General features: G+C 60.6%; 50 protein-coding genes and 4 tRNA genes (1 of these 54 running past the window's edge). 42 read left to right on the forward strand and 12 right to left on the reverse strand.

The window, feature by feature from the left end; genetic code table 11:
- Positions 1-5: 5 nt before the first annotated feature.
- The 3 genes from I8746_RS21005 to I8746_RS21015 all read left to right on the forward strand — a co-directional run bounded on the left by I8746_RS21005 (position 6) and on the right by I8746_RS21015 (position 383).
- Positions 6-82 (forward strand) — tRNA-Arg (locus I8746_RS21005).
- A gap of 74 nt (positions 83-156) precedes the next feature.
- Positions 157-233 (forward strand) — tRNA-Arg (locus I8746_RS21010).
- A 73-nt stretch (positions 234-306) separates the two neighbouring features.
- Positions 307-383, forward strand: a tRNA-Arg gene (locus I8746_RS21015).
- Positions 384-403: 20 nt separating this feature from the next.
- Here I8746_RS21015 and I8746_RS21020 read toward each other — a convergent pair.
- A complete protein-coding gene (locus I8746_RS21020) occupies positions 404-586 on the reverse strand; it encodes a hypothetical protein (protein ID WP_127644222.1) in 183 nt (60 codons plus the stop codon).
- Positions 587-779: 193 nt separating this feature from the next.
- On the opposite strand from I8746_RS21020, the gene mgtE reads away from it, so the two are divergent.
- Positions 780-2,222, forward strand: coding sequence for a magnesium transporter (gene mgtE, locus I8746_RS21025; RefSeq protein WP_003254500.1), 1,443 nt, complete (start codon positions 780-782; stop codon positions 2,220-2,222).
- Positions 2,223-2,328: 106 nt separating this feature from the next.
- Here mgtE and I8746_RS21030 read toward each other — a convergent pair whose 3' ends face one another.
- Positions 2,329-2,655, reverse strand: coding sequence for an Arc family DNA-binding protein (locus tag I8746_RS21030; RefSeq protein ID WP_003254499.1), 327 nt, complete (start codon positions 2,653-2,655; stop codon positions 2,329-2,331).
- 69 nt (positions 2,656-2,724) lie between these two features.
- Between I8746_RS21030 and I8746_RS21035 the strand changes: the two genes are divergently transcribed.
- The 3 genes from I8746_RS21035 to I8746_RS21045 all read left to right on the forward strand — a co-directional run bounded on the left by I8746_RS21035 (position 2,725) and on the right by I8746_RS21045 (position 3,781).
- Positions 2,725-2,928 (forward strand): hypothetical protein, encoded by a 204-nt coding sequence (locus I8746_RS21035; RefSeq protein WP_014755754.1) that lies wholly within the window; start codon positions 2,725-2,727, stop codon positions 2,926-2,928.
- Positions 2,929-2,999: 71 nt separating this feature from the next.
- Positions 3,000-3,593 (forward strand): phosphonate metabolism protein/1,5-bisphosphokinase (PRPP-forming) PhnN, encoded by a 594-nt coding sequence (gene phnN / locus I8746_RS21040; RefSeq protein WP_017148163.1) that lies wholly within the window; start codon positions 3,000-3,002, stop codon positions 3,591-3,593.
- Positions 3,594-3,704: 111 nt separating this feature from the next.
- Positions 3,705-3,781, forward strand: a tRNA-Arg gene (locus tag I8746_RS21045).
- An 82-nt stretch (positions 3,782-3,863) separates the two neighbouring features.
- Here I8746_RS21045 and I8746_RS21050 read toward each other — a convergent pair.
- Both I8746_RS21050 and I8746_RS21055 read right to left on the reverse strand, forming a co-directional pair.
- A complete protein-coding gene (locus I8746_RS21050; RefSeq protein ID WP_221101038.1) occupies positions 3,864-5,246 on the reverse strand; it encodes an amino acid permease in 1,383 nt (460 codons plus the stop codon).
- A 304-nt stretch (positions 5,247-5,550) separates the two neighbouring features.
- Entirely contained in the window at positions 5,551-6,078 is a 528-nt protein-coding gene (locus I8746_RS21055) for a hypothetical protein (RefSeq protein WP_012051585.1), read from the reverse strand.
- A gap of 215 nt (positions 6,079-6,293) precedes the next feature.
- Between I8746_RS21055 and I8746_RS21060 the strand changes: the two genes are divergently transcribed.
- Positions 6,294-7,292 (forward strand): diguanylate cyclase domain-containing protein, encoded by a 999-nt coding sequence (locus tag I8746_RS21060; protein WP_014755759.1) that lies wholly within the window; start codon positions 6,294-6,296, stop codon positions 7,290-7,292.
- Between the two features lie 272 nt (positions 7,293-7,564).
- Here I8746_RS21060 and lpdA read toward each other — a convergent pair whose 3' ends face one another.
- The 4 genes from lpdA to I8746_RS21080 are packed head-to-tail and all read right to left on the reverse strand — an operon-like array spanning position 7,565 to position 12,511.
- On the reverse strand, positions 7,565-8,944 hold the full coding sequence (gene lpdA, locus I8746_RS21065; RefSeq protein ID WP_014755760.1) for a dihydrolipoyl dehydrogenase: 1,380 nt from the start codon (positions 8,942-8,944) through the stop codon (positions 7,565-7,567).
- A gap of 2 nt (positions 8,945-8,946) precedes the next feature.
- On the reverse strand, positions 8,947-10,218 hold the full coding sequence (locus I8746_RS21070; protein WP_010955112.1) for a dihydrolipoamide acetyltransferase family protein: 1,272 nt from the start codon (positions 10,216-10,218) through the stop codon (positions 8,947-8,949).
- On the reverse strand, positions 10,219-11,277 hold the full coding sequence (locus I8746_RS21075; RefSeq protein ID WP_012051588.1) for an alpha-ketoacid dehydrogenase subunit beta: 1,059 nt from the start codon (positions 11,275-11,277) through the stop codon (positions 10,219-10,221).
- Position 11,278: 1 nt separating this feature from the next.
- Complete coding sequence (locus I8746_RS21080; RefSeq protein WP_003254486.1) at positions 11,279-12,511, reverse strand: 3-methyl-2-oxobutanoate dehydrogenase (2-methylpropanoyl-transferring) subunit alpha; 1,233 nt, start codon at positions 12,509-12,511, stop codon at positions 11,279-11,281.
- Between the two features lie 198 nt (positions 12,512-12,709).
- On the opposite strand from I8746_RS21080, the gene bkdR reads away from it, so the two are divergent.
- From bkdR to I8746_RS21095, 3 genes are all read left to right on the forward strand, one after another.
- Positions 12,710-13,195: a Bkd operon transcriptional regulator BkdR gene (gene bkdR, locus I8746_RS21085; RefSeq protein ID WP_003254485.1), complete on the forward strand. Its 486-nt coding sequence runs from the start codon at positions 12,710-12,712 to the stop codon at positions 13,193-13,195.
- A 255-nt stretch (positions 13,196-13,450) separates the two neighbouring features.
- On the forward strand, positions 13,451-14,692 hold the full coding sequence (locus I8746_RS21090; protein WP_162182117.1) for a glutamine synthetase family protein: 1,242 nt from the start codon (positions 13,451-13,453) through the stop codon (positions 14,690-14,692).
- A 132-nt stretch (positions 14,693-14,824) separates the two neighbouring features.
- A complete protein-coding gene (locus tag I8746_RS21095; RefSeq protein WP_012051590.1) occupies positions 14,825-16,165 on the forward strand; it encodes an MFS transporter in 1,341 nt (446 codons plus the stop codon).
- Positions 16,166-16,258: 93 nt separating this feature from the next.
- On the opposite strand, the gene I8746_RS21100 is transcribed toward I8746_RS21095, so the two are convergent.
- The 4 genes from I8746_RS21100 to flgA all read right to left on the reverse strand — a co-directional run bounded on the left by I8746_RS21100 (position 16,259) and on the right by flgA (position 18,830).
- Entirely contained in the window at positions 16,259-17,002 is a 744-nt protein-coding gene (locus tag I8746_RS21100; RefSeq protein ID WP_012051591.1) for a flagellar brake protein, read from the reverse strand.
- Between the two features lie 79 nt (positions 17,003-17,081).
- Positions 17,082-17,549: a flagella synthesis protein FlgN gene (locus tag I8746_RS21105; RefSeq protein WP_012051592.1), complete on the reverse strand. Its 468-nt coding sequence runs from the start codon at positions 17,547-17,549 to the stop codon at positions 17,082-17,084.
- Positions 17,550-17,598: 49 nt separating this feature from the next.
- Positions 17,599-17,913 carry a flagellar biosynthesis anti-sigma factor FlgM gene (flgM, locus tag I8746_RS21110; RefSeq protein WP_003254479.1) on the reverse strand — a complete coding sequence of 105 codons (315 nt, stop codon included), beginning with the start codon at positions 17,911-17,913 and terminating at the stop codon, positions 17,599-17,601.
- Positions 17,914-18,077: 164 nt separating this feature from the next.
- Complete coding sequence (gene flgA / locus I8746_RS21115; RefSeq protein WP_014755761.1) at positions 18,078-18,830, reverse strand: flagellar basal body P-ring formation chaperone FlgA; 753 nt, start codon at positions 18,828-18,830, stop codon at positions 18,078-18,080.
- Positions 18,831-18,907: 77 nt separating this feature from the next.
- Here flgA and I8746_RS21120 point away from each other — a divergent pair, with 77 nt between their 5' ends.
- The 31 genes from I8746_RS21120 to I8746_RS21270 all read left to right on the forward strand — a co-directional run.
- A complete protein-coding gene (locus tag I8746_RS21120; RefSeq protein ID WP_010955104.1) occupies positions 18,908-19,837 on the forward strand; it encodes a chemotaxis protein CheV in 930 nt (309 codons plus the stop codon).
- Between the two features lie 52 nt (positions 19,838-19,889).
- Positions 19,890-20,717, forward strand: coding sequence for a protein-glutamate O-methyltransferase CheR (cheR, locus tag I8746_RS21125; RefSeq protein WP_004575768.1), 828 nt, complete (start codon positions 19,890-19,892; stop codon positions 20,715-20,717).
- Positions 20,718-21,189: 472 nt separating this feature from the next.
- Positions 21,190-21,600 (forward strand): flagellar basal body rod protein FlgB, encoded by a 411-nt coding sequence (flgB, locus tag I8746_RS21130; RefSeq protein ID WP_012051595.1) that lies wholly within the window; start codon positions 21,190-21,192, stop codon positions 21,598-21,600.
- Between the two features lie 2 nt (positions 21,601-21,602).
- On the forward strand, positions 21,603-22,046 hold the full coding sequence (gene flgC, locus I8746_RS21135) for a flagellar basal body rod protein FlgC (RefSeq protein WP_012051596.1): 444 nt from the start codon (positions 21,603-21,605) through the stop codon (positions 22,044-22,046).
- Between the two features lie 15 nt (positions 22,047-22,061).
- Positions 22,062-22,766, forward strand: coding sequence for a flagellar hook assembly protein FlgD (flgD, locus tag I8746_RS21140; protein ID WP_012051597.1), 705 nt, complete (start codon positions 22,062-22,064; stop codon positions 22,764-22,766).
- A 31-nt stretch (positions 22,767-22,797) separates the two neighbouring features.
- Entirely contained in the window at positions 22,798-24,552 is a 1,755-nt protein-coding gene (locus tag I8746_RS21145; RefSeq protein ID WP_014860309.1) for a flagellar hook-basal body complex protein, read from the forward strand.
- A 72-nt stretch (positions 24,553-24,624) separates the two neighbouring features.
- Positions 24,625-24,813: a hypothetical protein gene (locus I8746_RS21150; protein ID WP_012051599.1), complete on the forward strand. Its 189-nt coding sequence runs from the start codon at positions 24,625-24,627 to the stop codon at positions 24,811-24,813.
- Positions 24,814-25,018: 205 nt separating this feature from the next.
- Complete coding sequence (locus tag I8746_RS21155) at positions 25,019-25,759, forward strand: flagellar basal body rod protein FlgF (RefSeq protein ID WP_012051600.1); 741 nt, start codon at positions 25,019-25,021, stop codon at positions 25,757-25,759.
- Between the two features lie 48 nt (positions 25,760-25,807).
- Positions 25,808-26,593: a flagellar basal-body rod protein FlgG gene (flgG, locus tag I8746_RS21160; protein WP_012051601.1), complete on the forward strand. Its 786-nt coding sequence runs from the start codon at positions 25,808-25,810 to the stop codon at positions 26,591-26,593.
- A 36-nt stretch (positions 26,594-26,629) separates the two neighbouring features.
- Positions 26,630-27,325 carry a flagellar basal body L-ring protein FlgH gene (gene flgH, locus I8746_RS21165; protein WP_012051602.1) on the forward strand — a complete coding sequence of 232 codons (696 nt, stop codon included), beginning with the start codon at positions 26,630-26,632 and terminating at the stop codon, positions 27,323-27,325.
- Between the two features lie 12 nt (positions 27,326-27,337).
- Positions 27,338-28,447, forward strand: a complete 1,110-nt coding sequence (locus tag I8746_RS21170) for a flagellar basal body P-ring protein FlgI (protein WP_004575771.1) — start codon at positions 27,338-27,340, stop codon at positions 28,445-28,447.
- Between the two features lie 11 nt (positions 28,448-28,458).
- Positions 28,459-29,613, forward strand: coding sequence for a flagellar assembly peptidoglycan hydrolase FlgJ (gene flgJ, locus I8746_RS21175; RefSeq protein WP_012051603.1), 1,155 nt, complete (start codon positions 28,459-28,461; stop codon positions 29,611-29,613).
- 12 nt (positions 29,614-29,625) lie between these two features.
- On the forward strand, positions 29,626-31,656 hold the full coding sequence (gene flgK / locus I8746_RS21180; RefSeq protein ID WP_012051604.1) for a flagellar hook-associated protein FlgK: 2,031 nt from the start codon (positions 29,626-29,628) through the stop codon (positions 31,654-31,656).
- 13 nt (positions 31,657-31,669) lie between these two features.
- On the forward strand, positions 31,670-33,235 hold the full coding sequence (locus I8746_RS21185) for a flagellar hook-associated protein 3 (protein ID WP_014755767.1): 1,566 nt from the start codon (positions 31,670-31,672) through the stop codon (positions 33,233-33,235).
- A gap of 127 nt (positions 33,236-33,362) precedes the next feature.
- Entirely contained in the window at positions 33,363-36,941 is a 3,579-nt protein-coding gene (locus tag I8746_RS21190; protein WP_014755768.1) for a glycosyltransferase, read from the forward strand.
- A 52-nt stretch (positions 36,942-36,993) separates the two neighbouring features.
- Positions 36,994-39,711, forward strand: a complete 2,718-nt coding sequence (locus tag I8746_RS21195; RefSeq protein ID WP_221101039.1) for a glycosyltransferase — start codon at positions 36,994-36,996, stop codon at positions 39,709-39,711.
- Between the two features lie 247 nt (positions 39,712-39,958).
- Positions 39,959-40,729: a glucose-1-phosphate cytidylyltransferase gene (gene rfbF / locus I8746_RS21200; RefSeq protein ID WP_012051609.1), complete on the forward strand. Its 771-nt coding sequence runs from the start codon at positions 39,959-39,961 to the stop codon at positions 40,727-40,729.
- Positions 40,711-41,787 carry a CDP-glucose 4,6-dehydratase gene (gene rfbG / locus I8746_RS21205; RefSeq protein WP_041168359.1) on the forward strand — a complete coding sequence of 359 codons (1,077 nt, stop codon included), beginning with the start codon at positions 40,711-40,713 and terminating at the stop codon, positions 41,785-41,787. The genes rfbF and rfbG overlap by 19 nt, the downstream gene beginning before the upstream one ends.
- Entirely contained in the window at positions 41,780-43,102 is a 1,323-nt protein-coding gene (gene rfbH, locus I8746_RS21210; protein ID WP_012051611.1) for a lipopolysaccharide biosynthesis protein RfbH, read from the forward strand. The genes rfbG and rfbH overlap by 8 nt, the downstream gene beginning before the upstream one ends.
- Before the next feature lie 91 nt (positions 43,103-43,193).
- Positions 43,194-46,682 carry a glycosyltransferase gene (locus I8746_RS21215; RefSeq protein ID WP_088513383.1) on the forward strand — a complete coding sequence of 1,163 codons (3,489 nt, stop codon included), beginning with the start codon at positions 43,194-43,196 and terminating at the stop codon, positions 46,680-46,682.
- A 154-nt stretch (positions 46,683-46,836) separates the two neighbouring features.
- Positions 46,837-47,946, forward strand: a complete 1,110-nt coding sequence (locus I8746_RS21220) for an N-acetylneuraminate synthase family protein (RefSeq protein WP_012051613.1) — start codon at positions 46,837-46,839, stop codon at positions 47,944-47,946.
- Positions 47,947-47,948: 2 nt separating this feature from the next.
- Positions 47,949-49,778, forward strand: a complete 1,830-nt coding sequence (locus I8746_RS21225) for a thiamine pyrophosphate-binding protein (protein ID WP_041168582.1) — start codon at positions 47,949-47,951, stop codon at positions 49,776-49,778.
- Positions 49,778-50,908 (forward strand): FkbM family methyltransferase, encoded by a 1,131-nt coding sequence (locus tag I8746_RS21230; RefSeq protein ID WP_012051615.1) that lies wholly within the window; start codon positions 49,778-49,780, stop codon positions 50,906-50,908. The genes I8746_RS21225 and I8746_RS21230 overlap by 1 nt, the downstream gene beginning before the upstream one ends.
- An 11-nt stretch (positions 50,909-50,919) precedes the next feature.
- The gene (locus tag I8746_RS21235; protein ID WP_237143251.1) at positions 50,920-51,861 is read left to right on the forward strand and encodes an NAD(P)-dependent oxidoreductase; all 942 of its coding nucleotides are present in this window, start codon (positions 50,920-50,922) and stop codon (positions 51,859-51,861) included.
- A 70-nt stretch (positions 51,862-51,931) separates the two neighbouring features.
- Positions 51,932-52,834 (forward strand): class I SAM-dependent methyltransferase, encoded by a 903-nt coding sequence (locus tag I8746_RS21240; protein ID WP_029611824.1) that lies wholly within the window; start codon positions 51,932-51,934, stop codon positions 52,832-52,834.
- 213 nt (positions 52,835-53,047) lie between these two features.
- A complete protein-coding gene (locus I8746_RS21245; protein WP_014755773.1) occupies positions 53,048-53,983 on the forward strand; it encodes a ketoacyl-ACP synthase III in 936 nt (311 codons plus the stop codon).
- A 252-nt stretch (positions 53,984-54,235) separates the two neighbouring features.
- Entirely contained in the window at positions 54,236-55,087 is an 852-nt protein-coding gene (locus tag I8746_RS21250) for a flagellin domain-containing protein (RefSeq protein ID WP_012051619.1), read from the forward strand.
- Between the two features lie 71 nt (positions 55,088-55,158).
- Positions 55,159-55,536 (forward strand): flagellar protein FlaG, encoded by a 378-nt coding sequence (locus tag I8746_RS21255; RefSeq protein WP_017148167.1) that lies wholly within the window; start codon positions 55,159-55,161, stop codon positions 55,534-55,536.
- 81 nt (positions 55,537-55,617) lie between these two features.
- Positions 55,618-57,030 carry a flagellar filament capping protein FliD gene (fliD, locus tag I8746_RS21260; RefSeq protein WP_012051621.1) on the forward strand — a complete coding sequence of 471 codons (1,413 nt, stop codon included), beginning with the start codon at positions 55,618-55,620 and terminating at the stop codon, positions 57,028-57,030.
- 138 nt (positions 57,031-57,168) lie between these two features.
- Entirely contained in the window at positions 57,169-57,564 is a 396-nt protein-coding gene (fliS, locus tag I8746_RS21265; protein ID WP_012051622.1) for a flagellar export chaperone FliS, read from the forward strand.
- A gap of 14 nt (positions 57,565-57,578) precedes the next feature.
- Positions 57,579-57,671, forward strand: partial view of a hypothetical protein gene (locus tag I8746_RS21270; RefSeq protein WP_012051623.1) — the 5' end (the start) only. It continues 204 nt past the right edge of the window; the window shows 93 of its 297 coding nt (coding positions 1-93); its start codon is at positions 57,579-57,581; its stop codon lies beyond the right edge, outside the window.

Here is a 57,671-nt window from a genome sequence, read left to right on the forward strand (position 1 = left end):
ATCGCGGACTCATAGCTCAGCTGGATAGAGTACTCGGCTACGAACCGAGCGGTCGCAGGTTCGAATCCTGCTGAGTCCGCCACTTTCTTGAAGTGGTTCTGCTTGCAAAGCCATTTCAGTCAACCAGCGGTAATCTGGTTTAAAACTGCCAATCGCGGACTCATAGCTCAGCTGGATAGAGTACTCGGCTACGAACCGAGCGGTCGCAGGTTCGAATCCTGCTGAGTCCGCCACTTTCTTGAAGTGGTTCTGCTTGCAAAGCTACTTCAGTCAACCAGTGGTAATCTGGTCTAAAACTACCACCACGGACTCATAGCTCAGCTGGATAGAGTACTCGGCTACGAACCGAGCGGTCGCAGGTTCGAATCCTGCTGAGTCCGCCATACCCCATCAAAAAGCCCGCTCAATAGAGCGGGCTTTTTGTTTGTGCGCCAATGAATTCTTGAGCCTGTCGATCTACGCTCTTCTGTAATGATTGCGGTGTAGTCTTGAGCCGCTGAGCGGCCTCAAAAATCAAATGTGCTTTCTCATCCACAACAACCGTCGCACTGATAGCTTCGAGCGTTGTCCCAGCTTTATCACGCAAACGATTGTTCTGGCCAAAAATTTAAGCGATCTGACAGCTTTAGCAGTGTATGATTGCGCCCGTCAGCCCCGCCGGGGCTTGTGGAAAACCACCATGGACTTACCCAGTAGTTACTCGTTAACACGATTCATACAGAAAGATCTGACCGATTGATTCCCTCGGCGTGCTCCGCTGCTGGGAGTGGAGTTCGCCTATGACCGAAGTAGAAGTTAAAAAAGCGCAAGAAAGCCTGCAGGATCGCCTGGCCCAGGTGGTTGAACTGCTGCAGCGTCAGCGCATGGTCGAAGACCTGACCCATCGCCAGGAAGGCGCGCACAATGACCTGGTGGAAAACCTGGTCCACCGCCAGAACCTCGTCGAGCTGCAGCGCAAGCTCGATGACCTGCACCCCGCCGACATCGCCTACATCCTCGAAGCCTTGCCCCTGGAAGATCGCCTGACGGTCTGGCAGCTGGTGCGCTCGGAGCGCGATGGCGACATCCTGCTGGAAGTTTCCGATTCGGTTCGCCAATCGCTGATCGCCGACATGGACGATCACGAGCTGCTGGCTGCCGCCAAGGAGATGGACGCCGACGAACTGGCCGACCTCGCCCCAGAGCTGCCGCGTGACGTTGTTCACGAGCTGATGGAAACCCTCGATGCCCAGCAACGCGAGCGGGTGCGTTCGGCGCTGAGCTACGACGAGGAGCAGGTCGGTGCGCTGATGGACTTCGAGATGGTCACCATCCGCGAAGACGTCAGCCTGGAAGTGGTGCTGCGCTACCTGCGCCGCCTGAAAGAATTGCCGAACCACACCGACAAATTGTTCGTGGTCGATTACGACGGCATCCTCAAGGGGGTATTGCCGATCAAGCGCCTGCTGGTCAACGACCCGGAGAAGAAGGTGGCGGAGGTCATGGCGACCGACCCTGTCTCCTTCCAGCCCGAGGAAGATGCCTACGATGCAGCGCAGGCTTTCGAGCGTTATGACCTGGTATCCGCCCCGGTGGTGGACAAGAGCGAACGCCTGATCGGCCGTCTGACCATCGACGAAATGGTTGACCTGATCCGTGAGGAAAGCGAGAGCGAAGTCCTCAACATGGCGGGTCTGCGTGAAGAGGAAGATATTTTCGCCTCGGTCTGGCGTTCGTTCCGCAACCGTTGGGCGTGGCTGGCAATCAACCTGATTACCGCGTTCGTTGCTTCGCGAGTGATCGGGTTGTTCGAAGGTTCGATTGAAAAGCTGGTGGCGTTGGCTGCGTTGATGCCGATCGTTGCGGGTATTGGTGGCAACTCTGGTAACCAGACCATCACCATGATCGTCCGCGCCATGGCCCTGGACCAAGTGTCGCCAGGCAATACCAGCCGCTTGATGCGCAAGGAATTGGCGGTGTCGCTGATCAACGGCCTGGTTTGGGGCGGAGTGATTGGTGCGGTGGCTTTCTGGCTGTATGGCAGCTGGTCGCTGGGGGTGGTGATGACTGCAGCGATGACCTTGAACTTGTTGTTGGCAGCGCTGATGGGCGTGCTGATCCCGATGACATTGGCCCGCCTGGGGCGCGACCCTGCGATGGGGGCGAGCGTGATGATCACTGCTGTGACCGACAGCGGTGGTTTCTTCATCTTCCTGGGGCTGGCGACGCTGTTCCTGTTGTAAGCCGATCCTCCCTGTGGGAGCGTCCCGCAGGGAAATGCCTTTGCTGCCAATCAGTCATCCACAAAAAAGCCAGCTTACGCTGGCTTTTTTGTATTCGCTGCAGGCCTCAGGAAGCGTCTGCGGCCATTTCCACATCGTGAGCGATGAGGGCGACCAGGGCGTTCTGCTGGCGGTGGGACAGTTGGCGGAAACGCTGCAGCAACTCGCGCTCATGCAGGGACAGCTCGGGGCTGTCCAGGCGCATGCTCAGTTCATCACCCAGCGCACCTTCCTGGATAAGGCTCTGCTCCAGGCGTGCAATGATCTCGGAGTTCATGCTGCGGTGGTGGTTGCGCGCTACCTCGGCAATGCGCTCACGCATTCCGTCTGGCAGGCGGACGACGAACTTGTCAGCGGTGCGGCTCGAATAAATAGCCTGTTTCATTGGGCGCATATAAATTGACCAGAGTTTGGTTCAGGGGAAGCGGTTCTCAAATTGGCCGCACGGGATGGAAGTACGACCGTGGCGACGACAAAATGTTCAACCGCCAGTGAAAAATGGATGCTCATCTTGCCTCATGGTCGCCGTTTGCTTGGCGTCAATTATGTGACAAATAGTGAGCCGGATAAAGGCTTTATGCCAGTACCAATTATCAGAAATGAGCACTGGTTTGAAAAGTTTTACATGCTCTGGCTAGCCTGGCCGTCAGTCTTTTGCCGTCAATAATCGGTAAAACGCAGAAAAATGCCCAGAAAAGCCCTAGAATGCGCCGGTTCTCTCCATAGAGCATAGTGGCTATGCAACATGACGCAAGCGACCGCCGATCAGGGACGGGCCGGTTGATATTTTTGGTTGGGCCGTCGGGTTCCGGGAAAGACTCCCTGATCGACGCTTCGCGTGAGCAACTGGCCCTCGCCGGGGTAGAAATTGCCCGCCGGGTCATCACCCGTTCGGCCGAAGCCAAAGGCGAAGCTGCCCAAGGGGTCACGCCTGAGCAGTTTGAGACCTTGCGTGCGCAGGGTGCGTTTGCCATACACTGGCGGGCCAATGGCCTTGACTATGGCATACCCCGGCAGGTGGACCAGTGGTTGGCGGCGGGGAGGGCAGTGCTGGTGAATGGCTCGCGGGCTTATCTGCCAGAAGCCCGTCAGCGCTACCCGGATTTGTTGGCCGTGTTGGTCAAGGTCAAGCCTGAGGTGCTGCGCCAGCGCTTGCTGGCCCGGGGCCGGGAAACTGCAGAAGAAGTGGAGCAGCGCCTGGTGCGCAGCGCACGCTTGCAAGCTGCAGCCGACCCGTCGGTGCATGTGCTGGATAATTCTTCCACACTGGAGGCGGCGGTCGCCGCATTCGTTTCGCTGCTTCGCCATCAGGGCGTGCTACCGCGGGGATAGCAGCCGCAGAAAAGGATTACGCGAAAAAGCCCAGTTGAGGCATGACAAACGCCAGCATGCTGGTTAACATGCTGGCCATCCCGCTGTGCAGCGCTCGCTGCCGGTCGTAGCGTCTCAGTAGCTCAATTGGATAGAGCATCCCCCTCCTAAGGGGAAGGTTGCAGGTTCAATTCCTGCCTGGGACGCCATTCTCGTCATTCCCATTATTGTCTCCGTTGCCTTTGTCGCCGTCGTGCTGCTGTTGACAGCACCTGCGCTTGGCCAGCGCTGTCATGCATCACGTTCGTGGCATAACGCCGCGCTTGGGGCCAGCCGCTGACGCATCAGGAAGTACCCCGCCACCACCAGCAGTACCGTCAGCACCGTGAACCAGAATTGGAAACGCGATGCCGGGTCGAACGCCTGGGTGCCGATGACTGCCAGCAAGGCGAACAGCGCAATGATATTGGTGTAGGGGAACAGCCAGGCACGGAAGGCGTTTGGGGCGACCGCTTCGTGGCGGGTTTTCCTGCGCATCGCCACGTGGGCGATGATGATGAAGATCCATACGACCATGACCAGGCTGCCGGTACTCTTGGCCAAGGTCATGAACAGGTCGCCGCCACTGACAAAGTGTACGGTCAGGATCATCGTGCAGATCGACAGGCTCAGCAGCAGTGCATTGATCGGTACGCCCTTGGCACTGGTGCGTGAGAACAGCTTGGGCGCGTGACCGCGCTGGCTCAGCGAGAACAGCATGCGCGAGTTGGAGAACATGAACGAGTTCATCACCGACATGAACGAGACGAACAGCACCAGTTTCATGGCCACTGCAGCACCACCGAACCCGGCCAGGCTGAACAGCGAAACATAGGGCGAGGCCAGGTTGGCCTTGTCGGTCCAGGGCAGGCAAAGGATCAGGATCGACACAGAGCCTACGTAGAACAGCATCACCCGCAGGATCACGCTCTTGATCGCGCGGATCACGTTCTGTCGCGGGTTCTCTGACTCACCCGCGGCCACAGCGGCAATTTCGCTGCCGCCCAGGGAGAAAATCACCACGATAACGCCGGCCATCACCGGTGACAGGCCGTTGGGCATGAAGCCGTCATGGGCGGTGAGGTTGATCAGGCCGGGGGCGGGAATCTCACTGTGCAGGCCGAGCAGGATCGACACGCCCAGCAGCATGAAGATGAGGATGGTGGCGACCTTCATCGCGGCCAGCCAATACTCGACTTCGGCAAACGAACGCACCGAGTAGGCGTTGCTGGCCATGAGTGTCACCAGCATCAGGAAGGCACCTGCCCAGATCGGCAGCCAGGGTAGGAAGTCATGCAGGATGGCGCCCAGCAGTACCGCTTCCAGGGTGATGGTCATCATCGACTTGAACCAGTACAGCCAGCCGACCGTAAACCCTGCCCAGTCCCCGAGGTAGGTGTTGGCGTAGGTCGAGAACGACCCTGCATCCGGGTTGCGGCAGGCCATTTCGCCCAGCATGAACATGACCAGGGTGACCACCAGGCCACCAATGAAATACGACAGTATGGCCGCGGGCCCTGCCGATGCGATCAGTGAGCCCGAGCCCATGAACAGCCCTGCACCGATCACCCCACCCAGCGCGATCATGGTGATATGCCGCTGCTTGAGGCTTTGCTTCAAACCGTGTGATTGCATTTCCTTGTCCTCTCTTATTTTAGGGGGGATCCGACATCGTTCCCCTACGCAGGCATCGTCATGCGCCTGCGTCCACGCGTGGCAAATAGCTACCAGCCTGCCACCCTGGACAATAAGGCCAAGGACCTCAAACGAATTCTCTGCACAACATCCTGCCGATTTTTCCTGAGACCGGTGATGGCGCCGGTAGCGGTGCAGTTGACGAAGCCATGCACCACCTGACCATCGACGCCACCGGACACCGGTCAGGCTGAAGCGCCTTGGACGAACTGCGGCGCTCTCCTTACCGGCCGCTTCCACTGCTTCATATCGGGCTTGCCGCTTGTTGCTCTTCATCCAGGCCGCCGTCCGCTTTGGCGATCTGCTCTTGCGCTTTCTCCTCGATCTTGCGCTTGATGTCTTCTTTCATGCGCTGGGCGATCAACTCGTCGACCTTTGCTTTCATTTCGGGCGGCAGGGCGTCGTACTCTTCTTCGGTCAAGCCTATTTCACGCAGCAGTTTTTCCTTGATCATCTCGCCGGGCGACTTGGACATGAAGTCGTGAAATTCCTGCCGGGCAGTCTTGGGCGGCAGAGGTTCTCCGATGACCGGCTCGGTGGTCGCAGAACTCAGGTTTTGCAGCATCACCTTGAATTTGGCAAAGGCTTCTGCACGAGCATCCTCTGCATTTTGCTGAGCGGTGCTGCCTCCATTCTGCTGTTGGCTCGCCGTGTTGGCGGTGGATATTGGCGTGCGGACAGGCGCAATCTGGGCCACTGCCTGCTCATCGCTGGTGGACCGAGGCTGATGGAGCGTGGGCTGCCAGCTCACGCCGTTAGCGGCGATTATCATGTTTCCTCCTTGGAAATCTCGTTGGCAGGTACCCAGCGCAAAAGCCATGCCAGCGCTGTGCCGGTCGAAATCAGGGCGTTGGCGCTATTTCGGTTGCACACGGGTGGGCATATGCTTGCCCGTGATAGGCATCATCTTGCCGCTCGCGGCAATCAACACCACTGTCGGCAGCCCCTTGATCGGAGCGCAGTTGCTGGGCATCAGGGAGAGCGTCCATGAGTCAAGAAACCCGGCCGGTACCTGCCGGCTTCAGTGAACAGCAATTGCACACCTTGTTCGACTTGATCAGCGATGGCATCTGGGACTGGAATGCCAATACCGGTTACGTTTATCGCAACCCGGGCTGGTACAGCATGCTGGGTTATGCCAGTCACTCCATGGCCAACTCGGTATTTACCTGGGAAAGCGTGATCCATCCCGAAGACTACCCCCGGGTAATGGCCCATTTCGAGGCCTATATCAATCAGCGCAACGAGCGCTACCGCATTGAATACCGTTGCCGTTGTCAGGACGGCAGCTACATCTGGATCGAAGACAGCGGCTACGTCATCGCGCATAACGAGGACGGTTCCGTGGCACGCATGCTGGGTGCGCATCGCAATATCGACGCTGGCAAGCGCTTGGTGACACAACTGGAACAGAAGAACCAGTCGCTGGAATTTCAGGTGGCCGAACGCACCCGTGAGTTGTCCTGGGTGAATCAGCAGTTGCAGCGGCAACTGGACGAAAACCGTGAATTGGCCGAACGCGATGCGTTGACCCGTGTTGCCAACCGTTACCGGCTGGAGAGCGCGTTGCAGCGGGAGTGCCAGCGCGCCCAGCGCTTCCGCCAGCCGTTGTCGCTGATCGCCATGGACATGGATGATTTCAAACCGATCAATGACCGCTACGGTCACGCCCGTGGCGATGCGGCGCTGGTTCGGGTGGCCGAAAGCCTGCGCACCTGCTTGCGCGAACTGGACCTGCTGGCGCGCTGGGGCGGCGACGAGTTCGTCATCGTGCTGCCGCAGACCGCGTTGGGGGAGGCGCTGGATGTGGCGGCGCGCTTGCGCCAGGTGCTGGAGCAGGTGGAGCCGGTGGGTGATTGCCGGCTGACCATGAGTTATGGCGTGGTGCAATGGCTGGAAGGGGAGGACCCGCACGCGCTGCTGGCGCGTGCCGACAAGGCGCTCTACAGGGCCAAGGGTACAGGCAAGAATGCAATTGCCGAGTAGCTAGTGTGGTGTTTCACAAATAACGACCATAACTCGCGGCGCTTTTTGCGCTCATGCGGCGTTGTCGCTCCTCGCCGTTGCTGGGCTACGCCTCGTCGCGACGCCTTGCCTGAGCGCAAAAAACGCTCGCGGTTTATTGGCCGTATTTGCAAAACACCACACTAGCCCCTTAAAGAGCGTGCAGTTTTCTGAAGGCTTGGATGGCCTGAATGAAAAAAGACCCGCAGCGCCTCTCGGCGCAGCGGGCCAAATCGGCCTCGGCCGCTTCAGTGTCAGATATGCAAGGCGTGGCCCAACGCGCGCAGGGCGGCTTCTTGCACCGCTTCACCCAACGTGGGGTGGGCATGAATGGTGCCGGCCACATCTTCCAGGCACGCGCCCATCTCCAGCGATTGGGCAAACGCGGTGGACAGCTCGGAGACCGCCACGCCAACCGCCTGCCAACCCACGATCAGGTGGTTGTCACGGCGCGCCACCACCCGCACGAAACCGCTTTTCGACTCCAGGCTCATGGCCCGGCCATTGGCGGCAAACGGGAACTGCGCGACGATGCAGTCCAGGCCCTGCTGGCTGGCTTGTTCCGGGGTCTTGCCGACCACCACCACTTCCGGGTCGGTAAAGCACACGGCGGCAATCGCTGCCGGCTCGAAGCGTCGGGCCTTGCCGGCGATGATTTCGGCGACCATCTCGCCTTGGGCCATGGCCCGGTGCGCCAGCATCGGTTCGCCAGCGACGTCGCCAATGGCCCAGACGTTGTGCATGCTGGTATGACAGCGCTCGTCGATGGCAATGGCGGTGCCGTTCATCTTCAGGTCCAGGCATTCCAGGTTGAAGCCCTTGGTGCGTGGCCGGCGGCCCACGGCCACCAGTACCTGATCGGCTTCAAGACGCAGTTGCCCACCCTTGCCGTCGCTGGCCAGCAGGCAGCCATTTTCGTAGCCCTCGACGCTGTGGCCCAGGTGCAACGCGATGCCCAGTTTCTTCAGCGACTCGGCCACCGGGGCGGTCAATTCGCTGTCGTAGGTCGGCAGGATGCGTTCGCGCGCTTCCACCACACTCACCTGTGCACCCAGCTTGCGATAGGCAATGCCCAGCTCCAGGCCGATATAGCCACCGCCGACCACCACCAGGTGTTGCGGCAGGGCTTTCGGCGCCAGGGCTTCGGTCGAGGAAATCACCGGGCCACCCAGCGGCAGCATCGGCAGTTCGACACTGGTGGAACCGGTCGCCAGCAACAGATGCTCGCACTGGATACGCTGGCCATCGACCTCGACCTGCTTGCCGTCCAGTACCTTGGCCCAGCCATGCACCACTTTCACCCCGTGCTTTTTCAGCAAGGCGGCAACACCGGTGGTCAGACGGTCGACAATGCCGTCCTTCCAGGTGACGCTCTGGCCGATGTCCAGGCGCGGCGAAGCCACGCTGATGCCCAGCGGCGAGGGTTCGGTAAAGCGCGAGGCTTGGTGAAACTGCTCGGCCACGTGGATCAGCGCCTTGGACGGGATGCAGCCGATGTTCAGGCAGGTGCCGCCCAGTGCCTGGCCTTCCACCAGTACGGTAGGAATGCCCAGTTGCCCGGCGCGGATGGCTGCTACATAGCCGCCAGGGCCGCCGCCGATGATCAACAGGGTAGTCTGGATAATCTGTTGCATGCTCACTCCACGAACAGGCAGGCGGGTTGTTCGAGCAGGCCACGCACGGCCTGGATGAACAGGGCGGCGTCCATGCCATCGACCACGCGGTGGTCGAACGAGCTGGACAGGTTCATCATCTTGCGCACGACGATCTGGCCATCAATCACCACCGGTCGTTCGACCATGCGGTTGACCCCGACGATTGCCACTTCCGGGGTGTTGACCACCGGCGTGCTGACAATGCCACCCAAGGCGCCGAGGCTGGTCAGGGTGATGGTCGAGCCGGACAGCTCCTCGCGGCTGGCCTTGTTGTTACGTGCAGCGTTGGCCAGGCGCGAAATCTCGCCGGCATTGGCCCACAGGCTGCCCGCTTCGGCGTGGCGCAGCACGGGTACCATCAGGCCGTTGTCACCCTGGGTGGCAATGCCCACATGCACCGCGCCATGGCGGGTGATGATCTGCGCTTCGTCGTCGTAGGTCGCGTTGATCTGCGGGAAGTCACGCAGCGCCACGACGAGGGCGCGCACCAGGAATGGCAGCAAGGTCAGTTTGCCGCGGCTGTCGCCGTGCTTGCTGTTGAGTTGCTGGCGCAGGGCTTCCAGGGCGGTGACGTCGATTTCCTCGACATAACTGAAGTGCGCGACCCGGCGTTTGGCGTCCTGCATGCGCTGGGCGATCTTGCGGCGCAGGCCGATCACCGGCACCTGCTCGCTGTCGGTGCGCTTGGCATAACCATCAGGTGCTTGCCCGGCATTGCTTTGCGGCTTGCTCATGAAGGCGTCGAGGTCTTCGTGCAGAATGCGCCCGGCCGGGCCGCTACCATGCACATAACGCAGTTCGATACCGGCGTCCAGGGCGCGTTTGCGCACGGCCGGCGAGGCCAGCGGCTTGTCGCCCGGCTGGCGCGGCACGATGGGCGCAGCTTCGTGGTTGGCGGGCGCCTGGTACACGGCGGGTTTTACGTCTTTCTGCGGTTCCGGCTTGGCTGCAATCGGGGCGGCCGGGGCCTCTACCGGTTTTGGCTGAGGCACGTCCACATGGTTGCCGCTGCCTTCCACTTCGATGCGGATCAGTTCGCTACCGACCGCCATCACTTCCCCGGGCTGGCCACCCAGGGCCAACACCTTGCCGCTGACCGGCGAGGGGATTTCCACGGTGGCCTTGTCGGTCATGACGTCGGCCACCACCTGATCCTCGGCGATGATGTCACCGACCTTGACGAACCATTCCACCAACTCGACCTGCGCGATGCCTTCGCCAATGTCCGGCATCTTGATGACGTGCGTGCCCATTCAGACCTCCATGACCTTTTTCAGTGCCGCACCTACCCGCGAAGGGCCGGGGAAGTAAGCCCATTCCTGTGCGTGAGGGTAGGGGGTGTCCCAGCCGGTGACGCGCTCGATCGGCGCCTCCAGGTGGTGGAAGCAGTGCTCCTGCACCAGCGACACCAGCTCGGCACCGAAGCCGCAGGTGCGGGTGGCCTCGTGCACCACCACGCAACGGCCAGTCTTTTTCACCGACTCGACGATGGTGTCCAGGTCCAGCGGCCACAGGCTGCGCAGGTCGATCACTTCGGCATCGACGCCGCTTTCTTCGGCGGCCACCTGGGCCACGTACACCGTGGTGCCGTAAGTCAGTACGGTCACGTCATTGCCAGGGCGGGTAATGGCGGCCTTGTCCAGCGGTACGGTGTAATAGCCGTCGGGCACGGCGCTGTGCGGGTGCTTCGACCATGGGGTTACAGGGCGGTCGTGGTGGCCATCGAACGGGCCGTTGTACAGACGTTTGGGCTCCAGGAAGATTACCGGGTCGTCGCATTCGATCGAGGCAATCAGCAGGCCTTTGGCGTCATAAGGGTTGGACGGCATCACGGTGCGCAGGCCGCAGACCTGGGTGAACATCGCTTCCGGGCTCTGGCTGTGAGTCTGGCCGCCATAGATGCCGCCGCCGCAAGGCATGCGCAGGGTCAGCGGGGCAATGAACTCGCCGGCCGACCGGTAACGCAGGCGGGCCAGCTCGGAGACGATCTGGTCGGAGGCCGGGTAGAAGTAGTCGGCGAACTGGATCTCCACCACCGGGCGCAGGCCATAGGCGCCCATGCCTACGGCGGTACCGACGATGCCGCTCTCGGAGATGGGCGCGTCGAACACGCGCGATTTGCCGTACTTGTTCTGCAGGCCTTCGGTGCAGCGGAACACGCCGCCGAAGTAACCGACGTCCTGGCCGTACACCACCACATTGTCGTCGCGCTCAAGCATGACATCCATGGCCGAGCGCAGGGCCTGGATCATGGTCATGGTAGTGGTGGCCATGGCGGTTTCCGGGTTGATGCTGTTGTTGTGGTCGTTCATCTCAAACCCCCAGTTCCTGGCGTTGACGGCGCAGGTGTTCGGGCATCTCCTTGTACACATCCTCGAACATCGAGGCGGCGCTCGGGATGTGCCCGTTAGCCAGGGTGCCGTACTGCTCGGCTTCTTTCTGTGCGGCAATCACCGCAGCTTCGAGCTCGGCCGTGACGGCTTGGTGTTCTTCTTCGGACCAGTGGCCGATCTTGATCAGGTGCTGCTTCAGGCGGGCGATCGGGTCACCCAGCGGGAAGTGGCTCCAGTCATCGGCAGGGCGGTACTTGGAGGGGTCGTCCGACGTCGAGTGCGGGCCGGCACGGTAGGTGACCCACTCGATCAGGCTTGGGCCCAGGCCGCGGCGGGCGCGCTCGGCAGCCCAGCGCGAGGCGGCGTACACGGCGACGAAGTCGTTGCCGTCAACCCGCAGCGAAGCAATACCGCAACCCACGCCACGGCCGGCAAAGGTGGTCGACTCGCCACCGGCGATGGCCTGGAAGGTGGAAATGGCCCACTGGTTGTTGACCACGTTGAGGATGACCGGGGCGCGGTATACGTGGGCAAAGGTGAGGGCGGTGTGGAAGTCTGACTCGGCAGTAGCGCCGTCACCGATCCACGCCGAGGCGATCTTGGTATCGCCCTTGATCGCCGATGCCATGGCCCAGCCGACCGCCTGCACGAACTGGGTCGCCAGGTTGCCGCTGATGGTGAAGAAGCCGGCTTCGCGCACCGAGTACATGATCGGCAACTGGCGGCCCTTGAGGGGGTCGCGCTCGTTGGACAGCAGTTGGCAGATCATCTCGACCAGCGATACGTCGCGGGCCATCAGGATGCTTTGCTGGCGGTAGGTCGGGAAGCACATGTCGGTGCGGTTCAGCGCCAGCGCCTGGCCACTGCCGATGGCTTCTTCGCCCAGGCTTTGCATGTAGAAGGACATCTTCTTCTGGCGCTGGGCAACCACCATGCGGCTGTCGAAGATCCGCGTCTTGAGCATGGCGCGCATGCCTTGACGAAGGATCTGTGGGTCGATGTCTTCGGCCCAGGGGCCTTGCGCATCACCTTGCTCGTCGAGCACGCGGACCAGGCTGTAGGACAGGTCGGCAGTGTCGGCAGCATCGACATCGATCGCGGGTTTACGGGCTTGACCTGCATCGTTGAGGCGCAGGTAGGAAAAATCGGTCTGGCAGCCTGGCCGGCCGGTGGGCTCGGGCACATGCAAACGCAGGGGGGCGTACTCGTTCATGCTTTTTACGCTCGCTCGGGTATTTGTTTTTGTGAGCTCTGAAGCGGCCGCCGCTGAGTACCGGCTTGTGACTGGTAAGTCAGCGTCACCTACATCTTAGTGGGCCGGCAGGAGAATTTTTCTCTCAAGTTGATTGCCTTTGCTGAGCGGGGCAGATAAACATTCCGCATAAACACAAAAAACCGGTGATTTTGTCTTATGCGCAAACTCGATCGTACTGATATCGGCATTCTCAACAGCCTGCAAGAGAACGCCCGCATCACCAATGCCGAGCTGGCACGCTCGGTGAACCTGTCGCCCACGCCGTGTTTCAACCGGGTGCGGGCCATGGAAGAACTGGGGGTGATCCGCCAGCAGGTGACCTTGCTGTCGCCTGAGGTGCTGGGGCTGGATGTGAATGTGTTTATCCATGTCAGCCTGGAAAAACAGGTGGAGCAGTCGTTGCATCGGTTTGAAGAAGAGATCGCCGAGCGGCCCGAGGTGATGGAGTGCTACCTGATGACCGGGGACCCGGATTACCTGTTGCGGGTGCTGCTGCCGAGCATCCAGGCGCTGGAGCGGTTTCTCGATTACCTGACGCGCTTGCCGGGGGTGGCCAATATTCGATCGAGTTTTGCCCTGAAGCAGGTGCGCTACAAAACGGCGTTGCCGTTGCCGGCCAATGGCATGACCTTGCGGGAGTAGGGGGGGCTGTGCCGGCCTGTTCTCGGGTGAACCCGCTCCTACACGGGTCGCACCCACCTGTAGGCGCGGGTTCACCCGCGAAGAGGCCGGCACAGGCACCTCTATAGGCTGCTTGATATTTTAAACACCCGCAGCCTATGTTGTTGTCAGCCTACAACAACAAGGACAAGCGTCATGAGCACCGCTCAGCTCCAGGGCATCGATGAAATCGAATGCGTCACCCCCGACCTCAACGGCGTCCCGCGCGGCAAGGTGATGACCGCCGACGGCTTCCTCGAAGGCCGTCGCCTGCAGATGGCCCGGGGTGTGCTGCTGCAGTGCATCATGGGCGGCTACCCAGCAGCGAAATTCTACGGCAGTGATGACGGCGACCTGGCACTGGTGGCCGAACCCAGTCAGGTCCACCGCCTGCCCTGGAGCGATGACGGCCGCGCCTTGGCCATCTGCGATGCCAACGAGCTGGATGGCCGGCCCTCGGCACTGTCCACCCGGGGCCAGCTGAAGGCCGTGATAGCTCGCTATGCGGCACTGGGCCTGGCGCCGGTAGTGGCAACCGAGCTGGAGTTCTTCGTCTTTGCCCCCAACACAGACCCGCAGCAACCCTTCCTGCCGCCTGTAGGCAGCGATGGCCGCCGCGAGCTGGGCCATTCGGCGTTCAGTGTCAGTTCCAACAACGGCCTGCGCCCGTTCTTCAAGGAGGTGTACCACTGCATGGCCGCGCTCGGCCTGCCACGTGACACCTTCATGCACGAAATGGGTGTCAGCCAGTTCGAGATCAACCTCCTGCACGGCGACCCGCTGCTGTTGGCCGACCAGACCTTCCTGTTCAAGCACCTGCTCAAGGAAGTGGCGCTCAAGCATGGGCTGACCGTGGTCTGCATGGCCAAGCCGCTGGCGCGTACGCCCGGCAGTTCCATGCACATTCACCAGAGCCTGGTCGAGGCCGGCAGCGGGCGTAACGTGTTCAGTGACGAGCAGGGCCTGGCGACAGACACCTTCCACCATTTCATCGGCGGGTTGCAGGCGTGCATGGCCGACTTCACCGCCCTGTTCGCGCCCAACGTCAATTCCTACCAGCGCCTGTGCCACCCCTATGCCTCGCCGAACAATGCGTGCTGGTCCGAGGACAATCGCGCCGCTGGCTTGCGCATTCCGGCCAGTGCACCGGTCGCGCGACGGGTGGAAAACCGCCTGCCTGGGGCCGATGCCAACCCGTACCTGGCCATTGCTGCCAGCCTGGCCGCCGGGCTGCATGGCATCGAGCAGCGCTTGCAGCCATCGCCAGCCATCCAGGGCGAATTCGAAGTGCCCGAGCACCTGAGCCTGCCGTGCACGCTGCACGCGGCCCTTGAAAGGCTCAAGCGCAGCACGCTGGCGCGGGAACTGTTCGGCAGCGAGTTCATCGAAGGCTACATTGCCAGCAAGACGCTTGAGCTGAGCGATTTCTTCGACGAGATCACGCCGTGGGAGCGCCGGGTCCTGGCGGCACAGGCCTGAGCGCGACACAACCTGCACCGGGCACGCCCCCGCAATGCCAAATAGCTGTCGGGGGGCCTGCGCCAGGCGGTTTTTGCCTTTATGCTGCTAGCACCCAAAACTGCCACCTGACCAGGGAGCTCCACGGGACGTATGCGAAATGTATGGAAGCCGTTTCAGTCGTTGTATTTCGCCGCGCTGATGATGTTGATCGGCTCGGGCCTGCTCAGCACCTACCTGGCCCTGCGCCTGGCTGCCGACCACGTCGACAGCCTGTGGGTGGGTGCGTTGATGGCGGCCAACTACTTTGGTCTGGCGGTTGGCGGCAAGGTTGGCCACCGGCTGATCGGACGGGTAGGGCACATACGCGCCTATGCCACCTGTGCCGGTATCGTCGGCGCTGCGGTGCTCGGTCATGGCCTGACCAGCTGGCTGCCGGCCTGGGTCGGGCTGCGCGTGATCGTCGGCCTGGGGATGATGTGCCAATACATGGTCATCGAGAGCTGGCTCAATGAGCAGGCCGATGTGAAACACCGGGGCGCGGTGTTCAGCGGCTACATGATTGCCTCGTACCTGGGGCTGGTGCTTGGCCAGTTGATTCTGGTGGTGCACCCGCAGCTCGGCCCTGAGCTGCTGATGCTGGTGGCGATGTGCTTTGCCCTGTGCCTGGTGCCCGTGGCGATGACCCGGCGTATTCACCCGGCGCCCTTGCGCCCGGCACCGATGGAGCCGAAGTTTTTCATCAAGCGCGTGCCGCAGTCGCTCAGTACGGTTTTGGGCTCGGGGCTGATTGTCGGCTCGTTCTACGGTTTGGCGCCTTTATATGCGTCAAGCCAGGGGATGAGTACCGAGCAGATCGGTCTGTTCATGGGTAGCTGCATTTTTGCCGGCCTGCTGGTGCAGTGGCCGCTGGGCTGGTTGTCTGACCGTTATGACCGGGCGGTGCTGATTCGGAGTGTGGCAGTGGGGCTGGCGCTGGCGGCTGCGCCATTGGCAATACTGCCCAGTGTGCCGCTGGAGTTGCTGTTCGGTATCGGCTTCCTGATCTCGTTGCTGCAGTTCTGCCTGTACCCGCTGGCGGTTGCCTTTTCCAATGACCACGTGGAAAGCGAGCGCCGGGTATCGCTGACGGCGATGCTGTTGGTGACCTACGGTGTGGGTGCATGCGTCGGCCCGCTGGCGGCAGGGGTTCTGATGAAAGTGCTGGGCGCGCAGATGCTGTATGCCTTCTTCGTATTCTTTGCCTTGGTGCTGGTGTGGCGTATTCGGCCGAAAGCGGTTACCGGCCTGCATCAGGTGCAGGACGCACCGCTGGGCCACGTGGCGATGCCGGCGGCCGGTTCGCCGTTGTCGGCGGCGCTGGACCCGCGGGTGGATGAGCAGACGGTGCAGGACGTGATGCAGGCGCCGGTGGCGGCTGAAGATACCGAGGATGAAGAGAAGGGCGCGCAGCAACAGGCGCCTGAGTCGGAAGAGGTCAGCAAGTCGGTGTAGGAGCGGGTTTACCCGCGAAAAGGCCAGCCCAGCAGAAACACAAATGAAAACGCCACCTCAGCAGGTGGCGTTTTCTGTTTTACCGACCGACGATCAATAATCGTCCTTGTCGAACCGCCGCGCTTCACGCTGCAGCTGGTACACGAAACTCTCGATCTTGCGCTGCGCCTGGCCGCTCAGGTTGTGGAAGCGTACGCCGGCAAAAGTGGTGTTGATGCGCTCTTCATAGTGCAGATGACGCAGCTCGACCATGGTGTCCACCAGGCCCAGTGGGTTGCCCGCCTTGAAACGCTCATACACCTGGCCCAGTTGCAGGCGGTCTTCGACATTGCCTTCAAAGCGCAGTTTGCAGCCAGTGGCCGAGATATCCAGCAGCTTGCCTCGCATGGCGCCGTTGCCCTTGAGGTGAGCACCGTCGAGGATGATATCGACCAGTTGCGATAGCTTCAGCGCGGCGCGGAAGGCGTTGCGGCGCTGGTGATAGGTCATCTCTTGCGGCAGGGCGCCGCTGTAGCAGCGGTGGCCGTCGACTTCGCTGATTTTCAGCGCGTGATCGCATTCCCAGGCGATGCGTACACCATCGTGGAAGCCTTCGACACGGAAGTGCTCGCCGTTCTCGATGAATTTCTCGCCGTCACGGGGGATCATCTCATCCAGTGCCAGGGTGTTGCTTTCGCGGTCCACGTGCACCACATAGCTCTGGAAGCGCTGGCTGCGGTCATGGAAGGTGATGATCAGGGGGTCGTGGCTTTCCTGCAGCTGCCGCAAGTTGGCCGCAATCTCCAAGGGGGTGCTCAACACCTTGGGTGGTTGCGGGGCATCGGATTCATTGAACACAGCTTATCGTTCTCCAGGCAAAAGCGACACACGCAAGTAACGGCATTTTGCCACTATGTTCTGTGCCTTGATAGAAAAATCACACTTGGCTGAGCGCGCGCGGCTTGGCCAGCGGCGAGGTGCTGCCACGGCTGTCGTAGAGCGAAGGCGAGTCGCCGCCCATGAGGATCCGGATCTGGTTGTTGGTGACGTGTTGCTGCACCTGGATGATCCGGCCATTGGTTTCGTTAAGCTGTTGGCAGGCTTGCATCAACTGGCTGATCACGTCCAGTTGTTGCAGGATCAATTCACCGTTAGGCGATTGGGCCGCCACAGCCTCCACGCCGGCGCGATCTGCGCTCAGGCCAAGGCTGGTGAGCAGGTTGTTGCGCCGCAGGCCTTGCTGCTCCAGCAACACGATCAAAGACTGCTTGCGGGCCAGGATATTTTCCAGTGGCGCCATATCGCGGCCATGCAGGGCTACAGACTCCTTCTGCAGAAGGTCGAGCAGTTCCTGCATCGGGGCAATGTCATCTTCGATCAGTTGCAGCAAGGTGGTGTCGTGCATGGCTAACTCTTGGCTTTTCAGGCGTCCGTGAAGTCAGCGCGCCGTACGGTCAGCGCTGGGCTTCGAAATCAAGCAGTTTGCTGGCGACCCGGCCGGCATCGACCTGGTAGCTGCCGTCGGCGATTGCCTGCTTCAACTGGGCCACACGGGCGCTGTTGACCACGGGCTCGTCGCGCAGCTTGTCGCTGATTTTCTGCAACTGCTGTGCCTCCTGGCTGAGGTGTACCGCCTCTCCGCTGGCGCTGGTGTCTTTCACCGCTTCCTGGCTGGCTGCCGGTTTTTCGGCGCTGCCGGACGCGGTGTTGCCGCGCACGCCGCCCGTGACGGACGGAGAGTTATTCAAACGACTGAAGTCGATGACCATGATCAGAAACCTCTGGGTATTTGGACGCTTGCCTTGTTTTCGGCCAACCCGATATAAACTTTAGGCACAAATGCATTGCCGCCTGTCGGCAAGCCCGCGAACCCGTGTTCTGACACAGTTTAGGAAAAGCGGTTCCTCACTGCCAGCGCAATCTGGTGGCCAGCCTACATACTGACCTCGACCTGGCCCGGGCCGGTCACCCTGGCCTTGACCACGCGTTTTGAATTGAGGTTGCGTACCCGGATCTGCTCGCTCAGGCCGCCCTTGCTCAGGGCTTCGCCCGGCATGCGCACATTCAGGCTGCCACTGCGGGCGATGATCACCACCTGGTCACCCTTGCGCACCACCTCGGCCTGTTCCAGGTGTTGCGGGGTGAGCACCTGGTCGATCACCGTGGGGCGCAGCATCTTCATGCCCACCGCCTGGTCCAGCTCGGTCAGAAAGCCCTGGCCCAGGGTGCCGACATCGCGCTCGCGCAGGGCCACGTCACCTTCGCCGACCGTGTTGTCGCGCTTGAGCGGGCGGGTCACCACCACCACGTCGCGGAAAAGTCGCACGGTGGCCGGCACAAAGACTGTCCACGGTGCTGCGCCGTTGCAACGTATCCGTACCGTCACCCGGCCCAGCGGCTGGGCCGGGCTTTCCAGTGAGGCGTCCAGCTGCTGGCTGCACAACGGCATGCGCAGGCGTGGGTCCAGCGGGTTGACCTGGATTTCATAGCGGCCGGCAGTCTGGGTGGTGGACAGATAATCTTCAACGGTGAATTCAAGAAACCCTTGGGTGACACCGATAAGCTGTTCAGGCAAGGTGAACGCGTTCGCCACCGTGCGAACGCCGGGCATCAGCAGGCACAGCGTGGCCAGCGGGCCAGTCAGCAGGCGTGTCAATCGTCGGGAAAATGTCGTTTTCGTGTGCATGACACTCAAAAAAGCAAAGCCCGTGCCGACTCGCTACCTGAGTTGCAACGAAAGGCTGAAACGTTAAGGAGTCTGGCATGGCGGGTGTTATGGATTCGGTCAACCAGCGCACGCAGCTGGTGGGGCAGAATCGCCTGGAATTGCTGCTGTTCCGCCTCAATGGCGAACAGCTTTACGGCATCAATGTGTTCAAGGTCAGGGAAGTACTGCAATGCCCTGCGCTGACCCTGCTGCCCAAGGCGCACCCTGTGGTGCGTGGCGTTGCCAATATTCGCGGGGCGACCATCCCGATCCTCGACTTGTCGATGGCCACCGGGTTGCGGCCGCTGCAGGAAGACACACGCAACAGCTTCGTGATCATCACCGAGTACAACACCAAGACCCAAGGTTTCCTGGTGCATTCGGTGGAGCGCATCGTCAACATGAACTGGGAAGAGATCCATCCGCCACCCAAGGGTACCGGCCGTGATCACTACCTCACCGCGGTCACCCGGGTTGACAACCGCATGGTCGAGATCATCGACGTGGAGAAGGTGCTGGCCGAAGTGTCGCCGTCGTCCGAGTCGGTATCGGCCGGTGTGATCGATGCCGAAGTGCAGGACAAGGCGGTGTTGATGCGAGTGCTGACCGTTGACGATTCGTCAGTGGCGCGCAAGCAGGTCAGCCGGTGCCTGCAGACCGTTGGGGTCGAGGTGGTGGCGCTCAATGATGGCCGTCAGGCGCTGAACTACCTGCGCCAGCTGGTGGATGAGGGCAAAAAGCCGGAAGAAGAGTTCCTGATGATGATCTCGGACATTGAAATGCCGGAAATGGACGGATATACGCTAACCGCGGAGATTCGCAGCGATCCGCGCATGCAAAAATTGCACATCTGCCTGCATACTTCGCTTTCCGGGGTGTTCAACCAGGCAATGGTCAAGAAGGTCGGCGCCGATGACTTCCTGGCCAAGTTCAAGCCGGACGACCTGGCCCAACGGGTGGTCGACCGGATCAAGGCAGCGCATTGAAGCAGCCGGGGGCATGCCCCCCGGCACCAGTGATTGAAAAGAGGCGGCAGTAGTGTCTACGGGTAATTTGGATTTCGAACAGTTCCGGGTCTTCCTGGAGAAAGCCTGTGGCATCCTGCTGGGCGAGAATAAGCAGTACCTGGTTTCCAGCCGTCTCAACAAGCTGATGGAACAACAGGGCATCAAGAGCCTGGGTGAGCTGGTGCAGCGCATTCAGGCCCAGCCGCGCGGCGGTTTGCGCGAGCAGGTGGTCGATGCCATGACCACCAACGAGACCCTGTGGTTTCGCGACACCTACCCCTTTGAGGTGTTGAAGAACAAGGTGATCCCCGAGTTCATCCGCAACAACCCCGGCCAGCGCCTGCGCATGTGGTCGGCGGCCTGTTCGTCGGGGCAGGAGCCGTATTCCATCTCGATGGCGATCGACGAGTTCGAGCGCAGCAACCTCGGTCAGTTGAAGATGGGGGCGCAGATCGTCGCCACCGACCTCTCCGGCACCATGCTGACCAACTGCAAGACCGGCGAATACGACAGCCTGGCGATTGCCCGTGGGCTGTCCCAGGAGCGCCTGCAGCGCTACTTCGACCCCAAAGGGCCGGGGCGTTGGGCGGTCAAGCCAGCGATTCGCAGCCGTGTCGAGTTCCGCTCGTTCAACCTGCTCGACAGCTATGCCAGTCTGGGCAAGTTCGACATCGTGTTCTGCCGCAATGTGCTGATCTATTTCTCGGCGCAGGTGAAGAAGGACATCCTGCTGCGCATTCACAGTACCCTCAAGCCAGGTGGCTACCTGTTCCTCGGCGCCTCGGAAGCGCTGAACGGCTTGCCGGACCATTACCAGATGGTGCAGTGCAGCCCGGGGATCATCTACCAGGCCAAGTAAGCACGAAGGCCGGTATCGAGAGGTGCCGGTCTTTTTGTTTGCCTATCCACTGTTCCTGCCGAGCTCCCCGTAGGAGCGGGTTTACCCGCGAAGAGGCCGGCCCTGCTGGCCAATCTCCACCCGCCGTTCACCGTTGCTGCCGCTACCGTATTCGCGGGTAAACCCGCTCCTACGACGGATCGGGGGTGGACATCGGGCGGTGGTTGGGCACAGGCCGCGTGTAGGAGCGGGTTTACCCGCGAAGAGGCCCGCACAGGAAAACACTGACGTCAATTTTTTGTTTTGCCGCTTTTGCCGCCCATCAATTGCCGCTTTTGTCACCTCAGGCGGAAGGCCTTTGCCGCTTTTCTGGCATCAACCTGACAGTACTGCGCCGCAATCCCCCCTAAACACGGGCTTTTCAGTGGTTGGCACAGCCCTTGCTATACCTTGCTCAACGAAATTCCGGTCAACCTCTGAAGGTTTCCCCGACATGAGCATCAGTTTCGACAAGGCGCTTGGTATCCACGAAAAGGCCCTGGGCTTCCGCGCCCAGCGCGCCGAGGTGTTGGCCAACAATATCGCCAACGCCGACACGCCCAATTACAAGGCGCGTGACATGGATTTTTCTTCGGTGCTCGCCGCCGAGACCAGCAAGCAGCAAGGCGGCCGCTTCGCCATGGACCGTACCAACAGCCGGCACATCGAAGCCGAAGGCCTCGCCATCGCGGCTGACGATACCCTCAAGTACCGTACACCGTTGCAGCCCTCGATCGACCAGAACACCGTGGACGCGCAGATCGAGCAATCGAACTACACCGAAAACGCGATTGGCTTCCAGGCCAGCTTCACCTTGCTCAACAGTAAATTCAAAGGGCTGGTTTCCGCCCTGCGGGGAGAATGACCATGTCCCTTTCCAGTGTCTTCAACATTGCCGGTAGCGGCATGAGCGCACAGAACACGCGTCTGAACACCGTGGCGTCCAACATCGCCAACGCCGAGACCGTGTCTTCGAGTATCGACCAGACGTACCGCGCCCGTCACCCGGTGTTCGCCACCACTTTCCAGAATGCACAGGCCGGCAGCAGCCAGTCGCTGTTCGAAGACCAGGGCGAGGCAGGGCAGGGCGTGCAGGTAAAAGGCATCGTCGAAGACCAGAGCACCCTTGAAGCACGCTACGAGCCGAACCACCCTGCGGCGAACAAGGACGGCTACGTCTACTACCCGAACGTCAATGTGGTCGAGGAGATGGCGGACATGATCTCCGCCAGTCGCGCGTTTCAGACCAACGCCGAACTGATGAATACGGCCAAGAGCATGATGCAGAAAGTGCTGACCCTGGGGCAGTGATAAGGAATTCAGACCATGGCAATCGATACTAACGGTGTAAACCTCAATGACGTGCTGTCGGCGTCGGGCGTGGGCACCAGCACCAAAAAGACCACGGACACTGCATCCAAAACCGGCAACGATTCGCTCGGCAAAGATGCCTTTCTGCAGCTGCTGGTCACCCAGATGCAACACCAGAACCCGCTGGACCCGCAGGATAACAGCGAGTTCGTTGCCCAGTTGGCGCAGTTCAGCAGCCTGGAAGGTATTACCTCGCTGAACGATTCGGTCAGCTCCATCACCAGTGCCATGGCCTCGTCCCAGGCGCTTCAGGCGTCGTCGCTGGTAGGGCGCTCGGTGGTGGTTCAGAACGACAAGGCTGTGGTTGATACCGCTGAAAGCTTCAATGCCCAGTTCGTTGTGCCTCAGGCAATCAGTGAAGCGAAGATCACTATCAAGGACAAGGATGGCAACACGGTCAAGACCATCGAGTTGGGTGAGCAGAAAGCCGGTTACGCCGACTTCATCTGGGACGGTACCAACAACAGTGGCGAGAAAGTGGACCCGGGCACTTACACCTTCACCGCTAGCACCACAGTCGATGGCGAGGCGGTGCAAATGAGCACGCTGTTGCCGGCCAAGGTAACCAGCGTCAGCTTCAGTGCCTCAGGAGAAATGGTGCTCAACCTTGCCGGTGTAGGCAAGGTCTCCCTCTCCGACGTGCAAACCATCGGTATCTAAGGCCCGCTAGAGCGGCAAAAGGAGCGAATTCATGTCTTTCAATATCGGCCTTAGCGGTCTGTACGCAGCCAACAAACAACTGGATGTCACCGGCAACAACATCGCCAACGTCAATACCACGGGGTTCAAGGCCTCGCGTGCCGAGTTCGCGGATGTTTACGCGGGCGCCAACCGTCTGGGTGTGGGCAAGAACCAGGTGGGCAATGGTGTGCGGCTGGCAGCCATTTCCCAGCAATTCACCCAGGGTGATGTAAACACCACGGGCAACGCGCTGGACATGGGTATCCAGGGTCAGGGCTTCTTCGTGCTGTCTGACAACGGCTCGAAGGTTTACACGCGGGCGGGTTCTTTCCAGCCCAGCAAGGACAACTTCGTCGAGACCTCCGATGGCCTGCGCCTGCAAGGTTACATGGCGGATGCCACCGGCAAGATCCAGAAAAGCGGCCTGACCGACCTGAAAATCGACACATCGGCATTGCAGCCCAAGCCGACCTCGTTGATCGATCAGGGTATCAACCTGAACTCCTCGGCGGCCTCGATTCCTTTCCAGGTGTATGACAACACCAAGCCGCCAGCCATGGCTGCATTCGACCCTGCGGACCCAAGCACTTATCAGCGCTCTAGCACCAGTACCGTGCTGGATGCTGACGGCGTAGAGCACGAAGTGCAGCAGTACTACCGCAAGACCGATACCAATGAATGGACCATGTACACGCTGGTCGATGGTCGAAACCCGTTCGATCCAGCCAGTACCACCCCGCTGGCCGGCACCATCAACTACAACAGTGATGGCACCATCAGCTCCATGCTGGCCGACACCACGGGTGTGCCAAGTGGGGCGTCGTTCACTGTCAGCAATGGTGCATTTGCCATGACCGGCTGGGTGCCGGCCGCTCAGGATGCGAATGGCGACTGGGTTGCCAGTGGCGCGGCAGGTACTGACCAGGCGCTGGGTGTTACCTCGCCTGCCTTGGTGGCGAACAAGCCGTTCGACCCTTCTGACGATTCGACCTATACCCGCTCGTTCCCGACCAAGGTGTATGACAGCCAGGGCAACGAACACACCATGGAGCAGTTCTACCGTAAGACGGGCACCAACGAGTGGACCATGTACACGCTCGTTGATGGGCGCAACCCGTTCAATCCGGGGAGTACGGAGCCACTGGTGGGCACGATCGCATTCAACAGTGATGGTTCGGTCAACTCGATGACAGCCGACAATACGGGGCATCCGGTGGGCACCTCGTTCACGGTCGTCAACAATACCTTCAGCATGATTGGCTGGGTGCCGGCAGCCGAAGATGCTTCAGGTAACTGGAGTGCCAATGGCGCGGTGGGCGATGCTGCCGGCATGAAAATGTCGATGGCCAGCACCACCTCCTACAACACTGAAACTGCGCGCATGTCCCAGTCTCAGGACGGTTATGCCACGGGCATCCTGTCCAACCTGAGCATCGACGCGACAGGTGTATTGTTCGCCTCCTTCAGCAATGGCCAGTCGCGCGCCATTGGCCAGGTAGCGCTGGCGAGTTTCGCCAACGAGCAGGGGCTGCAGCAAATCGGCAGTACCCGTTGGACCGAGACCTACAACTCTGGCATTCCGGGTATCGATTCGCCGAAAACCGGTACTTTGGGTGCGATCGAGTCCAACTCCCTGGAAGGTTCCAACGTCAACCTGACGCAGGAACTGGTTGATCTGATCAAGGCGCAAAGCTACTACCAGGCGAATGCCAAGACCATTTCGACCGAAAGCACCGTGATGCAGACCATCATTCAGATGACTTGATCGTCATCGTTCGAGTGAGTGCAGGCGAACCCCTTTCTCGTGAAGGGGTTCGTTGTTTTTGCAGGAGGGGTGATGAAAAGGCTGTTTGTCGGAATGCTGCTCGCCTGCTGTCTTGGGCAGGTGCAGGCGGCGCCAGCGCCATACTGGCGATGGGAAAGCCTGGTAGATGGGCGTCTGGTGTGTTCGCAGTGGTCGCCAGGTGAAGGCTGGAGACGCTTTGCCGGGCCCTACAACAATGCGCGTTGCCGTGACCTGCCGTAGGCACAGGTTTGCCTGCAAATGAAACCTTTTTGCCGCCAACGGCAAAACAGCGCCGGATAACCGGCGGCCGTCGCTGCGCGGGCTTTCTCAACTGCCCGTATTCATGGGCTTTTTCCTGCTTTTGGCAAGTTGGTTCGGAACTTGCTTTAGCCCCTGTAGAGCAACGGCGAACGGCAAACGGCCGCCAGTGCAATGGAGGATGATTGTGGACAAGATGCTTTATGTGGCCATGACCGGGGCCAGCCAGAACGCGCTGGCGCAGAAGGCTCATGCCAACAACCTGGCCAACATTTCGACCAATGGTTTTCAGCGTGACCTGGAGCAGGCGCGCTCGATGCCGGTGTTCGGTGACAGCTTTCCGGCGCGTGCCTTTGCCATGACCGAACGCCCAGGCACCGACTTCAGTGAAGGCCCGATGGTGGAAACCGGCCGTGACCTGGATGTGACTGTGAGCGGTAACGGTTTTATCGCCGTGCAGGCGCCAGATGGCAGCGAAGCGTATGTGCGTACCGGTAGTCTGAACATCGACGCTCTCGGGGTATTGCGTACCGGCAACGGTATGCCTGTGCTTGGCAACGGCGGCCCGATTGCCATCCCCCCCGAGCAGAAGGTCGAAGTCGGCTCCGATGGCACCATCAGCATCCGTTCCATGGGTGAAGACCCGCGCGTGATGGCGGAAGTCGACCGCATCAAGCTGGTCAACCCCGACACCAAAGGCCTGACCAAGGGCCAGGACGGGCTGATTCACACCTCGTCCGGCCAACCCGCGGATGCCGACGTCAACGTGCGGGTGGTTTCAGGTTTTCTGCAGGGCAGCAACGTCAATGCTGTCGAGGAAATGACCTCTGTACTGGCGCTGTCCCGCCAGTTCGAACTGCACGTCAAGATGATGAACGCAGCCAAGGAAGGCGACGAAGCCATGGCGCGTGTTTTGCAACTCGGCTAACCACATTTGAACGGGTGCCGTAATTCAGGCGCACGAGGAGAACACTAAATGCTTCCGGCTCTCTGGGTCGCTAAAACCGGCCTGTCCGCACAGGACACCAACCTGACGGTCATCTCCAACAACCTGGCCAACGTCTCGACCACCGGCTTCAAGCGTGATCGTGCCGAGTTCCAGGACCTGCTGTACCAGATCAAGCGTCAGCCAGGCGCGCAGTCTACCCAGGACAGCGAATTGCCGTCGGGCCTGCAGGTCGGTACCGGTGTGCGCATTGTCGGCACGCAGAAAAACTTCCAGACCGGTAGCTTGCAGACCACGGAAAACCCGCTGGATATGGCTGTCAATGGCCGTGGTTTCTTCCAGATCCTGCAGCCTGACGGCACCGTCTCCTACACCCGCGACGGTACGTTCCACCTGAACTCCGATGGCCAGATCGTCAACGCCGATGGCTTGGCGCTGGAGCCTGCCATCGTGGTGCCGAACGATGCCCAGACCTTCACCGTCGGGCAGGACGGCACCGTGTCGATTACCACCGCCGGCAACCCGGCTGCGCAGGTTATCGGCAACATTCAGACCGCCGACTTCATCAACCCGGCTGGCCTGCAGGCGATGGGTAACAACCTGTTCCTGGAAACCGCTGCCAGTGGTGCACCGCAGGTCGGCACTCCGGGCCTCAATGGCTTTGGCACTACCCTTCAGCAGACGCTGGAAAACTCCAACGTCAGCACGGTGGAAGAGCTGGTGAACATGATCACCACCCAGCGCGCCTACGAGATGAACTCCAAGGTCATCTCCACCGCCGACCAGATGCTGTCGTTCGTTACTCAGCAGCTCTAAGCCCTGTCGCTTTGTTACACCCGTGAGGTTTGCATCATGAATCGTCTGTTGTCCGTGTTCGCCCTGGGGGGGGCGGTGTTGCTGGCAGGTTGCGTCGCACCGACGCCCAAGCCCAACGACCCGTACTATGCGCCGGTGTTGCCGCGCACCCCGTTGCCGGCAGCGGCCAACAACGGTTCGATCTACCAGGCCGGTTTCGAGCAGAACCTGTACAGCGACCGCAAGGCGTTCCGGGTGGGTGACATCATCACCATCACGCTCAATGAGCGCACGTCCGCCAGCAAGAACGCGGGCTCGCAGATCGCCAAGACCAGCAAGACCGACATCGGCCTGACTTCGCTGTTTGGTACCACGCCCAACACCAATAATCCGTTCGGTGGCGGCGACCTTTCGCTGGAGGCCGGTTACAGCGGCGATCGCGCCACCAAGGGCGACAGCAAGGCCACCCAAGGCAACACGCTGACCGGTTCGATCACCGTCACCGTGGCCGAGGTGCTGCCCAACGGCATTATCGCCGTGCGCGGCGAGAAGTGGCTGACCCTGAACACCGGCGAAGAGCTGGTGCGCATTGCCGGCATGATCCGCGCTGACGATATCGCCACCGACAACACCGTGCCGTCCACCCGTGTGGCCGACGCGCGCATCACCTACTCCGGCACCGGTTCGTTCGCCGATGCCAGCCAGCCCGGGTGGCTGGACCGCTTCTTCATCAGCCCGCTTTGGCCTTTCTGAGTACGGATGACCATGTTCAACGTAAGGCAGCTGATTGCCACAACCCTGCTTTTGTCCTGCGCCTTCGCTGCCCAGGCCGAGCGTCTGAAGGACATTGCCAGCATCTCTGGCGTACGTTCCAACCAGTTGATTGGTTACGGCCTGGTGGTGGGCCTCAATGGCACGGGTGACCAGACCACCCAGACGCCGTTCACCCTGCAAACCTTCAACAACATGCTGTCGCAATTCGGCATCAAGGTGCCGGCCGGTTCCGGCAACGTGCAGCTGAAGAACGTTGCCGCAGTGTCGGTGCATGCCGACCTGCCACCGTTCGCCAAGCCGGGCCAGGTGGTGGACATCACCGTGTCGTCGATCGGTAACTCGAAGAGCCTGCGCGGCGGCAGCCTGTTGATGACCCCGCTCAAGGGTATCGACGGCAATGTCTACGCCATTGCCCAAGGCAACCTGGTCGTGGGCGGCTTTGATGCTGAAGGTCGTGACGGCTCGAAGATCACTGTCAACGTGCCGTCGGCCGGTCGTATTCCGGGTGGTGCCAGTGTCGAGCGTGCGGTGCCGAGCGGCTTCAACCAGGGCAATACCCTGACCCTGAACCTCAATCGCCCCGACTTCACGACCGCCAAGCGCATCGTGGACAAGGTCAACGACCTGCTTGGCCCCGGCGTGGCCCAGGCCGTGGATGGTGGTTCGGTGCGAGTCAGTGCGCCGATGGACCCAAGCCAGCGCGTGGATTATCTGTCGATCCTCGAAAACCTCGAAATCGACCCGGGCCAGGCGGTGGCCAAGGTCATCATCAACTCGCGTACCGGCACCATCGTCATCGGCCAGAACGTCAAGGTGTCGCCGGCGGCGGTGACCCACGGCAGCCTGACCGTGACCATCACCGAAGACCCGATCGTCAGCCAGCCGGGTGCCTTCTCCAATGGCCAGACTGCCGTGGTGCCACGCTCGCGGGTCAATGCCGAGCAGGAAGCCAAGCCGATGTTCAAGTTCGGCCCAGGCACCACGCTGGATGAAATCGTCCGCGCGGTGAACCAGGTGGGCGCAGCGCCCGGCGACCTGATGGCGATCCTCGAAGCCTTGAAACAGGCCGGCGCCTTGCAGGCCGACCTGATCGTGATCTGAGGACGGCGCGGATGAACAGCAAAAGCCTGGTTTCCGGCAGTGCCGACAGCGGTGCCTACACCGATCTCAATCGCCTGAGTTCGCTCAAGCATGGCGACCGCGACAGCGATGCCAACGTACGCAAGGTAGCCCAGGAGTTCGAGTCGCTGTTCATCAGCGAAATGCTCAAGGCCTCGCGCAAGGCAAGCGACGTACTGGCCGACGACAACCCGATGAACACCGAAACGGTCAAACAGTACCGTGACATGTATGACCAGCAACTGGCTGTGAGCATGTCACGCGAAGGTGGTGGTATCGGGCTGCAGGATGTGCTGGTGCGCCAGCTGTCGAAGAACAAGGCCAGCCAGGCCAGCACCAGCCCGTTTCCACGTACCGAGGGCAACGCCCCGGCGCTGTGGGGCAACAAGGTGGCCGAGCCCGTGCATGCCACCCAGTCGACCGCCACCCGCAACGACGTCGCTGCACTCAACGCGCGTCGTCTGGCGCTGCCGAGCAAACTCACCGATCGCCTGCTGGCCGGCATTGTGCCATCGTCGGCCACCGCAAATACCGCCACTGTGCCTGCCCGTGACGGCCAGCAAGTGGCCAAGGCCTTCGCCGTGCCGGACAACGGCCTGCGCATTGTCGGCCGCGCCGTGGCCCAGCCGCCGCTGGCACCGAACAAGGCCTTTGGCGACAGCGATGAATTCGTCGCCACCATGCTGCCGATGGCCGAACAGGCGGCCAAGCGCATTGGTATCGATCCACGCTACCTGGTGGCCCAGGCTGCACTGGAAACCGGGTGGGGCAAGTCGGTCATGCGCAACACCGATGGCAGCAGCAGCCACAACCTGTTCGGCATCAAAGCCACTGGCAACTGGGACGGCGGTGAGGCGAGGGCGATTACCAGCGAATACCGTGATGGCCAGTTCGTCAAGGAGACGGCAGCGTTCCGTTCGTACGATTCCTACCAGGACAGCTTCCACGACCTGGTGAGCCTGTTGCAGAACAATTCGCGCTATCAAGATGCGGTGAAGGCCGCCGATAAACCAGAGCAGTTCGTGCAAGAGTTGCAAAAGGCCGGGTACGCCACCGACCCGAATTACGCCAGCAAGATCTCGCAGATCGCAAGACAGATGAAGTCGTACGAGCACTACGCAATGCTCGGTACTGCAACGAAACTTTAAGGGCATGGAACCATGGCGAGTCTGATCAACATTGGTATGTCGGGGCTGGGTGCCGCGCAATCGGGGATGTACACCCTCGGTAACAACATCGCCAACGCCGATGTCGAAAGCTACTCGCGCCAGCAGAACGTGCAGAAGACCAAGGGCGGCCAGCAGGTCGGTCAGGTTTTCATCGGCAGTGGCACCACGCTGGCGGACGTGCGCCGGGTGTACAACGCGTTCATCGAGAACCAGCTGCGCACGACCACCTCGCTGAGCAGTGAGGCGTCCTCGTACCTGGATCAGATCACGCCGCTGGATACCTCGCTGTCCAGTAGCGATACCGGTATTACCGCCGCGCTGCAGAGCTTTTTCACCTCCATGCAGGATGCGGCGGCCAAGCCAACCGAAGATGCTTCGCGCCAGCTGTTGCTGACCAGCGCACAGTCTCTGGCCAAGCGTTTCAATACCTTGTCGTCGCAGTTGAATCAGCAGTTGAGCAATATCAACAGCAACATGACGGCGATTACCGACCAGGTCAACAACCTGACCAAGACCATCGCCGGGTTGAACGAGCAAATCGCCCGCGTGGGTGCTGTTTCCGGCCAGCCCAACGACTTGCTGGACCAGCGTGACGGCGCAGTGCGTGAACTGAACAAGCTGATCGGCACGGACGTGGTCGAGCGTGACGGCACCTACGATGTCTACCTCAAGAACGGTCAGGCGCTGGTGCTGGGTAATACTACCCAGACGGTGGGTGTGGAGCCTACGGCGAGCGACCCGGGCCGTTTGAGCCTGGTGCTCAACCGTGGCTCGACCAAGATGGATATCACCAGCAGCGCTACCGGAGGCGAGCTGGGTGGGTTGATCCGTTACCGCAGCGAAACCCTCGACCCTGCGCTTAACGAGCTTGGGCGTGTGGCCTTGGTGGTGGCAGACCAGATCAATAGCCAGTTGGCCCAGGGTATCGACAAGGATGGCAATTTTGGCGCCACCCTGTTCGGTGACATCAACAGCGCCAAGGCCATGAGCGAGCGTAGCGTCGCCAAACTGGGCAACAGCATCGGCTCCGGTAACCTGGATGTCAGCATCAAGGACACCGGTAAACTGACCACCAGCGACTACCAGGTGACTTTCACCAGCGCGACCGGCTACAGCGTGCGCAAGTTGCCGGAAGGCACCGAAATGGGCAGTTATGACCTCAATGACACGCCACCGCCGGTCATCGATGGCTTTACCCTGTCGCTCAATGGCGGCGGTTTGAGTGCTGGCGACAGCTTCAAGATCACCCCCACTCGCAACGCGGCCGCCAATATCGAGACGGTCCTCACCGACCCCAAGCGCCTGGCGCTGGCGTCACCACTGACGGCCACCAATGGTGCCGGCAACAAGGGCACCGGGGTGATCACCCAGCCGACCCTGACCTCGCAACTGGATATCTACGACGCCACGCAGCGTTCGCAGCTGCAGTCAGGCCTGAAAAACTCCACCCCGGTCAAGCTGGTGTTCGGTGACGAAACCACTTCGCCCCAGGCTTACAAACTGTACGACGCCAAGGGTACGGAAATAGGCAGCGGCACCATCGTGCCGGGCCAGGCGAACAAGCTGCAGCTGTCGGTGCCGATGGTCGATGGCAGCGGCAATGCGACCGGTAGCAGCTTTACCTTCGAAATGAGCGTTTCCGGCGCGCCGCAGAACGGCGACAGCTACACCGTAGCGCTGACGGGGGCAGGCTCGGCCGATAACCGCAATGCCCAGTCGGTGATCGACCTTCAGACTAAATCCACGGTTGAAGTGGGGGCCAACGGCAAGGGCATCAGCTTTACCGATGCCTATGCCAAGCTGGTTTCAAACGTTGGCGGCAAGGCTGGCCAGGCGGAAATGGACAGTGATGCCACCAATGCGCTGCACAGTTCTGCGCTGGATAGCCGCAACAGCCTTTCCGGCGTGTCGGTCGATGAAGAGGTCGGCAACCTGGTCAAGTTCCAGCAGTACTACACCGCGTCGTCGCAGATTATCAAGGCGGCACAAGAAACCTTCACCACCTTGATCAATGCTCTTTAAGGAGGCGTAGACCATGCGCATTTCCACTTCGCAGTTCTACAACAGCAACAGCGCCAACTACCAGCGCAGCTTCTCCAACCTCGACAAGACTCGGCAAGAGGCTTCTGACGGCATTCGGGTGCGTCGGGGGGCTGACGATCCGGTAGGTGCGGCACGTCTGCTGCAACTCCAGCAGCAACAGAACATGCTCGACCAATACACCCGCAACGTTACCAATGTGCGCAACGCCCTGGGCACCGCAGAAAGCACGCTGAATGCGATTGGCACCATCCTGCAGCGCGTCAATGAGCTGGCCATCAGTTCGGGCAACGCCGGTTTCACCGATGCAGACCGCAAGGCCAATGCGACCGAGCTGGCGTCGCTGGAGGATCAGCTGTTCTCGTTGATGAACAGCAAGGATGAAAGCGGTGCGTACCTGTTCTCTGGGTCCAAAGGTGATACACCGCCTTATGTGCGAAACGCTGATGGTACTTATACCTATCAGGGCGACCAGGGCAAACTGAACCTGCAAGTCGGTGACATGCTTACCCTGGCAGCTAACGAGACAGGCTACGATGCCTTCGAGCAAGCGCTCAATACAAGCCGTAGCGAAACCAGCCTGGTGTCGCCGGCCACCGACGATGGCCGGGTCAATTTGTCCAATGGCCAGGTGAGCGGTAGCGCGACGTATAACGACCGCTTCCGCAGCGGCGAGCCGTACACCATCGAGTTCACCAGCAGCACGCAGTTCAAGATCACCGATGCCGAAGGCAAGGACGTGACGCTGGAAGCCAGCCAGGGGGGCACCTTCGACCCCAATGGCAAGAACACTACGATCAATTTCCGAGGTGTTGACCTGCGCCTGGACATCACCCTCCAGGAGGGCGATGCAGCCGACCCTGATGCGGCCATTGCCGGTCATGTCTTTAGCCTGAGCTCGAAGGCAGATGAAATCAGCGGCACCCGTAGTGCAGGCAACAGCTCGTCGGCCCAAGTGACAGGCGCGACCATCACCGATGCGCAAAAGTACAAGTCCGCATTCCCTGAGGGTGCTGTACTGAAGTTCACCAGCGCTACCGAGTTCGAGCTTTACGCCTCCCCCGTGAGCGCCGACAGCAAACCGATTTCCAAGGGCACGCTCAGTGGCAACACGGCGACCGCCATGGGGGTCGAGTTCACGCTTTCGGACACGCCGAGCGCGGGCGACAGCTTTGGCATCAAGGTCGACACGCATCAAACTCAGAACGTCCTCGATACCATCAGCCAGTTGCGTGCGGCACTGGCCACCCCGGTCGATAACGACCCTGCGGCCAGGCAGAGTTTCCTGGCATCGCTGGACTCGGCGATTGGCAACATCGCCAGCGCCACCAACCAGGTCAGTTCCTCAATATCGTCGATTGGCGGCCGTGGCCAGGCGATCGATGTACAGGTGGAAACCAATGAGGCACTGAGTGGCGAAAACGCCAAGACCCAGAGCTCGATTCGTGAGAGCGATCCGGCCGAGGTGATGATTCGTCTTCAGATGCAGTCCAACATGTTGCAGGCCTCGTTGCAGGCGTATGCCAAGATTGCCGGTCTCTCGCTGGTCAATTACATCTGATGTTCGCGGGCATTTGCCCGTCATGACGCAAGGACAGGCCGGCCAGGGCTGATAACGACCGGCCGGTTCGCCCTTCTGAACGCCTGCTTGTTCCCAAGCGCACCGCCCCTCCATCAAGGTCGTCATCGTGTCAGAGCAGCCACTCGTCAGCATCGCCATTCCTGCCTTCAATGCCGATTTCTTTCAAGCGACCTTGGTCAGTGCGCTTGGCCAAGACTACCCCAACCTGGAAGTCGTCATTTGCGATGACAGTGCTGGTGTGGAAATCGAGGCTATCTGCCAGGCGCTCGGCAAGGGTACGGCGGTGCCCGTGCGCTATACCCGCAACCCGGTTCGGTTGGGTTTTGCACGTAACCTGCAAGCATGCCTGGAGCAGGCCAACGGGGCGTTGGTGAAGTTTCTGTGTGATGACGACCTGTTGCTCGACAGTTGCATCAGCCGGCAAGCACAAGTGCTGACGCAGTGGCCCCAGCTCAGCATGGTGATCGGGCAGCGCCTGCTCTGGTCTGCTGATGACATCCTCCTGCCTTCCCGTGCGCTCAACAGCGTGATTGCGCCGCAAAGTGCCGTGCTTGTGGGTACGGACTTGCTGGCCAGCATCGCCGAGAATGTCCCGAATCTGTTCGGCGGTATCAGCCATGTGCTGTTCCGTCGGGCCCAGGTGCTGGAGTACCTGCCGCAACTGGTCCAGGGTGGCCAGGGGTTCGCCGCACGACTGGACCTGGCCTTGTATGCATGTCTGTTGCGCCGCGGGCATCTGGCGAGCCTGGAGCGCATACTGAGTGTGGAGCGCATCCACCCAGGCCGGCTCAGTCATCACTCCAGCATGACCGAGGCCTACAGGCATGAAACCGAATGGCTGCAGCAGATGCTGGCGGCGCGCACCGGCGAGTCGGCGCCGGCCAATGGCTGGGTCCGTTACCTGCCGCTGGAGGCTTACGACCCTGAGGCCGACCAGGCCTGGGAGGAGTTGGACATCCGCCGCTTCCATGCCGGCCAGGTCGCCAATTTCTCGCAGCAGGTAGGCACTCACGCACTCAGCTTCACCGAGCTCTATGCCGAATGGCTGGCCTGCCGCAACCTGTCTGACGGGCAGTTGCGGTTGCTGCCAAAGCGGATCGAACAGTGGCCAGCACAGCCCGGCATCGTTCCGATCGTAACCTGTCGCGAGGGCGATGAAAGCGCACTGCGTGCCACCCTGGACTGCCTGGCTGCACAATCCTATGCCGCCAGCCAGGTGTTGGTGCTGGTGCCTGATTGCTTCGACAGGGTTGACGCGCCAGGCGTGCACTACCTGGCCTTGAGCGGTAGTGGGTACGCTCAACTCAACCAGTGGCTGGCAGATACGCGCGTAGCCGACTGGGTGCTGCTGTTGCGTGCCGGTGATCGCCTACGGCCGCATGCGCTGGTCGTCATGGCCGAGCGTATGGCGCTGCGCGCCGAGAGCATGTGCCTGTACACTGATGAAGATACCTTTGGAGCCCTGGCACCCGGCAACCCGATTTTCAAGCCGGACTTCAACCTCGATTTGATGCGCAGCGTGCCCTACGTGGGCCGTACCCTGGCATTCAAGCGTACGGCGCTGCTGGCACTGGAAGGGTTCGACACCCAGTTCGAGAGCCTGGCGCCACAGGACCTGCTATGGCGAATGGTCGAGGCTCATGGCTTGCACGTGGTAGAGCATGTCGCGCAGATGCTGGTGCAGTGCCAGTGGGGGTACACAGACTGGATGGGCGAGCCGGCAGGGCAGGCTGAGGCGGCGCGCGTGGTCGAGGCGCACTTGCGTCGCATAGGCGTCGACGCTTTGGTTGAGGGGGCTGCCGGCAGCTTGGTTACGCGTGTGACCTATCGGCATGAGCAGCAGGCTAGTGTTTCGATCCTGATCCCCGCAGGGGCCAACCTGAATGCGCTCAGGCGTTGCGTCGAGTCGCTGTTCCAGTACACCGAATACAGCCAGTTCGAAGTGCTGGTCATCGCCAATGGCGACGAGCCGCAGGCTGTCACCGAGTGGTTGGCGGCGATGCGTGGCCTGGGCAGTGACCAGTTGCGCGTCATCGATGTTCAGGCGCAGGGCAGGGCGGCGATCCTCAATCAGGCCAGTCAGCATGCTCATGGAGCTTACTTACTGTTGCTCGCACCGGAGTGTGCGCTGTTTGAACCGCGCTGGCTCACTACCTTGATGAGTCAGGCGCAGCGTCCCGAGGTCGGCCTGGTGGGGCCGGCGCTATGCGGCAGCAACGGCGAGCTGGTTTCTTCCGGCCTGGTGCTCGGTCTTGGCGGCGGTACAGCAGGTAGCCCATTCTCGGGCAGCTTCCTGACAGCCGAGGGTTACATGGGGCGCCAGCAGTTGGTACAGAACTGGAGCGCACTAAGCCTGGATTGCCTGCTCATTCGCCGGACACTGTTCGAGGAGCTTGAGGGGCTGGACACCTCGGCCTTCCAGGTCGCGTTGTTTGACGTTGACCTCTGCCTGCGTGCGCGTGAAAAAGGCTTCCTGTCGGTGGGGACACCCTTTGCTCGCGTCATGAGGCTAGCGGGTGCTGCTGCTGTCGGGCTGGCTGACGAGCTTGCCAGAGCCGACCGGGACGTTGCTTACGACCGTTGGCTGAGCCGCATTGCCCGGGACCCGGCCTACAACGACAACCTGAGCCTCAAGTTCGCCAACTTCAACCTCGAACCAGGCCTGCGCAGTGGCTGGGACCCCTTCATTGCCCGTGCCATGCCGTCAGTGCTGGCGTTGCCGATCAATACCACGGCAGTAGGGCATTACCGGGTAATTCAGCCATTCACCGAACTTGAGCGGGCGGGCTGGATTCAGGGGCGGGTCAACCATGTCTCACCAGGCATTATCGAGCTTGAGCGTGAAAAACCCGATGTGATGATCCTGCAATGTCGTTACATGCCGGGCAACATCAGGGAAATGGCGCAGTTCAAACGCTTTTCGCATGCGCGGATGATCTACGAGCTGGACGACTACATCATCGATCCGCCGAAAAAGAACGACCATGCCCGCAACCTGCCCAGCAATCTTGCGGAGTTGGTGGCCCAAGGCATCGGGCAGTGTGATCGCTTGGTGTGTTCGACCGAGCCGCTGGCTGATGCGTTATCCAGCATGCATCAGGACATACGCGTAGTGCCCAACATGTTGTCCGCCGCGCTGTGGGCTGGCCTTTCCAGTCAGCGTCAGACCAGTATCCGGCCGCGAGTCGGATGGGCGGGTGGCACTAGCCATCGTGGTGACCTGGAGCTGTTGCAAGAGGTAGTGAAGGCGCTTGCCAACGAGGTTGACTGGATCTTCTTCGGCATGTGTCCGGACCCCTTGCGCCCCTATGTGAAGGAGTTTCACAAGGCGGTTCAATTGGCGGACTACCCGCGTAAGCTCGCCAGCCTCAACCTCGACCTGGCGTTGGCACCGTTGGAGCAGAACCTGTTCAACGACTGCAAGAGCAACCTGCGCTTGCTGGAGTACGGTGCGTGTGGTTTCCCGGTGATCTGCAGCGACACCAAGGCCTACGCCGGCTACCTGCCATGTACCCGGGTCAAGGACAACACCACCGAGCAATGGCTGGACGCGATTCGCATGCACCTGGCTGACCCGCAGGCCAGTTACCGTCAGGGTGATGCGCTGCGCGAGGAAGTGCTGCGTGACTACATGCTGATGCCGCACCATTTGCAGCATTGGGCCAACGCCTGGTTGGCAGACTGAACGTTGGCGTGGGGTGATGCCCGCGCCTGATTGACAATTGGACAGGTGCAATATGATCGATACCGCAATCGGCTCGCGCAATGATGTGACCGTTGTTTTGCTGGGCGAGGATCAGGCGCACAGCCGCGTCCGCGCGCAGCACTACTACCAGCAGGCTCAGGTGCCCTGTGTGGCGTTTGACTTGCCGCCTGGGTCGAGTTCGGCTGGGTTCGTTCAGGCCCTCGCGGAATGTCTGGCGGGGCTCGCCACGGCTTATGTGGTGCTGGCGCTGGATACCGACTTCGTGCTGGCCTCGTCTCTGGACAATGCAGCGGCGTGTCTGCACGCGCAACCTGGGGTGGTGGCTGCGCAAGGCCAGTTGTTGGGCTACAGGCCTGCGAGTGGCAAGGTCGAGTACTACCGGGTAGGTTCGGCATTTGCACCTGCCCTTGCCGAAACCGCTACAGCCAGGCTTTTGCAGTACGCCCAGTCTGGGCAGCAAGCCTGGCGTGCGGTCATGCGTGTGTCGACTTTGCAAGCCGTGTTGATGGCTTTGCCAGACAGCCTGGATGCGCCTGCCGTGCGTGTGGCGATGTCCCTTGCAGTGTTGGCTCAAGGGCCGGTTGCACACCTGGCCCAGACCGATGTGGTGAGTGAGCATGAGCCCGCCGGCTACAGTCCGGTAGAGCGTGAAGAGCGCCTGACTCAGCTGGTACGCGGCCTACGCCAGTGGGACGCTGAGCTGTATCGGCTATGTGGTGACGAACAAGGCTTCACGGCCCTCAACCGGTTTGTGCGCAGCACCTACGATCTGAGTGCGGCGTCGTTGATCTTCACGTCCAGCTGGCGCAGTGTGATCGATGACCCTGAGCGGTTGTTCGAGCCACATCAGGACGTACAGCTGCCCTATTACAATGGCGCCCTGTTTGCACGGTTGACCGAGCTTGAGTTTCTCTGCCACGCATGGCCGACCAGCCCGCAGCAGCAACGTGCGCTGGAAGGGATCTGGGTGCAGCAGCGTGACTTGCTGCAAGCGCACCCCAACGATACTGCTGAAAGCCTGAGCCACCGCTATTGGCAGGCCTTGGCGTTGAGCCTGTTCAACCGCGAGGTCTGCCATCTGCTGTTGTCCACGCTGGACAGGGCAGAGGAAGCTGCGCATGTTCGTGAGCTGACGGATTGGCTGGCACGCCTCGAACAGGTCCCGGGTATCCATGAGCAATGCCGTTTGCAAGGTACTCCGTCGGGTCAGGTGATCGATGCCATCGCTGCCGCTACACCGGATGAGGCGGGGCGCCAGCGCGTGCTCCGGTACCTGGCAAAGCACCCGGCCGAGCAGATCGCCTTCGTGGTTCTCGATCTTGAAAACGACGATCAAGCGCTTCAGGCTACGTTCGACAGCCTGCTTGCCAGCGGCATACGCAATTTCAAGCTGCTAGTGCTCAAGGCTGGCAAGCCACCGGCCATCACCACGCCGCGCGACACGCTGCATTTCATTCAGGTCAGTGACAGCAATTGGGTGAATCACCTGAATCAGGCGGTACGACAGTTGCCGAGTGCCTGGCTGATGCTGCTGAGTGCTGGTGATGTGCTGCTTGCCGGAGGTCTGTTGCGCCTGTCGGTGGAGCTTGTCGACGCCCCGGCCTGCCATGCCATCGCCGCCAATGAAGTACAGCGTGACAGTCAAGGGCGTTTGCACAGCGTCGAGCGCCCAGGTGCGGACCTCGATCTGCTGCGCAGTCAGCCTGGGTTGATGTCTCGGCATTGGCTGGTACGTCGCCAGGCGGTACTGGACCTGGGTGGGTACAGTGAAACCTGCCGCGAGGCGCTGGAGCTCGACCTGCTGTTGCGACTGGTAGAGGCCCAGGGCTTGAGCAGCCTGGCGCACATGGCCGACTATCTGGTAATCGGTGAGCAGGGCGGTAGTGCACTGGATGAGGAAGCTGCCAAGGTGGTTGGTCGGCATCTGACGCAATTGGGTTATCGCGCGCAGGTGAAGATACAGGCAAATGAAGGGTTGTCTATCGACTACCGCCATTCGTCCACGCCGTTGGTAAGCGTGCTCGTCGCGAGTGAAGGCGATGCCTCGCAGCTGCAGGCTTGCCTGCGGAGCGTGCTGCAGCGTACCCGTTACCCACGCTATGAAGTGCTGGTGGTGTGTGCCGAGCACGAGGTTGCGGCGCTGCAGCCGTTCGCCGGCAAGGTGCATGTTCTGGTCGGTCAGCCGGGCGGGTCGCGCAGCCAATGGCTGAACCTGGCGGCGAGCCAGGCACGAGGGGCTTATCTGGTCCTGGTGTCTGAGCGCAGTCAGGTCATTACCCCTGCCTGGATCGAGGCGCTGCTCAATGAGGCTCAGCGCCCGGAAGTGGGTGTGGTCGGTGCTTGCCTCGAGGGGGGCGATACTGCGCTTCTGCATGCAGGTTATGCCTTGCTGCAGGGGCCGCAGGTGGCTTCGCCCTGGCAGGGCATGAAGCCGCTAGCGAGTGCTGAAGCCCGGTGGCCATTGGCAGTGCGCGGTTGTCAGGCGGTCAGTGCCGACTGCCTGATGGTGAGCAAGGAGGTGTTCGAGCATTGCGCGGGTTTGCAGGTTGCCCAAGGTGCCGATATCGACTTGTGCCGGGCCGTTGTCGAGGCCGGGCAACTGGTGGTCTGGACGCCGCAAGCCAGGCTGCTGCTCAGCGCCCTGCCTGAAGCGGATCGTGCGTTGGCGCAGGCGCTGTTCGATCGCTGGCCCTCGGCCTTCAGCGAGCAGGCTGCGTCGTCCTTAGGCTGGCTGGAACAGGTCGAATAGGTCGAGGCGGATTATTGACAGGGCTGCAAGCTGACATCGCAGCCCTGTGGTGCCTGTTTCGACACTACCCGCGAGCCCGGCCGTTCAAGGCCGGCTCCACGCTTGAGCGGTATCTCCCGCTGCACGCGCATTTACCTTGCCCGGTCAGGCTGATTGGCAATCTTTTTGCTAGACAACGGCAACGTACTGAATTGGTCAGTATTTTGTCAGCCCGCTATGGGCGTCAGCCTGTCAAGGTGTGTCGACAATGAAAGCAGTCATCCTGGCCGGTGGCCTGGGTACCCGTATCAGTGAAGAGTCGCATCTGCGCCCGAAACCGATGATCGAAATTGGTGGCAAGCCCATCATTTGGCACATCATGAAAATCTACTCCCACCACGGGATCAACGATTTCGTGATTTGCCTCGGTTACAAGGGCTATGTGATCAAGGAGTACTTCGCGAACTATTTCCTGCACATGTCAGATGTCACCTTCGACATGTCGGAAAACCAGATGCATATCCACAACCGTCATGCCGAGCCTTGGCGAGTCACGCTGGTGGACACTGGCGAGAATACGGCAACTGGCGGGCGCCTCAAGCGGGTACGCGATTACGTTGGCGACGAAACCTTCTGCCTGACTTACGGCGACGGCGTTGCCGATGTGGACCTGCCAGCCCTGATCGATTTCCACAACCGCCATGGCAAGCTGGCGACCGTCACTGCCGTTCAGCCGCCCGGGCGTTACGGTGCACTGGATGTGCGGGGTGAGCAGGTGCATGGCTTCCAGGAAAAGCCACTGGGCGACGGCGGCTGGATCAATGGTGGCTTCTTCGTGCTCGAACCTGGGATCTTCGACTATATCGAGGGCGACGCTACCACTTGGGAATATGAGCCGATGCGTGCCTTGGCGCAGGATGGCCAACTGATGACCCACGTGCACCGTGGCTTCTGGCAGGCCATGGACACGCTGCGCGATCGCAGTTACCTGGAAGAGCGCTGGAAGGCCGATGAAGCACAATGGCGCATCTGGTCATGAGCCGTAGCTTCTGGTCGGGGCGTCGGGTTTTCCTGACAGGGCACAGCGGCTTCAAAGGCGGCTGGCTAGCCCTTTGTCTGCGGGAGATGGGCGCCGAAGTGTATGGCTACTCGCTGGCCCCCGATACCTCGCCCTCGCTTTATGGCAGCGCCAGGCTGGCTGAGTGCGTGGCTGGCGAGTTTGCCGATGTTCGTGATGCTGACCGGTTGCTGCGCAGCGTTGCGGCATTTCGCCCCGAGATTGTCCTGCACCTGGCCGCGCAGCCGTTGGTGCGCGAGTCCTATCGCAGCCCGGCGCAAACATACGCCACCAACGTTATCGGCACGCTCAACCTGCTTGAAGCCGTACGGAAGTGCGACGCGGTGCGTGCCGTACTGGTTGTCACCAGTGACAAGTGCTACGAGAACCGCGAGTGGCAATGGCCATACCGCGAGCAGGATGCCTTGGGGGGGCATGACCCCTACAGCAGCAGCAAGGCGTGCGTCGAGCTGCTTTGCGCCTCATGGCGCGAGTCATTCCTGCGCGAGCGCGGTGTGGCGCTTGCGACAGCGCGTGCGGGCAACGTGATCGGTGGTGGCGACTGGTCAGCAGACCGGTTGCTGCCCGATATCCTGCGTGCCTGGGAAGCCGGGGAGTCGGTGACCTTGCGCTATCCCGATGCCGTGCGCCCGTGGCAGCACGTACTCGACCCGCTTGAGGGCTACCTGCTGCTGGCCCAGGCGTTGATCGAGCGTGGTCAGGACGTGGCAGAGGCCTGGAATTTCGGCCCTGACAGCGGTGGGACGGCAACCGTGGGTGAGTTGGTCCATGCCATGGCGCAGTTGTGGCCAGGCGAAGCGGGTTGGTCTGTCGACCCGTACGTGCAGCCCCATGAAGCAGGCTTGTTGACCCTTGACTCCTCCAGAGCTCGCCAACGCTTGGGCTGGCGGCCCAAGTGGGGCCTGAAGCAATCGTTGCGTCACACCCTTGAATGGCATCGCGCCTGGCGCGATGGCCAAGACATGCAGCAATACTGCCGCACGCAAATAGCGGCACACGAAGGTGAGTTCAATGACTGATCAAACGGCGCAGCAGTTGCGCCAGCAAATTACCGAGCTCGTTGGCCGTTATGCCGAGTTGGAGCTGGCCGCGCCCGTTTTTGTACCTGGCCAGCATGCGGTTCCGCCCTCTGGCAAAGTCATTGGCGCACCCGAACTGCAAGCCATGACCGAAGCGGTACTGGACGGCTGGTTGACCACCGGGCGCTTCAACCAGGCATTCGAAAAACGCCTGGCACGCTACCTGGGGCGGCGTGGCGTACTCACCGCCAACTCCGGCTCTTCGGCGAACCTGTTGGCGTTTTCCGCCTTGACTTCGCCACGCCTGGGGGATCGTGCCATTCGTAAGGGGGACGAGGTGATTGGCGTGGCGGCGGGTTTTCCTACCACCGTCAACCCGATCCTGCAATTTGGTGCCGTGCCGGTCTTCGTCGATATCGAGATGGGTACGTATAACGTCGACCCGGCCTTGATCGAGGCGGCAATCAGCCCGCGGACCAAGGCGATCATGCTGGCCCACACGCTGGGCAACCCGTTCAACCTGGCCGTGGTACGAGAATTGTGCGACCGCTACGGTTTATGGTTGATCGAGGACTGCTGCGATGCGCTCGGCGCCACCTACGATGGCCGCCAGGTAGGCAGCTTCGGCGACCTCGGTACGCTCAGCTTCTATCCGGCCCACCATATCACCATGGGCGAGGGCGGGGCGGTTTTCACCGATTCTCCGCTGCTCAAGCGTATCGTCGAATCGTTCCGTGACTGGGGGCGTGACTGCTATTGCGGACCAGGCGAAGACAATACCTGCAGCAAGCGTTTCTGCTGGCAGCTGGGCGACCTGCCGCAAGGTTATGACCACAAGTACACCTATTCCCACCTGGGCTACAACCTCAAGATCACCGACATGCAGGCTGCCTGTGCGTTGGCACAGATGGACCGGGTGGACGATTTCATCGCTGCACGCAAGCGTAACTTTGCCTGGCTCAGCGAGCGCTTGTCCGGGTGTGTGGAGCAGCTGATCCTGCCACATGCCACCCCCAACAGCGACCCGTCCTGGTTCGGCTTCCCGCTGACGCTGCGGGATGGTTGTGGCGTCGAGCGGCTGGATCTTTTGCGTCATCTCGATGCGCAGAAGGTGGGTACTCGCCTGCTGTTCGCTGGCAATCTTACACGACAGCCCTACATGAAAGACCAGCAATACCGGGTAGCCAGTGACCTGACGGTGACAGACAAGATCATGAAGGACACCTTCTGGGTCGGTCTGTGGCCAGGGCTTGGCGAAGACCATCTTGAGCATGTGGCCGACAGCATCGAAGCCTATGTACGGAGGCTGCGTTGATGGGCGTATTCGCGTGTGAACGGTTTGCCGGGCGCGGCCGCAGGTTGTTCGCCCGAGCCAGCGTCGCACGCCCGTCGTTGCCACATCCAGGATGCAGCTTGTGAGCACTCAGCACTATCCGCCATTGCACGTTGTGTCGCCGCGCCCGTATTACATCGTTGCGCCCGCCTACCGGCATAACTCGGCCGGTATCCGGGTGATGCACATGTTGTGTCACCTGCTGAACCGGTGCGGCCAGGATGCCTACCTGTACAGCTCCACGACCAACCCGATGTGGCACACCCCGCTGCTCACCAATGAGCTGAGGCAGCAGCATGAGCAGGCCGGGCGCCAGCCTATCGTGGTGTACCCGGAGGTGGTCTCGGGGAACCCGACCAACGCACGGTCGGTAGTGCGTTACTTGCTCAACGTGCCAGGGTTGATCGCAGGGGATACGGAGTTTGCCGACTCGGAAATGATCTTTGCCTACGGTGAGCATCTGCTGCCCAAGGGGGCAGGGGCTGAGCGCATACTGTTTCTGCCGCCGATCGACACGTCGCTGTTCAACAACCATGGCAACCCCTATGACGGCCATCGCAAAGGTTGGCTGATCTATCCGGGGCGCCATACCCATGCACTTCAGGAACACCCCGAGCTGGCGGCGAGGTGCACGCTCATTACCAACGAATGGCCAGCCACCCCTCGGGAAATGGCTGAGCTGTTCCGGCGCAGTGAGGGCATTTATTGCTTCTCTTCCACCGCAACTGCGCTGGAAGCGATGTTGTGTGGTTGCCCGGCCGTGGTGCTCAAATCGCCCTTTTTCGATGGTACGCCGCTTGGTATTGGCGAGTTCGGCACACACGGGCTGGCCTTCGAAGACACGCCTGAGGCTATCGAGCATGCCCGATCGGGTTTGGCCATCGTTCAGCAAAAGTACGCTGACTTGCAGGGCCGGTTCTGGGAACAATTGGCCAGTTTCATCGAACAGACCCAGGCCATGCCTTGCACAGACCTGCAACCAGATGCCATGCAGGGGGCAGGTCGGCCAGATGCACAGGTTGCCCAGTGGCTGCGGTCCCGTCGCCCTACTGATGCCCAGGCAGAGCTGATCGCCCGGCGTCTGGAAGACAGGCGCGTGGATTTGCCCTGGTTCGATTTCGTCATCATCCCGGACGGCCAGCCAGCTGCGGTCGAGGCGACGCGCAAAAGCCTGCAGGGGCAGATGTATCAGCAGGTCGCCGTCCACTTGCCAGCTGATTGCGAGCTTGCCACGCTTAACCAGTTGGTCCTGCAACAAGGGACCGGACAGTGGCTCTGCTTTGTGCGTGCGGGTACCACGTTCACACCGTTCGGGTTGTTGATGCTCGCACTGGAATTGCTTGAGGGCGACCAAGTGCGTGCGGTGTATGCCGATGAACTGGTTACCACCCCGCAGGGCACCCAACAGGCGCTGCTGCGCCCCGACTTCAATCTCGACATGCTGCTGGCCAGCCCGGCCCAACTGGCGCGGCATTGGTTCTATCGCCGCGAGGTATTCCTTGAGGCAGGCGGTTTCGACCTGGCCTGCGCGGGGGCGGCCGAGCTCGCGTTGCTGTTGCACTTGATCGAAGATGCCGATGGCCTCGACGGGCTGGCTCATGTCAGCGAGCCTGTGTGCATTTCGCCGGGCGAGGCGCCTGTTCACAGCCCTCAGGAACAGGCGGTGCTGCTGCGCCATTTGCAACGGCGCGGCTACACCCAGGCGCAGGTGCGCATGCACCGGCCAGGCATTCATCGCATCGATTATGGTCACGCCGAGCAGCCATTGGTTTCGCTGGTTGTGCCATGCGGCGGGCGTCTCGATCACGTACAACGCTGCGTGCATGCGTTGCTTGAAAAGACCCGTTACCCCCACTTCGAGATTTTGCTGGTAAACGATGGCAGCGGGAGCCCGGCTACCCGAGCCTGGCTGGCTGGCCTTGTGGCGCGGGAGCAAAACCGGGTCAGCGTGCTGAGTGACGCGTCGGTACGTGACCATGCCTCGGCCTGTAATCTGGCGGCCAGGCATGCGCGGGGCGAGTACTTGGTGCTGCTGCACGAGGATACTGTGGTTGTGCACGATGACTGGCTGGATGCTTTGCTCAACCACGGCCAGCGCCCGGAAGTAGGCATTGTCGGCGCCAGGTTGATGCATCCCAATGGCATGGTCGAACAGGCTGTGCAGGTCCTGGGCTTGAACGGCCCTGGCAACTCGGCGTTTTCCGGGCTTGTGCAGGATGAGGGGTACATGCGCCGGCTTGAGCTGGATCAGAACCTGAGTGCCGTGTCTGGCGCTTGTCTGCTGATTCGCCGGGCGCTTTACCAGGGTGTGGGTGGAATGGACGAGCGCCTGACGCAGCGCACGGGTGCCAGCCTTGATCTATGCCTGAAGGCGCGGCAGGCTGGTTATCTTACGGTGTGGACCCCCCATGCTGTGTTGGTGTGCGAAGGGCAGGGTGGGTGTCTGCCTGCCGAAGCGGTCGAGGCCGAACAGGAAACGGTGTATGGCAGGTGGCTGCCTGTCATCGCCCGCGATCCGGCCTACAACCGCAACCTGTCTTTGCAGGGGGCGGGTTTTGAGCTCGAGACTGACCCGGGCCTGACATGGAACCCCCTGAGCTGGCGTCCGTTGCCCGTACTGTTGAGCATGCCGGGCGAACTTGCCGGCGCCGCTCGTAGCCGGATCGTCGATCCTGCCTTGTCCATGAGTATTGCCGGCCTGGCTGATGTCCGACTGGCCTTGCGGCCTTATCTGCCCGCCGAGGTGGAGCGGTTGCAGCCCGACAGTTGGGTCATGGGGCGGCCGGCAAACGACGCGCAAATTCAGGCGTTACGTTGCAACGCCCGGTTCTCCCGCGCATTCAAGGTGGGTGATGTGAATGCCGACTTACCTGGCCTGGCTGAAGACGATATTGCAGGTGCGCTGCGGTGGTCTGTCGGCGTTGTGGACCGGCTGGTAGTGCCAACCCAGGCTTTGGCTGAAGCGCTGCAAGGCTTCTGCGCCGATATTCGTGTCGTGCCGGATCGTCTGCACCCGGCCCGCTGGGGGGCGTTGGCCACTCGACGGCAGCCAGGTAGTCGCCCTCGTATAGGGTGGGTGGGTGAGCAGTTCGACGCCCGCGTTCAGCGCCTGATGCTGGAGATCGTTCAGGCCATGCGTGCTGATGTGGACTGGGTCTGTCTGGGTGAATGCCCGCCCCAGTTGCAGCCCTACCTGCGCGAGTTACATGGCCCGGTGCCCTACGATGACTACCCGCAAAAGCTCATGTCGCTGGGGCTCGACCTGGCGCTGGCACCTCTAGGCGATGGCTGGCTTGACGCGTGTCGCAGCAATGTGCGGCTTCTGGAATATGCCGCGTGCGGCTATCCGCTGGTTTGCAGTGACGTGTTGCCCTATCAAGGGTTGCCCGTGACCCGGGTCAGGAACACGGCCGGTGACTGGGTCAGTGCTATCCAGGCGCACCTTGCCGAGCCTGCTGCCAGCGCAAGGGGCGCGCAAGCACTGCGCGAGCAGGTGCTGGCACGGCACATGCTGGATGAAGGCTATGCACGCCAATGGCTTGACGCCTGGCTGCCAGGTTGAGGGCAGACCACACACTGAGAGCGAACAGTCAACCATTCCAACAGCCGCCGGGCACGTCCCAAGGCGGCGTGTACTGCCGGCATCAGCCGCACATAAAACACAGCATGCCTTGGGGTCAAATCGACCTGGCCCACGGCAACCAGGGGAGTATCCGGTGAAAACCATTAGTCAGCGTGACAAAGATCTGTTTGAAAACCTGTTCGTACTGGAGCTCGCCAACAATCATTGGGGCAAGCTGGAGCGCGGGCTGAAAATTGTCCGCGACCACGGAACGATCGCGCGTTACAACAACGTCAAGGCTGCCATCAAGCTGCAGTTTCGCGATGTCGATGAGTTCATTCATCCTGATTTCAAGGGTACCGCAGACCTTCGCTATGTGAAGAAGACCGAGGACACTCGCCTGACCAAGGCAGAGTTTGCCCGCATGGTGGAAGAAGTCCGCAACCTGAGCTGCATTCCCATGGCGACCCCATTCGACGAAGCCTCGGTCGACCTGTGCGTCGAATTCGACATGCCGATCATCAAGATCGCCAGTTCCGACATGAACGACTGGCCGCTTATCGAGAAAATCGCGTCCACCCGCCGGCCAACCATCATTTCCACGGGCGGCGCATCGGAAAAAGACCTGGACGATATCGTTCGCTACTTTGAAAAGCGTGATATCCCGCTGGCCATCAACCATTGTGTTTCGCTGTACCCCAGCGAGGACGACGAGCTGCAGCTCGACCAGATCGACTACCTGCGCAACCGTTACCCTGGGCATGTCATTGGCTTGTCTACCCATGAGTACCACGACTGGCACTCGTCCATGCTCATTTCCTACGGTAAAGGTGTACGTACCTGGGAAAGGCACATTGATATCCAATACCAAGGTGTGCCGGTTTCCAACTACTGCTCGCTCCCTGAGCAATGCGATACCTGGTACAAGGCCTTCCACAAGGCCAAGGAAATGTGCGGGGGTGTCAGCGGCACTCGACGCATCATTTCGCGTAAAGAAACCGAGTACCTCAATGCACTCGTGCGCGGTGCCTATGCACGTCGGGACCTGTCGCCGGGCTACGTGCTGAACCGGGACGAGTTCGAAAAGGACTTCTACCTTGCAATCCCGCTGCACAAAGGGCAGCTGTCCTGCCGGGAAGTGATGAACGGTGAAACGCTGCTGCAGCCGATCAAGGCAAACGAACGCCTGACCATCGACCACATTGACGGGCCTTACAGTGAAACCCCGGCACTGAAAGAACTGATCCTGGGCCGGGGGCTGTGATGATGGCGACAGTATCCCAGCAAATTGCGCAATGGCTGGTTCAGCAAGGGGTCGAACAGGTTTTCACCGTCACCGGCGGCGGTGCCATGTTCCTCAACCAGGCCTTGGGTGGCCATGAGCAGCTGCGTTGCACGTTCATGCACCATGAGCAGGCTTGTGCCATGGCCGCCGAAGGTTATGCGCGCATCACCGGCAAGCCGGCCGTGGTGATGTTGACGACCGGTCCGGGCTCTATCAACGCGCTCAACGGCGTGCATGGGGCGTTCACCGACTCCATCCCCATGATCGTGCTGTCCGGCCAGATCAAGCGCGAAACCTGTGTGTCTTTCCAGGATGTGCCAGGCCTGCGTCAGTTGGGTGACCAGGAGGGGCCGACCATCGCCATGGCCAGCCCGGTCTGCAAGTACGCGCAGATCGTGCGTTCGGAGCAGGATGTGGAGGTCATGCTGCCCAAGGCGTTCGCCGAAGCAGTAGGCGGTCGCCCCGGGCCTGTCTGGCTCGATATCCCACTGGATATCCAGCAATCCAAAGCACAGCTCGATATCCCCGCGCCATCGCTGATCCAGCCGCCTCGAGCCGAGGATTTGCGCGCCGCCTGCCGTGATATCGTCGGCAAGCTGTTGCAATCGCACCGCCCAGTGGTGCTGGGCGGCACTGGCGTGCGCCTTTCACGCACCGAGCAACGGCTGCTGGCGCTGGTGGAGCGCTACGGCATCCCCCTGGCGACCGCCTGGACCCATGATCTGATCGCGTCTGATCACCCATTGTTCGCCGGTCGCCCTGGCACTATCGGTACCCGTGCCGGCAACTTCTGCTTGCAGGCGGCTGACTTTGTGCTGGTGCTTGGGTCGCGTCTGAATGTGCGGCAGACCAGCTACAACTGGCAGGCATTCGCCAAGCACGCCTGGGTGGCTCAGGTCGATATCGACGCCGCCGAGCTGAACAAGCCCACCGTGCGCCCGGACTTCGGCGTTGCCGCCGACCTGGCAGACTTCCTCGATGTCTTCGAGCAAGAGCTGGCAAAGGCCACCCTGCAGAGTTTTGCGCCGTGGGTGCAATGGTGCCAGCACATCGGGCGTACCTATCCGGCATCGGCGGAGCACACGCAAAAAGCCGATGGGCCTTTGAACCCGTACCTGATGGTGCAGCGCATCTTTGCGCAGATGCGTGCGGATGACATCGTGGTGTGTGGCAATGCGTCAGCCTGCATCCTGCCATTCCAGATAGGCGCCTTGCAGAAGGATCAGCGCCTGTTCAGCAACTCGGGCTCCGCGTCGATGGGCTATGACCTGCCTGCGGCCATTGGTGCGGCGACGGCAGCCAAAGCGGAAGGTGCACGCCGGGTGATCTGCTTTGCCGGTGACGGCAGCCTGCAGATGAACATCCAGGAACTGCAAACGCTCAAGACCATCGGCGTCAATGTGATCGTGATTGTGCTCAACAATCGGGGTTACCTCTCGATCTGGCAAACACACGAAAACTTCTTTGGCCGGGTGATCGGCGCCACGCCTGAATCAGGCGTGGAATTCCCGAACTTCACTGCCGTGGCCAGCGCTTATGGCCTGCGCGCCGAAAGCATCGCTACACAGGGCGACCTGGCGCGGCTTGATGCACTTCTGGAAAGTGATGGCCCGATGTTGATCGACCTGCACGTCGACCCTCGGCAGGAGTTCGTGCCGCGTATCAAGTCGCGGGTCGATGCCAACGGGGCGTTCGTCACTCCGGAACTGGATGACATGCACCCGTTCCTCGAGCCGGAAACGATGGCGCAAATTCGGGCAGAAGCTGCAGCGCTGCGTTCCGTCCCCAACACCGATAAAGGTGGTATGTGATGGCTGAGAAGAAAAATCGCTTTCAAGACTTCATTGCTCTGCGTGACCGGGCAACTGATGTCGTACCTGCGCGCATCGACACAAAGCGGCCGTTGTGGATCTTCGGCGCGGGGAACTTCGGTCGTAGCCTGGCCGCCGCCGCACAGCAGCAAGGTATTGCTGTTGGCGGCTTTGTAGAGACATCGCCACGCATCGATTCGGCCCTAGGGTTGCCCGTATTGAACTGGCACGCACTGGCCCTTCAGGCGCCCGAAGCGCAACTTGCACTCGGTATTTTCAACCGCGATGCGCCTTACGATGAGTTGTTGTCGATCGTTGCCGAGGCAGGCTTTGCCAAGCCATTGATGCCTTGGGAGTTGTACGAACAGTTCGCTTCGGCCCTGGGGTGGCGGTTCTGGCTGAGCAGCCGTAGCTACCTGCTGGACGCCATGGAGCGTATCGGGCGCGTGGCAGACAAGCTGGCTGATGATGAAAGCCAGCAGCTTCTTTATCGGATGTGTGCATTCCGGCTCGGGTTAGACCTGGAGTACGCCAGCTTCCTGTCGGAGGAGGAACGGTACATCAATGCGCTGACGTTGCCGGCCTTGCAGGGGCGCGATATCACGTACGTCGATTGTGGTGCCTACGACGGTGACAGCTACGAAGAGTTGATTGCCTGGCCCGAAATTTCCTGCAACCGAGCGTTTCTACTTGAGCCTGACCCTGAAAACTTCGCTCGGTTGGTGCAGCGAGTGGGGGCTGAAGATACCCGCGCAATTTGTTTGCCATTGGCGGCCGCTGAGCATTACGGCATTCTCACTTTCAACGCTGGCCAGGGTGAGGCTTGCTCTATCAGCCAGCACGGTGGGGGCGTATCGATTGCTGCCGTCGCCTTGGATCAGATGCTGCCAAGCGCGCCGGTCGACCTGATCAAACTGGATGTCGAGGGCGCTGAAGCACAGGTGTTGCGTGGTGCTGAACAGATCATCCGGCGTTGCCGTCCGGTACTGATCGTGTCGCTGTACCATAACCCTCAGGATGTGTGGGAACTGCCGGAATTGCTGTTCGAGTTTTGCTCCGATTACCGGTTCCATATTCGGCAACACTGCCCGAACACGTTCGAGTCGGTATTGTACGCAGTGCCGAACTGATGAACCTGCTATTGACCGGCGGTACCGGCTTTTTTGGCAAGGCGCTGTTGCGCCACTGGCTGGAAATCGCCGATGCAGGTTTGCAGGTGCCATCGGTAACGGTATTGAGCCGGTCGCCAGAGGCGTTTCTGACCCGGCATCCTGAGTTTTCCGGCCTGGCGTGGCTGCATCTGCACTGTGGGGACATACTGCAGCCCGCGTCCTTTCCTGAAGCAGCAGGCTTCACGCATGTGTTGCACGCGGCAGCCGATTCGACCGCCGGCGCGCAGCTCACGCCATTGCAGCGCTATATCCAGATCGTCGATGGCACCCGTCATGTGCTGGATTATTCCGTCAGGCAACGTATCCCGCGCTTGTTGATGACCAGTTCCGGTGGCGTGTACGGCCCCCAGCCGCAGGGCATGGAGCAGATTCCCGAGGATTACCATGGCTTGCCCGACCCGTTGGAGCCTGCCCATGCCTATAGCGTTGCCAAGCGCTGCGCCGAGCATCTGGGCATTTTGTACCAGCAGCAGTTTGGCCTGGAGGTGGTCATCGCCCGCTGTTTCGCCTTCGTCGGCAGGGACCTGCCGCGCGATGTGCACTTCGCGATAGGCAATTTCATTCGCGACGCCCTTGAATCGAACGCCATACGCGTCAGCGGGGATGGAACGCCTGTGCGGTCTTACATGGACCAGCGTGACCTGGCTCACTGGCTGGATGTGATGCTGCGTCAAGGTCGCGCGGGCACTGCTTACAACGTCGGGTCGGATAAGGCGGTGACGATCGCTGAGCTCGCTCATCAGGTGCGTGACGTGCTGTCACCACAAAAACCTGTGCACATCGCAGCTGCACAGGCTGCCGTGGGGAGTTTCCGGAACCGGTATGTGCCGTGCATCGACAAGGCGCGCTCGGAGCTCGGGTTGCAGTTGCGTCATGGCTTGCAGCAGTCGATCAAGGACGCGGCGATTTAGAGGGCTGCCCGGTTGAACTGGCCGCGGCGCAATAACCCCATTTTTACCTGGACATGCTAGGTCTGACTTCATGATCAACGATGTGTTTCCCGCCAGTGCACGCGAACGCGTTGCTACCCGGTGCGTTTGCTGTGGGTCGGCGCAGTTGTCGCGGTCTCCTGCGGTGCTGATGCCTTTTGTGTCGCATCGGGCGCTTGGTTGGGCGCCTGCAGTCATCGACGACAGTTGGGGGTTGAACAGTATCCCTCAGGGAACGGCCTACTGCGTGTGCAATACCCTTCACTGCGCGCGGTGTGAGTTCCTGTTTCTGGATATCCGGTTTTCGGAACGGGAGATGCAGCGCCTCTATGACGGTTACTACGGCAAGGCTTATGAAGATTTGCGAGAACACTATGAGCCAGGCTTCAGGGAGCGCAACAAAGCACTGAGCGCGCCCAGCGAGCTGCTTGGCCTGACCCGTTCATACATTCTTCGGCATATCGCGCCCACGCAGGTTCTGGATTGGGGTGGAGGGGATGGCTCCAATACACCTTTCAAAGGGCAGGGCTATTCGACCGATATCTACGATATCGACAAAAAGCCCACCGTGCCCGGTACCAGCAGCGTGACCAAGGACGAGGTGCGAGGCCGCTCCTACGACTTGATCGTGTGCCGGCATGTGCTTGAGCATGTTCCTTATCCAACGGACACACTTGCGCAGATAAGCGCCTGCATGCACGACGATACGTTGTTGTACGTTGAGTTACCCCACGAGGTGTTGATGGTTGGCAACAATCAGGTTTCGGCTGAGCAAAAGCGGCACTGGCATGAACATATCAACTTCTTTTCGGTGGCAGCGCTTACCCATCTGTTCGCACTTGGCGGTTTCACCGTCCTGGATATTCAGTCAACCGCGTTTGCCAGCGATGCCAAGCTGGGTTCGGCAGGGCACCTGCTTCAGGCGGTTGTGAAAAAGGCACCTGGAGGCGCGTGACCTTAGGGGGATGAGGCGCTCGGGCTGCGTGAAAATCATGCAAAAGCGGCCCCGGCATTGCGGCATTTGCAGCTTTGGTCGTATAACCGTGACTTGGCAGTCGAAACGTGCATCTTTAATCTATCAAGTCAGCGGGCAGCTACGTCGATGGCCTGACGAGGCCAGTTTCAGGCCCGATCCCGCACTATCCGCCATGTCAACCGGGAAGCCACAATGATTGGCATTAAAAGCATCGCCAGTTACGTACCTGTGAATGGTGTAGACAACTACGCCCAAGGTGCGAAATTCGGCAAGGATCAAGAGTTCATTTTCGGCAAGATCGGTTCCACCTTCTTGCCGCGCAAGGATGCCAACCAGGAAACATCCGATCTTTGCGTCGAGGCAGCCAATGCATTGTTTGCCGCCAACCCGTCGCTGAATCCAGCTGCCATTGACGCAGTGATAGTGGTCACTCAGAACGGCGATGCCGAAGGTCTGCCGCATACCGCGGCGATTGTTCAGCACAAGCTCGGGCTTTCGACCGCCGTTGCGGCCTTCGATATTTCACTGGGCTGCTCGGGCTATGTCTACGGCTTGTATGCGATGAAGGGTTTCATGGAGGCCGCGGGCCTCAAAAACGGCCTGCTGATCACTGCCGACCCTTACTCGAAGATTGTCGACCCGGAAGATCGCAATACCACCATGCTGTTTGGTGACGCCGCCACCGCCACCTGGATGGGTGAGGACGCTGCCTGGCAATTGGGCAAGTCGTTGTTCGGCAGCGATGGCGCGGGTGCCGAGCACTTGCGTACCACCGATGGCAAGTTCTTCATGAATGGTCGCCAAGTCTATAACTTTGCCTTGGTCAAGGTGCCGGCGCACTTGCAACAGTTGCTTGAAGCCAGCTCACTGCAGGCCGACGACATCGACCTTTACTGCCTGCATCAGGGCAGCGCGGCGATCGTGGATGCCGTTTCGTCGCGCTTCGATGAAGGCGAGCACAAGCAGAAGTTCGTCAAGGATATGGTCGAAACGGGCAATACCGTGTCCTCGAGCATACCGCTGCTGCTGGAAAAGCACGTGCTTGGCTCCGGCTGCAAGCGCGTGGCGCTGAGTGGCTTCGGGGTGGGCTTGTCGTGGGGCTCGGCCATTATCGAACGCTGCGACTGACCGTTCGTCGCCTTCAACAACGCCGTCATCGTCTGACGGCGTTTTACTTTCTATCCTGCATCAAAATGGCGCCTGTAAATTGGCGTCAACTCCTTGATTTCATTGGGCTGGCACGGTGCCAGCAATTTTTTTTGAAATTGCGCTAAAGCAAGACGCCCTGACGACGATAACTATTACGAAGGTTCTCTGTGCCACCTCCGGCGAATTGCCAAGGCCGGAAGCCGTAGTACCCAATCCAACGAGGAATTCGTCATGGCTTTGACTGTAAACACCAACACCACCTCCCTGGGCGTTCAGAAGAACCTGAACCGGGCTTCCGATGCACTGGGCACCTCGATGACCCGTCTGTCTTCCGGCCTGAAAATCAACAGCGCCAAAGACGACGCTGCCGGCCTGCAGATCGCTACCCGCATGACTTCGCAGATCCGCGGCCAGACCATGGCGATCAAAAACGCCAACGACGCTATCTCCATCGCCCAGACTGCTGAAGGCGCGATGCAAGAGCAGACCAACATCCTGCAACGTATGCGTGAATTGGCTGTTCAGTCGCGAAACGACAACAACAGCGAAGCAGACCGCGATGCACTGGATAAAGAATTCCAGTCGATGCTCAAAGAGATCGACCGTATCGCCGGTTCGACCCAGCTGAACGGCAAGAACCTGCTGGACGGTAGCGCCAGCGACATGACCTTCCAGGTTGGCTCCAACACCGGCAGCGACAACCAGATCACCATCAGCCTGAGCGATGCCATGAACACCACTGGCGCGCTGAGCGGCCTGAGTGGCCAGAGCATCACCGGTGCTGACAGCGCCGCTGCCGAAGCGACCTTCACCGCCGCCCTGAGCGCTATTGATGACGCGCTGAACGCGATCAACAGCACCCGTGCCGATCTGGGTGCCGTTCAGAACCGTCTGACCAGCACCATCAACAACCTGCAGAACATTAACGAAAACGCCGAAGCCGCCCGTGGCCGTGTACAAGACACCGACTTCGCCGCCGAAACTGCTCAGCTGACCAAGCAGCAGACCCTGCAGCAAGCTTCCACTTCGATTCTGGCCCAGGCCAACCAACTGCCATCCGCCGTACTGAAGCTGCTTCAGTAATCGCTGATGGTGATCGGCGGGGGAGTGCATTCTAAGGCACTTCCCCGCCTTTTCGTTATGAGGTGGTAGACATGGACATGAGCGTCAAGCTGAATCTGTCCTACCCGGCATCCCGCCCCGCCGAACAGGCTGGCGAAAAACCGGTTGCTCGCGCTGAGGAGGCTTCGCGCGGCGGCAGTGACACGCTGGTACCCAATGCCATCAGTGCTGCCGAGCACAGCAATGATGCCGAAAAAGTGAAAAGCGCTGTTTCGGAAATTGAAAAGTTTCTCAGCGCCACCCGACGCAACCTGGAATTCTCCACGGACGAAGAATCCGGAAAGATCGTAGTCAAGGTCATCGCCAGTGAAACCGGCGAGTTGATCCGCCAGTTGCCTTCTGAAGAGGCATTGCGGATTGCGCATAACCTGAGCGATGTAAACAGTATTTTGTTCGACGCCAAGGTTTGATCGGCGGAGAATGTGCTAAAGCAGGAATCACGTCGGGCTTGCAGGAGCAGGCCCTGACGGTCAACAAAGAGGGATAACTGTATGGCGAGCACCCTGGTTTCCAGTATCGGTCAAGGTACGGGTCTGAATATCACCGAAATGGTCGCGGCGCTGGTCAATGCCGACACGGCGGCCAAGAAGGCGCAGATCACTCGGCAGACCAGCAACAATACCGCGATGATTTCCGGTGTGGGCTCGCTTCGCAGTGCCCTGACGGCGTTTCAGGACGCCATGGCAAAGCTGAACAGCTCCACCAGTCCCGCTTTCAATGCGTATGCCGCCAAGTCGGCCAATGAGTCGGTGGTCAAGGTGACGGCTGGCAATACGGCAGTGGCAGGCAGCTATGACATTGTGGTCAACAAGCTGGCGACCGGTTCGAAAGTGGCCAGTGCCCCGATTGCTGGCGGTGCGGCTGCAACGGTTACCGGGGGGACGCTGACCATTGAGCAGAATGGCAATACCTATGAGCTCGAAGTTGAAGATGGCGCCTCGTTGCAGTCCGTGCGCGACCAGATCAACAAAGAGCTGGCCGTTCAAGGCATCTCCGCCAACATCGTGAACGGCAAGGACGGTGCGCGGCTGGTGTTCAGTTCAACCACCACCGGTGCCGATACCGACCTCATGGTCAGTGGTGTCCCTGAGCTTGAGATCGACGGTACTCAGCAGATGTCGGATACCGGCGCCGGGTTCATTACCGCCATGGCGCAGGATGCCGAGCTGACCATCGACGGCCTGGTGGTCACCAACAAGAAGAACACCATTACCGACGCCATCAGTGGCATCACGCTGGAGTTGACGGGCGTCAGCGCCAGGTCGGGCGCCGACGGTGTGCCCACCAATGTCTCGGTGTCGCAGGACAATGATGGCCTGAGGAAGTCGGTTCAGTCGTTCGTCGATGCCTATAACACGTTGCAGAAAACCATTACTGCGCTGACAACGTCCACGCGTGATGAGGATGACAACCTGTCGCTCGGCCCGTTGAGCAACGACCCGACCACCCGTTCGCTGGTCAACGATATTCGCAAGGTGCTGTCGGAGGTTGGGGCGGGTGACCAGCTGACGACCCTGAGCCAGTTGGGTATCAACACCACGAAAGATGGCACCCTCGAGTTCAACTCGACCAAGTTCACCGCGGCGATGAACGACAAGAAGCTGGGCTCCGAAGTTCAGGAGTTGTTCACCGGTTCCAATGGGCTGATCGAGCGCATGAACAAGGCCATCGATCCGTACAACTCCACGGACGGCAGCCTGGCCACACGCAAGAGCAACCTGGATAAGGTGGCGAAGAACCTGGCAGACCAGCAGACTGCGCTGGATCGTCGCACCGAGGCTTTGACCGAGTCGCTGACCAAGAAGTGGGTGGCAATGGACACCGCCGTGGCCAAGCTGAATGCCCAGGCCGACCAGATCAAATCGGTTTTCGACGCTATCAACGCTCAGGCCAAGAACTCCTGATCGTTCTCGCCTTTTGCCATGTAAAAGCCCGGCAGCGACCCTTGTCGCTCCGGGCTTTTTGCGTTGGCACTAAAGTTTTTTGACGCTCAGGCGATACACAGGTACAAGCAACCTTTTTCGCTGCAACGAGGTAGATCCATGAACCCGATGTTGGCCCTTCGGCAATACCAGAAAGTCAACGGCGTGGCGCAGACGTCCGAAGCCAGTCCACACCGCCTGGTACAGATGCTTATGCAGGGCGGCCTGGATCGTATGGCCCAGGCCAAAGGTGCCATCGCGCGCAATGACATTGCGCAGCGAGGTATTTTGCTCGGCAAGGCCATCGACATCATCGGTGGGCTGCGTGAGGGGCTGGACCTGGAAAACCATGGTGACAACCTGGCTGAACTGGATAGCCTGTATATCTACATGAGTCGCCGCCTGACCGAAGCCAATCTCAAAGGCGACCCGACCATCATCGACGAGGTCGCGCGCCTGCTGATCACTGTAAAGGAAGGCTGGGACGCAATTGGCGACCAGTCGTCGGCCTCCTGATAAAGGAGCAAGACATGAGCGAAGTAATCACCCGAATCGAACAGACCCGCGACATGCTGTTGGCGGCGTTGGCCGACCGCGACTGGGAGGCGGTGGGGGAGTTGGAC

The organism is Pseudomonas sp. USTB-Z (assembly GCF_019691255.1).
In the GTDB taxonomy this organism is placed as follows: Bacteria; Pseudomonadota; Gammaproteobacteria; order Pseudomonadales; family Pseudomonadaceae; genus Aquipseudomonas; species Aquipseudomonas alloputida.

Bases quoted from the DNA above. Each gene is read 5' to 3' on its own strand.
- mgtE (WP_003254500.1), top strand. From the start codon at position 780: ATGACCGAAGTAGAAGTTAAAAAAGCGCAAGAAAGCCTGCAGGATCGC.
- I8746_RS21030 (WP_003254499.1), bottom strand. From the start codon at position 2,655: ATGCGCCCAATGAAACAGGCTATTTATTCGAGCCGCACCGCTGACAAG.
- phnN (WP_017148163.1), top strand. From the start codon at position 3,000: ATGCAACATGACGCAAGCGACCGCCGATCAGGGACGGGCCGGTTGATA.
- I8746_RS21050 (WP_221101038.1), bottom strand. From the start codon at position 5,246: ATGCAATCACACGGTTTGAAGCAAAGCCTCAAGCAGCGGCATATCACC.
- I8746_RS21055 (WP_012051585.1), bottom strand. From the start codon at position 6,078: ATGATAATCGCCGCTAACGGCGTGAGCTGGCAGCCCACGCTCCATCAG.
- I8746_RS21060 (WP_014755759.1), top strand. From the start codon at position 6,294: ATGAGTCAAGAAACCCGGCCGGTACCTGCCGGCTTCAGTGAACAGCAA.
- lpdA (WP_014755760.1), bottom strand. From the start codon at position 8,944: ATGCAACAGATTATCCAGACTACCCTGTTGATCATCGGCGGCGGCCCT.
- I8746_RS21070 (WP_010955112.1), bottom strand. From the start codon at position 10,218: ATGGGCACGCACGTCATCAAGATGCCGGACATTGGCGAAGGCATCGCG.
- I8746_RS21075 (WP_012051588.1), bottom strand. From the start codon at position 11,277: ATGAACGACCACAACAACAGCATCAACCCGGAAACCGCCATGGCCACC.
- I8746_RS21080 (WP_003254486.1), bottom strand. From the start codon at position 12,511: ATGAACGAGTACGCCCCCCTGCGTTTGCATGTGCCCGAGCCCACCGGC.
- bkdR (WP_003254485.1), top strand. From the start codon at position 12,710: ATGCGCAAACTCGATCGTACTGATATCGGCATTCTCAACAGCCTGCAA.
- I8746_RS21090 (WP_162182117.1), top strand. From the start codon at position 13,451: ATGACCGCCGACGGCTTCCTCGAAGGCCGTCGCCTGCAGATGGCCCGG.
- I8746_RS21095 (WP_012051590.1), top strand. From the start codon at position 14,825: ATGCGAAATGTATGGAAGCCGTTTCAGTCGTTGTATTTCGCCGCGCTG.
- I8746_RS21105 (WP_012051592.1), bottom strand. From the start codon at position 17,549: ATGCACGACACCACCTTGCTGCAACTGATCGAAGATGACATTGCCCCG.
- flgM (WP_003254479.1), bottom strand. From the start codon at position 17,913: ATGGTCATCGACTTCAGTCGTTTGAATAACTCTCCGTCCGTCACGGGC.
- flgA (WP_014755761.1), bottom strand. From the start codon at position 18,830: ATGCACACGAAAACGACATTTTCCCGACGATTGACACGCCTGCTGACT.
- I8746_RS21120 (WP_010955104.1), top strand. From the start codon at position 18,908: ATGGCGGGTGTTATGGATTCGGTCAACCAGCGCACGCAGCTGGTGGGG.
- flgB (WP_012051595.1), top strand. From the start codon at position 21,190: ATGAGCATCAGTTTCGACAAGGCGCTTGGTATCCACGAAAAGGCCCTG.
- flgC (WP_012051596.1), top strand. From the start codon at position 21,603: ATGTCCCTTTCCAGTGTCTTCAACATTGCCGGTAGCGGCATGAGCGCA.
- flgD (WP_012051597.1), top strand. From the start codon at position 22,062: ATGGCAATCGATACTAACGGTGTAAACCTCAATGACGTGCTGTCGGCG.
- I8746_RS21145 (WP_014860309.1), top strand. From the start codon at position 22,798: ATGTCTTTCAATATCGGCCTTAGCGGTCTGTACGCAGCCAACAAACAA.
- I8746_RS21150 (WP_012051599.1), top strand. From the start codon at position 24,625: ATGAAAAGGCTGTTTGTCGGAATGCTGCTCGCCTGCTGTCTTGGGCAG.
- flgG (WP_012051601.1), top strand. From the start codon at position 25,808: ATGCTTCCGGCTCTCTGGGTCGCTAAAACCGGCCTGTCCGCACAGGAC.
- flgH (WP_012051602.1), top strand. From the start codon at position 26,630: ATGAATCGTCTGTTGTCCGTGTTCGCCCTGGGGGGGGCGGTGTTGCTG.
- I8746_RS21170 (WP_004575771.1), top strand. From the start codon at position 27,338: ATGTTCAACGTAAGGCAGCTGATTGCCACAACCCTGCTTTTGTCCTGC.
- flgJ (WP_012051603.1), top strand. From the start codon at position 28,459: ATGAACAGCAAAAGCCTGGTTTCCGGCAGTGCCGACAGCGGTGCCTAC.
- flgK (WP_012051604.1), top strand. From the start codon at position 29,626: ATGGCGAGTCTGATCAACATTGGTATGTCGGGGCTGGGTGCCGCGCAA.
- I8746_RS21185 (WP_014755767.1), top strand. From the start codon at position 31,670: ATGCGCATTTCCACTTCGCAGTTCTACAACAGCAACAGCGCCAACTAC.
- I8746_RS21195 (WP_221101039.1), top strand. From the start codon at position 36,994: ATGATCGATACCGCAATCGGCTCGCGCAATGATGTGACCGTTGTTTTG.
- rfbF (WP_012051609.1), top strand. From the start codon at position 39,959: ATGAAAGCAGTCATCCTGGCCGGTGGCCTGGGTACCCGTATCAGTGAA.
- rfbG (WP_041168359.1), top strand. From the start codon at position 40,711: ATGGCGCATCTGGTCATGAGCCGTAGCTTCTGGTCGGGGCGTCGGGTT.
- rfbH (WP_012051611.1), top strand. From the start codon at position 41,780: ATGACTGATCAAACGGCGCAGCAGTTGCGCCAGCAAATTACCGAGCTC.
- I8746_RS21215 (WP_088513383.1), top strand. From the start codon at position 43,194: ATGCAGCTTGTGAGCACTCAGCACTATCCGCCATTGCACGTTGTGTCG.
- I8746_RS21225 (WP_041168582.1), top strand. From the start codon at position 47,949: ATGGCGACAGTATCCCAGCAAATTGCGCAATGGCTGGTTCAGCAAGGG.
- I8746_RS21230 (WP_012051615.1), top strand. From the start codon at position 49,778: ATGGCTGAGAAGAAAAATCGCTTTCAAGACTTCATTGCTCTGCGTGAC.
- I8746_RS21240 (WP_029611824.1), top strand. From the start codon at position 51,932: ATGATCAACGATGTGTTTCCCGCCAGTGCACGCGAACGCGTTGCTACC.
- I8746_RS21245 (WP_014755773.1), top strand. From the start codon at position 53,048: ATGATTGGCATTAAAAGCATCGCCAGTTACGTACCTGTGAATGGTGTA.
- I8746_RS21250 (WP_012051619.1), top strand. From the start codon at position 54,236: ATGGCTTTGACTGTAAACACCAACACCACCTCCCTGGGCGTTCAGAAG.
- I8746_RS21255 (WP_017148167.1), top strand. From the start codon at position 55,159: ATGGACATGAGCGTCAAGCTGAATCTGTCCTACCCGGCATCCCGCCCC.
- fliD (WP_012051621.1), top strand. From the start codon at position 55,618: ATGGCGAGCACCCTGGTTTCCAGTATCGGTCAAGGTACGGGTCTGAAT.
- fliS (WP_012051622.1), top strand. From the start codon at position 57,169: ATGAACCCGATGTTGGCCCTTCGGCAATACCAGAAAGTCAACGGCGTG.